52 protein-coding genes (1 of these 52 running past the window's edge) are annotated in these 57,242 nt (G+C 69.1%); 16 read left to right on the top strand and 36 right to left on the bottom strand.

Going from position 1 to position 57,242, the window contains the following annotated elements; genetic code table 11:
* Together IG08_RS0142940 and IG08_RS0142935 are read right to left on the bottom strand one after the other, a co-directional pair.
* On the bottom strand, positions 1-812 hold the 5' portion of the coding sequence (locus IG08_RS0142940; RefSeq protein WP_030616546.1) for a thiolase C-terminal domain-containing protein. It extends 400 nt beyond the left edge of the window; the window shows 812 of its 1,212 coding nt (coding positions 1-812); its start codon is at positions 810-812; its stop codon lies off the left edge, out of view.
* A 4-nt stretch (positions 813-816) separates the two neighbouring features.
* Positions 817-1,941 carry an amidohydrolase family protein gene (locus IG08_RS0142935; RefSeq protein ID WP_030616543.1) on the bottom strand — a complete coding sequence of 375 codons (1,125 nt, stop codon included), beginning with the start codon at positions 1,939-1,941 and terminating at the stop codon, positions 817-819.
* A 200-nt stretch (positions 1,942-2,141) separates the two neighbouring features.
* On the opposite strand from IG08_RS0142935, the gene IG08_RS0142930 reads away from it, so the two are divergent.
* Positions 2,142-2,828, top strand: a complete 687-nt coding sequence (locus IG08_RS0142930; protein WP_030616539.1) for a TetR/AcrR family transcriptional regulator — start codon at positions 2,142-2,144, stop codon at positions 2,826-2,828.
* A gap of 5 nt (positions 2,829-2,833) precedes the next feature.
* Here IG08_RS0142930 and IG08_RS0142925 read toward each other — a convergent pair whose 3' ends face one another.
* From IG08_RS0142925 to IG08_RS0142915, 3 genes are all read right to left on the bottom strand, one after another.
* Positions 2,834-3,880 carry a TIGR03617 family F420-dependent LLM class oxidoreductase gene (locus tag IG08_RS0142925; RefSeq protein ID WP_052425109.1) on the bottom strand — a complete coding sequence of 349 codons (1,047 nt, stop codon included), beginning with the start codon at positions 3,878-3,880 and terminating at the stop codon, positions 2,834-2,836.
* Positions 3,881-3,994: 114 nt separating this feature from the next.
* Positions 3,995-4,759 (bottom strand): enoyl-CoA hydratase, encoded by a 765-nt coding sequence (locus IG08_RS0142920; protein WP_030616533.1) that lies wholly within the window; start codon positions 4,757-4,759, stop codon positions 3,995-3,997.
* 129 nt (positions 4,760-4,888) lie between these two features.
* Positions 4,889-5,953: a phosphotransferase family protein gene (locus IG08_RS0142915; RefSeq protein WP_030616529.1), complete on the bottom strand. Its 1,065-nt coding sequence runs from the start codon at positions 5,951-5,953 to the stop codon at positions 4,889-4,891.
* A 153-nt stretch (positions 5,954-6,106) separates the two neighbouring features.
* On the opposite strand from IG08_RS0142915, the gene IG08_RS0142910 reads away from it, so the two are divergent.
* Positions 6,107-7,495 carry an acyl-CoA dehydrogenase family protein gene (locus IG08_RS0142910; protein ID WP_063757832.1) on the top strand — a complete coding sequence of 463 codons (1,389 nt, stop codon included), beginning with the start codon at positions 6,107-6,109 and terminating at the stop codon, positions 7,493-7,495.
* Here IG08_RS0142910 and IG08_RS0142905 read toward each other — a convergent pair.
* The 12 genes from IG08_RS0142905 to IG08_RS0142850 form a co-directional block, all read right to left on the bottom strand.
* Positions 7,476-8,159: a TetR/AcrR family transcriptional regulator gene (locus IG08_RS0142905; protein WP_030616524.1), complete on the bottom strand. Its 684-nt coding sequence runs from the start codon at positions 8,157-8,159 to the stop codon at positions 7,476-7,478. The genes IG08_RS0142910 and IG08_RS0142905 overlap by 20 nt on opposite strands.
* 52 nt (positions 8,160-8,211) lie before the next feature.
* On the bottom strand, positions 8,212-9,222 hold the full coding sequence (locus IG08_RS0142900; RefSeq protein ID WP_063757831.1) for a DUF2889 domain-containing protein: 1,011 nt from the start codon (positions 9,220-9,222) through the stop codon (positions 8,212-8,214).
* A gap of 29 nt (positions 9,223-9,251) precedes the next feature.
* On the bottom strand, positions 9,252-11,729 hold the full coding sequence (locus tag IG08_RS0142895) for a CaiB/BaiF CoA transferase family protein (protein WP_030616519.1): 2,478 nt from the start codon (positions 11,727-11,729) through the stop codon (positions 9,252-9,254).
* 164 nt (positions 11,730-11,893) lie between these two features.
* Positions 11,894-12,748: an SDR family oxidoreductase gene (locus IG08_RS0142890; protein WP_052425107.1), complete on the bottom strand. Its 855-nt coding sequence runs from the start codon at positions 12,746-12,748 to the stop codon at positions 11,894-11,896.
* 56 nt (positions 12,749-12,804) lie between these two features.
* Complete coding sequence (locus IG08_RS0142885; RefSeq protein WP_030616513.1) at positions 12,805-13,209, bottom strand: MaoC/PaaZ C-terminal domain-containing protein; 405 nt, start codon at positions 13,207-13,209, stop codon at positions 12,805-12,807.
* Positions 13,206-13,637, bottom strand: a complete 432-nt coding sequence (locus tag IG08_RS0142880; RefSeq protein WP_030616509.1) for an FAS1-like dehydratase domain-containing protein — start codon at positions 13,635-13,637, stop codon at positions 13,206-13,208. Before IG08_RS0142880 ends, IG08_RS0142885 begins: the two co-directional genes overlap by 4 nt.
* 503 nt (positions 13,638-14,140) lie before the next feature.
* Entirely contained in the window at positions 14,141-14,827 is a 687-nt protein-coding gene (locus IG08_RS0142875) for a PaaI family thioesterase (RefSeq protein WP_199821036.1), read from the bottom strand.
* Positions 14,824-15,033, bottom strand: a complete 210-nt coding sequence (locus IG08_RS0142870) for a hypothetical protein (RefSeq protein ID WP_030616505.1) — start codon at positions 15,031-15,033, stop codon at positions 14,824-14,826. The genes IG08_RS0142875 and IG08_RS0142870 overlap by 4 nt, the downstream gene beginning before the upstream one ends.
* A gap of 61 nt (positions 15,034-15,094) precedes the next feature.
* Positions 15,095-15,847, bottom strand: coding sequence for an ABC transporter ATP-binding protein (locus tag IG08_RS0142865; protein ID WP_030616503.1), 753 nt, complete (start codon positions 15,845-15,847; stop codon positions 15,095-15,097).
* Entirely contained in the window at positions 15,844-18,630 is a 2,787-nt protein-coding gene (locus IG08_RS0142860; RefSeq protein ID WP_030616501.1) for a branched-chain amino acid ABC transporter permease/ATP-binding protein, read from the bottom strand. The genes IG08_RS0142865 and IG08_RS0142860 overlap by 4 nt, the downstream gene beginning before the upstream one ends.
* A 30-nt stretch (positions 18,631-18,660) precedes the next feature.
* The gene (locus IG08_RS0142855; protein WP_199821035.1) at positions 18,661-19,929 is read right to left on the bottom strand and encodes an ABC transporter substrate-binding protein; all 1,269 of its coding nucleotides are present in this window, start codon (positions 19,927-19,929) and stop codon (positions 18,661-18,663) included.
* A 224-nt stretch (positions 19,930-20,153) separates the two neighbouring features.
* Positions 20,154-20,417, bottom strand: coding sequence for a hypothetical protein (locus IG08_RS0142850; protein WP_030616496.1), 264 nt, complete (start codon positions 20,415-20,417; stop codon positions 20,154-20,156).
* 1,318 nt (positions 20,418-21,735) lie between these two features.
* Between IG08_RS0142850 and IG08_RS0142840 the strand changes: the two genes are divergently transcribed.
* Entirely contained in the window at positions 21,736-22,524 is a 789-nt protein-coding gene (locus IG08_RS0142840; RefSeq protein ID WP_158812338.1) for an IclR family transcriptional regulator, read from the top strand.
* Between the two features lie 54 nt (positions 22,525-22,578).
* On the opposite strand, the gene IG08_RS0142835 is transcribed toward IG08_RS0142840, so the two are convergent.
* A complete protein-coding gene (locus IG08_RS0142835; RefSeq protein ID WP_030616491.1) occupies positions 22,579-23,046 on the bottom strand; it encodes a cupin domain-containing protein in 468 nt (155 codons plus the stop codon).
* Between the two features lie 142 nt (positions 23,047-23,188).
* On the opposite strand from IG08_RS0142835, the gene IG08_RS0142830 reads away from it, so the two are divergent.
* Entirely contained in the window at positions 23,189-23,659 is a 471-nt protein-coding gene (locus IG08_RS0142830; protein ID WP_234343117.1) for a cupin domain-containing protein, read from the top strand.
* A 196-nt stretch (positions 23,660-23,855) separates the two neighbouring features.
* Here the strand turns inward: IG08_RS0142830 and IG08_RS0142825 are convergent, their stop codons facing one another.
* Complete coding sequence (locus IG08_RS0142825; RefSeq protein WP_234343116.1) at positions 23,856-25,295, bottom strand: aromatic ring-hydroxylating oxygenase subunit alpha; 1,440 nt, start codon at positions 25,293-25,295, stop codon at positions 23,856-23,858.
* A gap of 60 nt (positions 25,296-25,355) precedes the next feature.
* Positions 25,356-25,637 (bottom strand): ferredoxin, encoded by a 282-nt coding sequence (locus IG08_RS0142820; RefSeq protein ID WP_199821033.1) that lies wholly within the window; start codon positions 25,635-25,637, stop codon positions 25,356-25,358.
* A gap of 433 nt (positions 25,638-26,070) precedes the next feature.
* Between IG08_RS0142820 and IG08_RS0142815 the strand changes: the two genes are divergently transcribed.
* Entirely contained in the window at positions 26,071-27,054 is a 984-nt protein-coding gene (locus IG08_RS0142815; protein WP_030616479.1) for an NAD(P)/FAD-dependent oxidoreductase, read from the top strand.
* Between the two features lie 55 nt (positions 27,055-27,109).
* Here the strand turns inward: IG08_RS0142815 and IG08_RS0142810 are convergent, their stop codons facing one another.
* Positions 27,110-28,699: an FAD-dependent oxidoreductase gene (locus tag IG08_RS0142810; protein ID WP_030616476.1), complete on the bottom strand. Its 1,590-nt coding sequence runs from the start codon at positions 28,697-28,699 to the stop codon at positions 27,110-27,112.
* Positions 28,700-28,716: 17 nt separating this feature from the next.
* Between IG08_RS0142810 and IG08_RS0142805 the strand changes: the two genes are divergently transcribed.
* Positions 28,717-29,526, top strand: a complete 810-nt coding sequence (locus tag IG08_RS0142805; RefSeq protein WP_234343115.1) for a transposase — start codon at positions 28,717-28,719, stop codon at positions 29,524-29,526.
* 57 nt (positions 29,527-29,583) lie between these two features.
* On the opposite strand, the gene IG08_RS0142800 is transcribed toward IG08_RS0142805, so the two are convergent.
* Complete coding sequence (locus IG08_RS0142800) at positions 29,584-30,129, bottom strand: VOC family protein (protein ID WP_234343114.1); 546 nt, start codon at positions 30,127-30,129, stop codon at positions 29,584-29,586.
* Between the two features lie 540 nt (positions 30,130-30,669).
* On the opposite strand from IG08_RS0142800, the gene IG08_RS0142795 reads away from it, so the two are divergent.
* Both IG08_RS0142795 and IG08_RS0142790 read left to right on the top strand, forming a co-directional pair.
* Complete coding sequence (locus IG08_RS0142795; protein WP_234343113.1) at positions 30,670-31,065, top strand: DUF86 domain-containing protein; 396 nt, start codon at positions 30,670-30,672, stop codon at positions 31,063-31,065.
* An 826-nt stretch (positions 31,066-31,891) separates the two neighbouring features.
* Positions 31,892-32,662 (top strand): glycosyltransferase family 2 protein, encoded by a 771-nt coding sequence (locus IG08_RS0142790; protein ID WP_030616465.1) that lies wholly within the window; start codon positions 31,892-31,894, stop codon positions 32,660-32,662.
* A gap of 258 nt (positions 32,663-32,920) precedes the next feature.
* On the opposite strand, the gene IG08_RS0142785 is transcribed toward IG08_RS0142790, so the two are convergent.
* The 3 genes from IG08_RS0142785 to IG08_RS0142775 form a co-directional block, all read right to left on the bottom strand.
* Positions 32,921-34,141, bottom strand: coding sequence for a metallophosphoesterase (locus IG08_RS0142785; RefSeq protein ID WP_030616462.1), 1,221 nt, complete (start codon positions 34,139-34,141; stop codon positions 32,921-32,923).
* Positions 34,142-34,387: 246 nt separating this feature from the next.
* The gene (locus IG08_RS0142780) at positions 34,388-34,702 is read right to left on the bottom strand and encodes a hypothetical protein (protein ID WP_030616458.1); all 315 of its coding nucleotides are present in this window, start codon (positions 34,700-34,702) and stop codon (positions 34,388-34,390) included.
* Positions 34,703-35,091: 389 nt separating this feature from the next.
* The gene (locus IG08_RS0142775) at positions 35,092-36,267 is read right to left on the bottom strand and encodes an epoxide hydrolase family protein (RefSeq protein ID WP_030616455.1); all 1,176 of its coding nucleotides are present in this window, start codon (positions 36,265-36,267) and stop codon (positions 35,092-35,094) included.
* 102 nt (positions 36,268-36,369) lie between these two features.
* Here IG08_RS0142775 and IG08_RS0142770 point away from each other — a divergent pair, with 102 nt between their 5' ends.
* Entirely contained in the window at positions 36,370-36,945 is a 576-nt protein-coding gene (locus IG08_RS0142770; protein WP_030616452.1) for a CGNR zinc finger domain-containing protein, read from the top strand.
* Positions 36,946-37,189: 244 nt separating this feature from the next.
* Here the strand turns inward: IG08_RS0142770 and IG08_RS0142765 are convergent, their stop codons facing one another.
* From IG08_RS0142765 to IG08_RS0142745, 5 genes are all read right to left on the bottom strand, one after another.
* Entirely contained in the window at positions 37,190-37,807 is a 618-nt protein-coding gene (locus IG08_RS0142765; protein WP_158812337.1) for a hypothetical protein, read from the bottom strand.
* A gap of 289 nt (positions 37,808-38,096) precedes the next feature.
* On the bottom strand, positions 38,097-39,119 hold the full coding sequence (locus IG08_RS0142760) for a 2-hydroxyacid dehydrogenase (RefSeq protein ID WP_030616446.1): 1,023 nt from the start codon (positions 39,117-39,119) through the stop codon (positions 38,097-38,099).
* Between the two features lie 203 nt (positions 39,120-39,322).
* The gene (locus IG08_RS0142755; protein ID WP_030616444.1) at positions 39,323-40,372 is read right to left on the bottom strand and encodes an L-idonate 5-dehydrogenase; all 1,050 of its coding nucleotides are present in this window, start codon (positions 40,370-40,372) and stop codon (positions 39,323-39,325) included.
* Between the two features lie 62 nt (positions 40,373-40,434).
* Entirely contained in the window at positions 40,435-41,220 is a 786-nt protein-coding gene (locus tag IG08_RS0142750) for an SDR family oxidoreductase (protein ID WP_030616441.1), read from the bottom strand.
* Positions 41,217-42,137, bottom strand: coding sequence for an NAD(P)-dependent oxidoreductase (locus tag IG08_RS0142745; RefSeq protein ID WP_234343112.1), 921 nt, complete (start codon positions 42,135-42,137; stop codon positions 41,217-41,219). The genes IG08_RS0142750 and IG08_RS0142745 overlap by 4 nt, the downstream gene beginning before the upstream one ends.
* Positions 42,138-42,334: 197 nt before the next feature.
* Between IG08_RS0142745 and IG08_RS0142740 the strand changes: the two genes are divergently transcribed.
* Positions 42,335-43,675, top strand: coding sequence for an MFS transporter (locus tag IG08_RS0142740; RefSeq protein ID WP_052425103.1), 1,341 nt, complete (start codon positions 42,335-42,337; stop codon positions 43,673-43,675).
* A 165-nt stretch (positions 43,676-43,840) separates the two neighbouring features.
* Positions 43,841-45,328 carry a gluconokinase gene (locus tag IG08_RS0142735; RefSeq protein WP_030616432.1) on the top strand — a complete coding sequence of 496 codons (1,488 nt, stop codon included), beginning with the start codon at positions 43,841-43,843 and terminating at the stop codon, positions 45,326-45,328.
* On the opposite strand, the gene IG08_RS0142730 is transcribed toward IG08_RS0142735, so the two are convergent.
* The 6 genes from IG08_RS0142730 to IG08_RS0142705 all read right to left on the bottom strand — a co-directional run bounded on the left by IG08_RS0142730 (position 45,276) and on the right by IG08_RS0142705 (position 51,705).
* Positions 45,276-46,727: an MFS transporter gene (locus tag IG08_RS0142730; RefSeq protein ID WP_052425102.1), complete on the bottom strand. Its 1,452-nt coding sequence runs from the start codon at positions 46,725-46,727 to the stop codon at positions 45,276-45,278. The two genes, IG08_RS0142735 and IG08_RS0142730, sit on opposite strands and share 53 nt — an antisense overlap.
* Positions 46,724-46,993, bottom strand: coding sequence for a multicopper oxidase domain-containing protein (locus IG08_RS0142725; RefSeq protein WP_267964994.1), 270 nt, complete (start codon positions 46,991-46,993; stop codon positions 46,724-46,726). The genes IG08_RS0142730 and IG08_RS0142725 overlap by 4 nt, the downstream gene beginning before the upstream one ends.
* An 832-nt stretch (positions 46,994-47,825) precedes the next feature.
* Entirely contained in the window at positions 47,826-48,722 is an 897-nt protein-coding gene (gnd, locus tag IG08_RS0142720; RefSeq protein WP_030616423.1) for a phosphogluconate dehydrogenase (NAD(+)-dependent, decarboxylating), read from the bottom strand.
* Between the two features lie 6 nt (positions 48,723-48,728).
* Positions 48,729-49,649, bottom strand: a complete 921-nt coding sequence (locus tag IG08_RS0142715) for an NAD(P)-dependent oxidoreductase (RefSeq protein WP_030616420.1) — start codon at positions 49,647-49,649, stop codon at positions 48,729-48,731.
* Positions 49,646-50,713, bottom strand: coding sequence for an NAD(P)-dependent oxidoreductase (locus IG08_RS0142710; RefSeq protein ID WP_030616418.1), 1,068 nt, complete (start codon positions 50,711-50,713; stop codon positions 49,646-49,648). The genes IG08_RS0142715 and IG08_RS0142710 overlap by 4 nt, the downstream gene beginning before the upstream one ends.
* Positions 50,713-51,705 carry a cyclase family protein gene (locus IG08_RS0142705; RefSeq protein WP_030616416.1) on the bottom strand — a complete coding sequence of 331 codons (993 nt, stop codon included), beginning with the start codon at positions 51,703-51,705 and terminating at the stop codon, positions 50,713-50,715. Before IG08_RS0142705 ends, IG08_RS0142710 begins: the two co-directional genes overlap by 1 nt.
* A gap of 193 nt (positions 51,706-51,898) precedes the next feature.
* Between IG08_RS0142705 and IG08_RS0142700 the strand changes: the two genes are divergently transcribed.
* The 5 genes from IG08_RS0142700 to IG08_RS57940 all read left to right on the top strand — a co-directional run.
* Positions 51,899-52,693, top strand: coding sequence for an IclR family transcriptional regulator (locus IG08_RS0142700; RefSeq protein WP_234343111.1), 795 nt, complete (start codon positions 51,899-51,901; stop codon positions 52,691-52,693).
* Between the two features lie 191 nt (positions 52,694-52,884).
* Positions 52,885-54,435, top strand: coding sequence for a sugar ABC transporter ATP-binding protein (locus tag IG08_RS0142695; protein ID WP_030616410.1), 1,551 nt, complete (start codon positions 52,885-52,887; stop codon positions 54,433-54,435).
* On the top strand, positions 54,435-55,703 hold the full coding sequence (locus IG08_RS0142690) for an ABC transporter permease (protein ID WP_030616407.1): 1,269 nt from the start codon (positions 54,435-54,437) through the stop codon (positions 55,701-55,703). Before IG08_RS0142695 ends, IG08_RS0142690 begins: the two co-directional genes overlap by 1 nt.
* Positions 55,704-55,816: 113 nt before the next feature.
* Positions 55,817-56,935 carry a substrate-binding domain-containing protein gene (locus IG08_RS0142685; RefSeq protein WP_030616405.1) on the top strand — a complete coding sequence of 373 codons (1,119 nt, stop codon included), beginning with the start codon at positions 55,817-55,819 and terminating at the stop codon, positions 56,933-56,935.
* A 142-nt stretch (positions 56,936-57,077) separates the two neighbouring features.
* Positions 57,078-57,242: hypothetical protein (locus IG08_RS57940; RefSeq protein ID WP_158812336.1), on the top strand; the 165-nt coding region annotated here is incomplete at its 3' end.

Genomic DNA, 57,242 nt, shown 5'->3' with positions numbered 1-57,242 from the left:
AAGGTGTCGTCCGGCATGCCGTACCACGAGAACGCGCGGCCCCAGTCCCGGGTGCCGCCGTGCGCGACGGCCACCACGGGCACCGGCTTCTGCCGCAGATCGCGGGCGCGATCGACCGAGGTCGTGATCACCGCCACCGCTCCCTCCGTCTCCAGGCAGAAGTCGTACACGCACAGCGGCTCGGCGATCATGCGGCCGCTGAAGTACTCCTCGCGCGTCAGAGGCGTCTTCTGAATCGCCTTGGGGCGGTTCAGCGCGTTCTGGCGGGTGGAGATGGCGATCTCGGCGAACGCGTCCCTGGTGGTGCCGTATTGATGCATGTGACGTCGCGCCAGTACCGACATCAGATGGCCCGGGCCTGCCAGTCCGGACGGCTGCAGGAAAGAGCTGATCGGGTTCACCGGCTTGGCCGCTATCACCGTGCCGAGGCGCTGCTTCTGCTGCTGCAGCGCCATGACCGTGACGACGACAGACGCGTCGCCGGCGACAATGGCCGCGCGCGCGAGGCCGATCGCCCCCGCGGAGCCGCCGCCACCGTTCGTGAGCGAGGCCGAGAAACGGATCTCGGGGATACCGAGGGTCTCCATGAAGTCGGCGGACTCCATCTTGTCGCCGTACCCGGCGCCGGCCCCCGAGTAATAGGCGAAGCCGTCGATCTGTCCGACCGAGAGCCCGGCGTCCGAGCAGGCGGCGAGGATGGCTTCGCCGGCGAGCTGCGTGATGCTCTTGCCGGTGGACTCGCCCCGCCGGTAGTAGGGCGTGGCGCCGACACCGACGATCGCGACGTCGCGCAGCCCCGAATCCTGCGGCATCGGCTCAGACCTCGCTCGCGGGGATCGGCGGAACATGGGGGAAGAGCTCGAAGAACGCGCCCTGTGTGATCCGCAGCCGGGTCTCGTCCGAAACGCCGTGGAAGAGCGTCTTCAGGGTGTCCTGCGTATGCCCGAAGGTGCCCTCCATGTGCGGATAGTCGGAGCCGAACATCACGTTCTTGTAGCCCATCGCCTCGAACGCCGCGACTGCCGTCTCATCGTGCTGGAACGAGGCGTACACCTGAGTCATCAGGGTTTCCTTGGGATCCCGTTCGAGCTTGGGACGCACCGCCATGTGGTGCTGGCGGTAGCCCTCCAGCATGCGGTCGCCCAGGAACGGGACCCAGGTGGCGCCGCCCTCGGAGACCAGCACCTTCAGATCGGGGTGCCGGTCGAGGGCACCGGAGGCCACGAGCTTCATGGCGGCACGCTGGCCGGAGAAGGTCGTCTCGGCGTAGTTCATGACCGCGCCGCCGGGACCGCGGTAGACCACACCCGAGCCGCCGGTCGTCATGTCCACCGGGTCGGTACCGATGTGGAAGGAAAGGACCATCCGCGCACGATCCGCGGCATCCCAGAACGGCTCCCACTCCGCTCGGTGCCAGTCCGGGGCACTGGGGTGCGGAGTAGTGGGCAGAAAGACCGCCCGGAAGCCCTGCTCGGCCGCCCATTCGAGCTCGGAGATCGCGTCCTGCACCACCAGCGTCGACACCTGGGCGGTGACCACGTAGCGGTCCGAGACGGCTGCGATCTCCTCGAGCGCCCACTCGTTGCTGGCCCGCATGCAGGCCTTGAGCAGCTCGGGTGTCCGGAAGGTCGAGGCCCACATCCCCAGCGAGGGGAAGATCACCTCACCCCAGACACCTTCCTGGTCGAGGTCGTGCAGACGCGCCCGCGCATCGCGGATGCCCTGCGCCTTCCGGCTCTCCTCCAGGAACTCCCTGGCCACCGAGGTCGGCAGCTTCCGACGGAACGACTGACCGTCGACGTGCACCGTCTCGTACTCCCCGTCCGGGTCCTTCTCGGACTTCGGCGTCAGGTCGGCGAGCCGCTTGGGCAACCGCTCCTCCCAGAGATCGCTCGGCTCCAGGAAGTGTGAGTCACCGGAATTGGTCCAGATCTTCGGCATCGTGAGTAGCCCTCCGGAAGTGGGGAGGTGTGTGGCCTGCGTTGCCAGGTCCTCGCATCGAACTGTTCCACCGACGGGGCCCACTGTCCATACTTTCTAAGACTTCTCCATTAGTTTTGACGTTGCACTGGCTGCGCGACGTCTACGAACATGGGCGTCAGCTAGCTCTCCCGACTCGAACGGGGACGAGGACGAGGACCATGGCAGTAGACGCGAAGGCCGCCGGCCGCAGACGCCGGCACACGACGGGGGAGGCGACCCGCGAGCTGTTGATGACGACCGCGGAGAGGCTCTTCGCCGTGCGGGGGGTCGAGGGCGTGACCTTGCGGGAGATCCAGGTGGAGGCGGGTCAGTCGAACTCGTCGGTCATCACGTACCACTTCGGCTCGAAGGCGGGCCTGGTCCGGGAGTTGATCGCCTTCCGCTACCGGACCATCGACGCGCGCCGAGCCGTGCTGCTCGAGGAAGCCCGGGCCGACGGCGTGTCCGACGACCCCCTGGCGGCAGTGCGGCTGATCGTCCGCCCGCTGGTCGAGAGCATCGAGGCCGGCGAGATGTTCGTACCGTTCCTGGCCAGGCTGGCCCCGGCGAGCGCGGACGCGGAGTACTGGCCGAGGCAGATCGAGGACGCCACCGACGTTCTCAAGGAACTGGTGCCCGATCTGCTCGGCGATCTGCCCGATCGAGCACGGCGCGGTCGTGAGGTGCAGCTCTACAACAGCGTGCTCAACCTCCTCGGTGATCACGCGCGGAGCCGGCACAGGATCAGCGAGGCGCAGCTCAACAACTACATCGACGGATGGGTGGGCATGCTGACCGCGCCCGTCTCACCGGCGACGTCCGACCTCATGGAGGCGGAGGCCCGCACGAGGAACCGCAAGGGATGACGACCCTACGAGACGTCCGGCGGCGAACTGCAAGGAGCCGCGGCGGTTTCCTTCAACGAGCGGACCACGCCCGCGTGCCAGTCGGGGTCGCACCCCTGCGGGAGGGTGAGCCCGACCCGGTCGGCGTAGCTGCCGATGTGCTGACGCATGGCCTCGCCGAGCCCCTCCGGCTCGGCGACGACCACAAAGGCGCCGAACACCTCGTCGTCGATGAGTGCACCCATCTCGGCCCATCGGCCCTGCCGCGACAGTGCTGACAGCTCGGTCTGCAGGTCGCCCCAGCCGTGCAGTTCGAGCACCGGGCGGTACGACGGGGTGGATGCGTAGAAGGCGATCTGGTCACGGACCGCGGCGATCGCTTGATCCCGTCCGGGTCCGTCCGGATCCGTGACCACGAACGGGCTCGCTCGTACCTCGAAGCTGCTCCTGTCTCGGCCTCGGGCGGCGAGCCCGCGGTCGATGGCGGGCTGTGTCACCTCCCGCACGTACCGCGCGGTGGTGAAGCTGTGCAGGATGAGCCCATCGGCGACCTGGGCGGTGGCCTCGGTCATGCGTGGCCCGACCGCCGCGACGAACACAGCCGGCGGCGGCACGTCGAGGGGGCCCGGATCGAACCTCGGCGGCATGAGGGTGTGCTGGGTGAAGTCACCGCGGAAGTCCAGCGGAGTCCCCTCCTGCCATGCCTGCCATATGGCGTGCAGTGCGCTGACATACTCGCTCATCCGCTCGGCCGGCCGGGACCAGGGCATCGCGAACCTGCGCTCGATGTGAGGGCGTACCTGGGAGCCCAGACCGAGTTGCAGCCGACCTCCGGAGAACCGTTGCAGATCCCAAGCCGCCATCGCGGTACTCATCGGGCTGCGGGCGAACGCCACGAGGATGGACGTTCCCAGGGTGATCCGGCTCGTACCGTCGGCCGCCAGCGCGACCGGGAGGAGCCCATCGTGTGCCACCTCCGGGACCAGCACGGAGTCGTAACCGAGATCCTCCAGGGCCGATGCGCCGGCGCGCGCGTCCGCAAGCCCGCCTGTGAGCCTTCCGTCCACCTGCACGGTGTCTTCTCCTTTCCGACGACCCGGTTCGTGGTGTTCCCGGTCTCGCGTGCGCGGTGGAAGTCCTGTGGCGGTCCTCCGTCGTGAGCCGGACGAGCGGGGGCAGCCCCGGTCCTACAGTTGATCCCGGTTGCGGGCCGTCACCGCGCGGCGCCGGTCTTCGAGCATGCCGAGGTCCGGCCGGTGGGCCTCCGAGATCGCCTGCTCGACCGCGAGCGCCGCCCCGATCGTGGGCTCGCCGCCCTCTCGGTAGATGCGCTTCATCGTGCGCATCGTCTCGTGCGGTACCTCGGTGACGGCAGTGGCGAGCTCGATAGCACGGTCGAGAAGCGCATCGTGCGCGACGACTTCGGTGACCAGCCCGATGCGCAGGGCTTCGGCCGCGCCGATCACCTCTCCGGTGAACGACATGCGTCGCGCCCACGCCTGCCCGACGACACCCGGCAGGCGTGCGGTCATCCCGCCGCCGGGCAGTACTCCGACACGGGCATGAGTGTCCGCGAAGACCGCACGTTCAGAGGCGACCAGGAAGTCACACCCGAGCGCGATCTCCAGCCCGCCCGTGAACGTCGCGCCGTTGATCGCGCCGATGACCGGAGTCGTCATCCGCGCCACCTGCTGAACGCATGGTTCCTCGCGATGCCTGCGGAAGTAGGCCTCCCCTTCGCGAGCAGCCTGCTTGAGATCCACGCCGGCGCAGAACGCCGGGTCGACGCCGGTCAGCACCACCGCTCGCACTTCGGGATCGGAGTCCGAGTCGACCAGCCCTGTGTACAGGGCGCTGATCAACTCGCCGCCGAGCGCGTTGCGCGCCTCGGGTCGGTTCATCGTGAGGATGCGGACCGAGCCGACGTCCGCGACGAGCACCGTCTCGCTCACGCCGATACCTCCGCCCTGGTGATGGTGGTGCCCGCTGACGCGGGCCGGCCCGCTCCGATCGCTACGGCTGTGCTCGGGACGCGCCGTTCGTGGTTCACACCGTTCTGCACGACGAGGCCACCTGCGCGCCTACGCTCCGGCGACGAGTTGCGCCGCGACTCGTCCCGCATCGAGGATCGAGTCGTTGTAGTGCGCGACCTTCGGATTGGTGACTTCACCCTTCAGATAGCGGGCGTAGCCGCCTTCGAGGACGATGGCGAGTTTGAAGTTCGCGAGCACCTCGTAGTACCGGTAATGGTCGAGCGGGTTCCCGGTCAACTCGCGGTAGATGTCGACCATCTCGTCTCTGAGCGGCATCCCCGTGTAGTCGACGTACCTGCTGTGGACGTCCTCGACGCGTGCCGGCCACTGCCTCATCAGCCAGGCGAGATCGAGGACGGGATCACCCACCGTCGCCATCTCCCAGTCGACGATGGCGGCGAGGGCCGACTCGGGGCCATGTCGGAACATGACGTTCAGGAACGAGTAGTCACCGTGCATGATGCCGGGGGACCACTGGGAGGGGATGTTCTCGCGCAGCCACCCGCCCGCTTCGGCAAGGCCAGGGATGTCGCGGAAGCGGAACCTGTCCCAGTGCGCGGTCCACCGATCGACCTGCCGCTCATGGAAGCCGTCCGGCTTGCCGAAGCCCGTGAGCCCGCGTGCCTGCCAATCGACCGCCGAGAGGGTCGCGAGACCGCGGACGAGTTCGCATGCAAGCTGCCGGCGAGGGGTGACGCCGTGTTCGGCCGCGAATGGCTCCGGCCAGGACATCGAGGCGGCCGGGGACCAGCCATCGACCTCGGACATCACGTAGAACGTGGCGCCGAGAACGTCGTGGTCCGTGCAGATCGCCAACGGCGTGGCGTGTGGGACATCGGTGCCCTCGAGCGCGGTCAGCAGCCGGAACTCGCGTTCCATCGCGCTGTTGCGGCCGTCCGGGACGACTCGCGGTGGGCGCCGCAGGATCATCCGCTGCGCCCCGCCTCCCAGCCTTGCCACGATGTTCTGGTTGCCACCACCGATCGGATCGACGACCAGCACCTCGGGACGGTCCACAAGGGACTGCTCGACCAGCCAGGTGGCGAGATGCTCTCGGTCGAGAGCGTCATCGACCGAGTCTCCGACGTGGGTACCGCTTCCATCGACGGTCATGATCCCAGAAACCTCCGGCGTGATGGATATCTATCAACGCGGCGTTGACGAGAACAGTATCCTCAATCAGAGTTGGCTGGCAACGGCCGTTCGCCCGGTCCACTCGCTCGCAGGCGCGACGCGCCGTACCCCGTGCGCCGCCGAAAGGAAGACATGGTCGACTTCTCGATCGATGCGGAGTTCCAGAAAAAGCTGGACTGGATGTCGGACTTCGTGGCGAACCGCATCCGCCCACTGGAGTACGTCTACGACTACGACATCGACGCTGCCTACGATGTCGGCAACCGGGCCCTCCGCAAGGTCGTCAGGCATCTGCAGGACGAGGTGAAGGCCCAGGGGATGTGGGCGGCTCATCTGCCGCCTCATCTCGGCGGGCAGGGGTTCGGGGCCGTCAAACTCACCTACATCAACGAGCATTTCGGCGGCTCGGCGTTCGGGCCGGTCGTCTTTGGGTGCCAGGGACCCGACAGCGGCAACTCCGAGATCCTCGCGATGTTCGGCACCGACGAGCAGAAGCGGTCCTATCTGGAGCCCCTGCTGGCCAACGAAGTCTTCTCCTGCTACGCGATGACCGAACCGCAGGGCGGCTCTGATCCCACCAACTTCCGTACCCGGGCCGTTCGTGACGGCGACGACTGGGTCATCACGGGCGAGAAGTGGTTCGCCTCCAATGCCAACCACGCCGCCTTCATGATCGTCATGTGTGTGACGGATCCGGATGCGCCGCCGCACAGCCGCGCGACCATGTTCATCGTTCCCACCGACGCGCCCGGGTTCGAGGTGGTGCGCAACATCGGACTCTGGGGGGACAGTCCAGGTGGCGGTGGGCACCCTTGGCTCCGTTTCAACGGAGTGCGCGTACCGGACGCCGCGCGCCTCGGCCCGGTCGGCGAGGGCTTCAAGGTCGCGCAGTCACGGCTCGGCGGCGGACGACTGCACCACGCCCAGCGCACGGTGGGCCACGTCAAGCACATGCTCGACCTCATGGGGGAGCGCGCTCTCAGCCGGGAGTCGTACGGCGAGGTGATCGCGCAGAAGCAAGCCGTTCAGCATGACCTGGCGCGAAGCTTCATTGAGTATCAACAATTTCGGCTGCTCGTTCTGTACACGGCGTGGATGTTCGACCAACGCGCCGAGCACGGTCGTGAAGGCCGCAAGATGATCTCCGCCGTGAAGGCGGCCATGGCCAAAATCGCGCAGGACGTCACCGTCCGCGCCGTTCACCTGCACGGTTCCATCGGCGTGTCCAACGTGATGCGGTTCGGCCAGTACATGGCGCTCGCCTTGCACGAGGGGATGGCCGACGGTGTCACCGAGCTGCATCTCTCCTCGGTGGCACGGGCGTTGTTGCGCGACTACGAGCCTGCGAAAGGGAACTTTCCGACCGAGGTGCTCTTCGAGCGGAAGGCATGGGCCGCGCAACAGCTTCAACCCGTCCTCGATCAGGTGGGGGTCACCTTCGAGGAGAGCCGAGGCACTGTCGACGTACTTCCCGTGTCCCCGCCCTGGCGGCCGCCGTCGATCACGGAGTCGGCCGGCTGACAAGTCCGGAGAGCGCGATGTCCGCCAGGCCGTCGGCGAGATCCTGGGCCGAGAGTGTCCGACCCGGCTCGTACCAGCGGAAGGTCCACGCGACAAGGCCGATGATCGATTGCGCGACGACCCCCAAGGGAAGCTTGGTCGTGAACTCGCCGGACTCGACCGCTTCCTGGACGAAACCCTCGATGAACTCGAACTGGCGCTGGGACAGATCGATGATCGGATCCAGATCGCTCTGCTTGATGCCCTCGAACCGGGACAGGTCCTCGTGGACCCAGATGTAGAGGTAGGGGAAGTGGCGGTCGTAGTGCTTCATCAGCACACTGATTCCGGCCCGCAGCTTGTCAGCCGCTGACTGCTCGGACCGCGACACCTTCGTCAGGTCCTCGTCGCTCTCGATGAGAGCGCGGTGCACCATGTCCGCGAGCAGCTCATCCTTCCCCGCGACGTAGTAGTAGATGCTGGCGCGATCCGCCCCGAGCTCCTCGGCGACGTCGCGCAGCGTCATGTCGTGAAACCCCTTGCGGCGCATGACCGTTGTGGCCGCGAACTCGAGCTCTGCCCGCCTGCGCAGATACGTCTCGCTGGGACGTTTCCGAGCCTTGCTGCGCCGACGGTCGATATGGCTGCCCGCCTCGGCGCCGCTGTCGTCGTTGGCCGTCCCCATGCCGTGAATCCTACGGCGTGCGTCAGTCCCCTTACCGTCACCCTCTTTACCGTCACCGGTCGGAGAGGGCTCCGAGCGCCGAGGCCAGGGCCGGTGCGTCGGCGAGAGAGCGCAGCATGTCGTTGAGGTGGGTGCAGCCGGCGACGCCGGCCAGCACGCTGAGGACCATCGGACGAAGTTCCCCGAGCGGGCGGCCGATGAGGTCAGTCGTGTTCGGGACGGCGAGCGGGCACTCGCGGTAGGGAAGCACCCGGGGGGTCGGCTCGACCGACCGCAGGACGAAGCCGGCCGCATCCGCTTCCGCGGTCAGGGCGTACTCGTGGATCGACTGCCTGCCTCCCTCCGGGAGGGTCGAGGAGTCCTGGAAGAACGCGTCGACCTGGACGGTGGGACCACTCACCCACAGGTCCAGGCGACGGGCACGACGCATGGAGACCTCATGATGGTCGACGAGCTCATGCCAGGCCGAGTCGTCGTCGAGGTCGTCGATGCCGACGGCCCGTTCCCGGTGCTGCTCCCACCGGAGCGTGCCGTCGGGCGCCAGCGCGCTCGATCCCTCCTGGTATCCGGTGCACACCCCGGTCATGACTCTGCGCCGAACCTCCTCCTTGCCCGCCAGGTAGCGCTCCATCCCGTACCACGGCCGGAACGCCGATCCGGACACCAGCGTGGCACCGGGAAGGTCGTCGAGCAGCAGATGGAGCGGCGTCGCAGCGGAGACGTCCGCCGCCGCCACCTCGGCCAGACGCCCGCGGTGTCCGCCCATGCCTGACTGGCCGACGAGGCCGTCGAGCAGGGGGCGTTCGGGCGTCGTGGCGATCTCCGCGATCAGCCGCCGGGAGTCGAGGACGACCCGCATCCGAGCCCCGGCGACGACGGAGGCCGTGCCGTTCGGCGACGTCACCAGATCACGCGCACGGCCGTCGAGGATCGTCTCGCCTCCCATCCCGTCGGGCCAGGTGGCGTCGATCGTGCTGGTGCGCCGTATCGATCCCGGACGACGAGGGGGAGCCGAGGTCCCCGCTCCGCAGGGCGCCGGTACCGACGGCACGTCGAGCCCCATCACCCCTCGCCTCCGACCGTCACGTGACGTCAACGCACGACTCCCGCGTCGCGGAGATCGGCGATTCGGGCTTCGTCGTACCCGATCGCGCGCAGCAGGGTGTCGGTGTGCTGGCCCAGGGTGCAGCCTCCCTCCGCCTTGGTCGTCGACCGGGAGAAGCGGTTCAGCGGGGCGAGGCGACGGTGCTCGTCGAAGATCGGGCTGTACGCGTCGACCGCGTAGCCCGCGTCGTAGAACTCGTCGCTCTGCATGTGCCGTTCGGCCGGTGCCTGGGTGACCGCGACGCAGCCGACGTCCTTCGCCGTGAGATCGGCCTCCCACTCGGCCTTCGTCCGGGTGGCGAAGATCTTGGTGAGTACGTCCGCGAGCGCGTCGTCGTCGGCGGCACGCGCCCGGCCCGTGGCGAACCGCTCGTCGGCGAGGTCGCCGGGGTCGCCAAGAGCGGCGGTCAGCGCGGCCCAGTCCCGTTCCGCCGGCGCGGCGAGGAACAGCCAGCCGTCGGATGCGGCATACATCCGGTAGAGGGCACTGAGACCTCGGAAATCGGCGTCGACACGAGGATGCGCGGGACGTCCCTCATAGCTGGTGTTGTGGGCGATCAGTGCCTGGGTGCCCGTGCCGAGCATCGTGGCGACGATGTCGTTCAGTTCGATCCCGCGACGCTTCGCGTAGATCCCGAGGAGCAGGGTCGAGCCCACGCCGAGGGCGGCCATCCCGTCGGCCTGGGCCGCCGGGACCGTTCCGCCGGCGTACAGTTTGCGGGCCTGATCCAGCAGCTGGTCGCGATCCTCCGTGGGACGGCCGACCACCTGCGCGTCGGTCACGGAGACTCCCGATGCCGCGCCGATGGACGGTGCGTAGGCGGGCTTGGATCCGTACGGGCCGTCGATCCCGTAGCCGGGGGCGTTCACGTAGACCAGATCCGGGTTGACCGACTTCAGCGCGGCCTCGTCGGCGCCGATCCGGGCGGCGGCGCCCGCCCGGTAGCACTGGAGCACCACGTCGACCTGCTTGACCAACTCGCGCAGGATCTCCAGCCCTTCGGGGGACCGGAGGTCCACGGCGATGCTCTCCTTCCCCTGGAGCGCCTTCGCGCCCCCCGCCTCGGGGAACGCCATGATGCCGCGAATCAGGTCGCCGTCGAGAGGTTCGACCTTGATGACCCGCGCGCCGAGATCGGCGAGGAGGGTGGCGCCGTACGGTCCGGCGTACATCAGACCGAGTTCGAGTACCGTCACACCGGCGAGGGGGAGCCCCGAGTGGCCGTGCGGTTCCCCGGCGTTCAGGGGACTTCCGCTCGGGGCCTTCACCGTCGGCTCGCCGGCCGCCAGTTGTCGCAGCTCCCGGGTGTGCTCGCCGAGGCGAGGGGCGCGCCGGATCCTGGTGAGCGGGCGTCCGGCCGCGTGGACCAGGGTCGACGGCTGGCGTACCGGGCCGAGGTCCGGATCGTCGACCACGGCCACGCGGCCCTCGTGCACCAGCTGGGGATGGTCGAGCGCCTCGTCCGGTGAACGGAACTGCTCGCCGAAGACGTCCGGATTGCCGGCGAACGTCTCTTCCCACTCCTGTAGCGTCCGCTTCCCGACCTTCGAGATCATCTTGTTCCACCACTCGAACCGGAGCTCGGGCGTCGGAAGCATCGGAAAGCCTTCCCACTTCGGATCGGCGAGCTCGGCGCTCAGGCCGAGCTCGTCCAGCCAGGCCTGCATGAGCCGCGGCGCCGTCTGCGCGAACTGCAGCCAAGTGCCGTCCGCCGTCGCGGCGATGAGCATCGCGTACAGCAGCTTGGTCTGCGGCCGCCCCTGGTCGTCGTAGGCCGCACCCGTCGGCTGGAACGCCTCCGGGTAGCGGCCGAGCACCAGCTCGTAGAACCAGTTGTACGGGTCGTACGCTCCGACTCCGGTCACCAGATCGGCCTCCACCACCTGGCCCAGGCCGCTCTCCTCCCGTTCCAGCAGCGCGGCAAGGATGCCCTGGACCGCTGCCTGCGCTGCCGCGAACGACGCGTAAGGAGTCGTGACGTAGGCGGGATCCGGTCCGGCGGTGAGTTGGTGCTTGGAGTGGAGAACGCCGCTCTTGGCCATGATCAGCGCCTCGTAGCCCTTGCGGTGGGACCACGGTCCGCGGGTCCCCCAGCCAGTGATGAGAGCCGCTACCAGTCGTGGGTACCGAGCCGCCAACTGCTCGGCGGTGAAGCCGAGTCGCTCCGCGGCGGCCGGGCGCATCGTGGTGACGGCGACGTCGGCCCTCGTGAGAAGGCTTTCCAACGTCGCGCGATCGGTGTCATCGTGCAGGTCGAGTGCGATGCTCCGCTTTCCGCGCAGCAAGCCGGGCCAGCCCGGATTCCCGCGCAGTGGGTTTCCCCCGGGCGGCTCGACCAGAATGACGTCCGCTCCCGCGTCCGCGAGGAACTGCGTGGCCTGAGCGCCGGGCAGTGTCGTCGAGAGATCGACGACGACGATGCCGTGGAGAGGGCCTTCGCCGAGGTCGTCGTTCTGGTCGGTCATTCTCATCTCCCTTTGACGGTGCGGGTCCGCGTCAGGGGCGCTCGAGGTCGAGGGGAGCGCCGGGGGCCCGCCTTCGACAAAAACGGAAACCCATGTGGACAGATCAGGAATCTGATGCAGCGGTGCTGTCGCGCACGCTTCCGCTCCGCGGCCAAGGCTTGGCTTCAGCTGAACCGGGTCGTCGCGAGGATGCCGCCGTCGACCAGCAGATCGGTCCCGGTGATGTACGACGCCCGGTCGGACGCGAGGAACTCGATGGCGTCGGCGGTCTCGATCATCGTCCCCTCGCGGCCGAGCGGCGACTGGCGCAGCATGCTCAGCTTCACTTCACGGTTGGGTCCGGCGGACTCCAACGCGCCCATCGGAGTATCGATCGGGCCCGGCGACATCGAGACGATGCGGGCACCCTTCGCCCCCCAAGCCGCCGCACGCTTCCGGCACATCCGGAGCATCGCGAACTTGGTGAGCCGGTAGGCCTGGAGCGACGTCTGCTCGGGAACCAGCGACTCCAGTCGCTCGACGAAGTCCGGGTCCAGCGGGTCGTCGAGCACGGCCGTGATCTCCGGACTCGGCGGTTCGGCAAGGTGCCCGGCGGAGGAGGACACGAAAACCGCGGCCGTGCCCGGCGCGGCCTGCTCAAGACTCATGCGCTCGATCAGCCTCGCCCCGACGAGGTTCACCCTGAGCAGGGTGAGCCAGTCACTCATCGACGGGGACAGTGCCGCGACGTGGGCGACCGTGCGCAGCCGTCCCCGTGCCGCGACCAGTTCGCCGAGTTCCGCAACCGAGTCGGGTTCCGTGATGTCGCACTGCGTCACCACCGCGTCGATCCCGTCCTCGCGCAGTGCGGCCTCCCGTGCCGGGTTCTTGGCGGCCGACAGGCTTGCCAGCACGAGGCGGTGGGACTGGCCCAGGCGGCGTGCTGCCGACATGCCGATGCCACCCCCGCCGATCACCAACGCGACGGGCAGATCGGGACGTTCACTCGTCCCGGTCTTCAACTCGCGGCCGGAGCCCATGACTTCCCCTTTCTCTTTTCTCTGGAACCGACACCAGCCCGATCCCCTGGCGTTCATCACGTCAGCGCGAACTCGGCGGAGCCGTCGACCACGAGCGCACCGTCGTCCTTGCGCAGCTGGATCGCGAGCTCCAGACGTCGCTCGTTGTCATGCTCGAACAGCCGCACGACCTCGGCCGATGCGATCAGGCGGTCCCCGCGGTACACCACCTGCGTGAACCGCGTGCGAAAGCGCCGTACGCTCTCCTCCCCGAAGTGGTCGGTGCAGTACGCGGCGAGCCAGCCGGCACCGAGCATCCCCGCGCTGAAGGACGCGGGATACCCGACGGACCGGGCGAGCTCGTCGTCGTGGTGCATCGGGTTCATGTCACCGCTCGCGCCCTGGTAGCGCACGATGTCGGTCATCGTGACCGGCCCGAACGTGCGCTCCGGAAGCCGGGCACCCTGTGCGAGCTCGGTCACGACGCCTCCTTGTGCACATAGGCGGACGTGTACCGGCACTCGGCGCGCAGGAGTCCCTGGTCGTCGTGGAAGGACACCAGGAAACGAACCAGCACCATCGGTCCCTGACGGCCCTGCTTGATCCGCACGTCATACAGGCGTTCGGAGTTGTGCAGCGTCTCGCCTGCTCGCGGTATCGGGCCATGGAAGAAGTACTCCTGCTCCAGTGAGAGCAGATTCCGCACATCGGGCTCGATCCCGACCGTTGCGCACGCCTCCGCCACCTCGGGTGCGCGCACTGTGTCCCCGATGCGACTCCAATAGATCACCGTTGCCAGGAAGGTCGGCGGAATCGGAGCGTTCGGGTCGTCGAGGTAGGCGGGGCGAGCCGCCGCTGTCGCGTTGGCGTACTCCCGCACCTTGCCCCACTCGATGGGCATGATCGCCATACCGGCTCCTCACAGTTGATCCGCAGCCATCGGTCTTTGTCGAACGTCCGGTCGGGTCGGCGATCGGCGAGTGCGATGGCGTCCCGTGCGCGCGCTGCCTCGCGAGGTCTTCGAAGCGAACTATTTCGCTGACGGATCCGACCGTCAATACTTTCTAAGAGTTGATCATTATCTTTTGATGCTGCGCCGGGCTCGCCGCGGTGACGGCTCAACCGGTGTCGTAGAACTCGTCGGTCGGCATGTCGAACACATCAGAGGCCGACGAGTTGTCCGAGTCCGCTGCGCTCACGCTCTGTTGAACGGCAGGAGGGACCAGAGCCGGCCGCAGACGACTGCGCTCGGCTTTGGCCGAAGCGGGCGGCCGACACGGCGCGGCCGCCCATCAGCGGACCGTTGCGGTGATGAACGACGTGACCGAGGCCGACCCCAGGCTCAGGCCTGATGAGGTGACGGTGCCCTGCCGTCGGTCGTCGCCCGCGGAGTAGGACCGGCGTCGCCTGAAGTCAGGGCTGACCGGGATTCAGGACGATGAACAGCCCCTCCGCCTCGGCACAGAGCACTTCACCGTGACGAATCTCGGCCCTGAGTACGCGCTTTCGGCCTTCCTCGCTCACGAACCAGCCGTGTACGTCGAGTTCTGCTCCGATCGGGGTGACCGATCGGAAATCGGTGTGCAGGTAGGCGGTGCGGGCTCGGCTGCGGCCGGCCGAGCCCGACAGGCGCCCCAGGACCTCGTCGAAGAGAAGCGGGACGGCACCACCATGGACCGCTCCGTTCCCGCCCAGGAAGTACCGGCCGAAGCGGACCGTGCCACGGACACTGAAACGATCGGCCTCGTGGACCCGGAAAGCCGGCGCCATCGTCTGACCACGGCCCAGCACGTCGTACCGGTGCCCGAAGACCTGCTCGCGTTCAGGAACCGCCGCGTCCGAGAGGCGCTCGCACCAGGCGCCGAGGTCATCCGCCAGTGCGGTCACCGTCCCGGTGTCCAGCCGCGCAGCCGCGACATGGTCCAGGAAGGTGCGCAGGCGCGCGATCATTTCGCCGTACCCGTCTCCGGGCTCGCCGTCCGGTCCCGTCGACCGGGTCCACGATTCGACCTGCGGGATTCGCTCCGACTCGGCGGTGTCCAGCCCCAGAGCCGGGTCGTCGGACCGGCTGCTGCCGGGAGGGAGCCCGGGCCTCCTCACACCGACACGCTTCCGGTGGGGACCCTGGCGAAACTCAGGGCCTGCTGTCGAGTGGGAGTCCCACTCCACTCACCGTATGAGTGCAAGTACGTGCCCTCGTCGTTCTCGGGGTCGATCACCTGACCGCCGTAGCCGCTACCGCTGTTCGGGATGCCGGGCAGGCACCCGAGCGGCTTCTCCTCAAGTGCGCCCTCACTGCTGCTCATGTTCCACCCTTCACTCCTTCTTCGTGTCGCGCTTCATATCGAGGGAACCCAGGACGATCTCTCATGGTCGATCGCCGGTCGCGGCCGGCATGCTCTCCGGCGCCTGCTCGCCGAGGTAGGCCCGTTCCAGCAGCTCGGGGTCCGCCGCGAGCCTTGCGGCGGACCCGCTCAGCACCGTTTCGCCGTGCACCAGGACCACGGCCTGGTCCGCCACCTCAAGGGCCAGCCGGACGTGCTGCTCGACCAGCACGACCGCCGTGCCGGTACCTTCGGCGATCCGTCGGACGACCGGCAGCAGCTCCTCGACGATCACCGGCGCCAGCCCCATGCTCAGCTCGTCGATGAGCAGGACCCGCGGGTCCTGGATCATGGCCCGGCCCAGAGCCAGCATCTGTTGTTCCCCGCCGGAGAGCATGCCGGCCGCGACCTTCAGACGTTTGCCCAGTGCCGGAAAGAAGTCGAGCGCCTGGTCCACGGTGCTGCCATGACGCCGCCGGGCGAGCGTGAGGTTGTCCCGTACGGTCAGCTGGGTGAACAGCGACCGGTCGTCGGGCACGAGGACCAGCCCCCTCCGGGCGGCCTCACGCGCCCGCCCACCACGGATCTGCCGGCCGTCGAGGGCGACCGTCCCGCCCAGGCGCGGCAGCAGGCCCGCCAGCGTCATCAACAAGGTGGTTTTCCCGGCGCCGTTGGGCCCCAACAAGGCGGTGACCTCGCCGCGGAGGAGCTTCAGGTCGAAGGCGCGCACCACTGGCAGTCCCTTGGCGTAGCCCGCGTCCACGCCCTCACATGTCAGCAGTTCCTGCCCGTTCACTGGACGACCTCCCCACGCACTTGGCTCGCATCGACCCGGGTCGCACCGAGGTAAGCGGTGGCGACCCGTGGATCGGCCTTGACCTCGGCGGGGGTTCCCTCCGCGATCACCTTCCCGATGTCCAGCACGACGATCCGATCGCACACGTCGAGCACCAACCCCATGTCGTGGTCGATCAGCAGTACCGTCACTCCGGCGGCCCGGACGGCACGCAGCCGGTCACCCAGCCACCGGCTCTCGGAACTGTCCAGGCCGGCCGCGGGCTCGTCGAGGAGCAGCATCCGGGGACGCCCGGCCAGTGCACGCGCGATCGACACCAACTGCCGCCTGCCCTGGGACAGTTCACGCGCCGGCTGGGCCCGGAATCGGCTCAGGTGAAGCGTCTCGAACAAGCGGTTCCGCAGATCCAGCCCCTGAACGGTGCCGACATGGTCGCCGCCGTGCCGGGCCGCGGCCTCCCCGACCAGCACGTTCTCCTCCACACTGAGATCCTCGTAGAGCTCGATGCCCTGGAACGTGCGTCCGAGGCCCGCCCGGCCCCGCTGATGCGGCTTCAGCGACGAAATCGGCCGCCCGTCGAACTCGACCGTTCCCGTACTGCGGCTGTATCCGCTGATCGCGTCGAGCAGGGTGGTCTTCCCGGCACCGTTCGGGCCGATCACGCCGACGATCTCGCCCGAGCGCACGGCGAAGGACACCGAGTCGACCGCCACCACTCCGCCGTAACGCACCCCGACATCGCGCACCGAGAGCACCACGTCGCCCGGATCGGGGACCGGCGGGCGGGCGGACGGTGTCGTCCCGGTCAGAGGCTCGGCGTCCTGGTCGTCGACGGCGTCGACGGCGGACCGGCGCCTGTGCCGCAGCTTGTTCATCAGTTCGTGCGCCGGACCGACGATGCCCTCCGGGTTCGTGATCACGGTGAGCACCAGGCCGATGCCCATGATCACGCCGTACCACTCGCCCATGGACAAGGCCCGGTCCAGCAGTACGGGCAGCAGGCCTCCGGCCCCCATCACACCGGCCACGAGGCCGCCGGACAGGGAGGTGATGCCTGCCAGGTACGCGGTGGCGAACAAGCCCAGTCCACCGATCGCGGTGAACATCTCGGCGTCGGCGACGGTCTGTTGGTAGCCGAGCAGAGCACCCCCGAGCCCGGCGACGAACGCTCCGATCGCGAAGGCGATGATCTTCGTGCGGGCGACGTCGATCCCTGCCGCGGCGGCCGACCGCTCGTTGGCGCGCACGGCCAGCATCGCCGCACCGAGCCGGCTGCGGCGCAGCCACGCCACCCCCAGGCCGACCAGCAACAGCACGACCAGGCACAGCAACGCGAACGGGATGCGCGGGTAGTCCTCGCCGGCACCGATGCCGAGGTCGATCCCGAACAGGCGTGGCGAGGGGACCTTCGAGCCGTCCAGGCCGCCGTTGAGCTCGGTGTTGCGGAACCAGAAGGCCTCCAGCGCGACCGCCAGTGCGACCGTGACGACGGCTGCCGGCAGGCCACGGATCCGCAGGGCGGGAAGCCCGATCACGACGCCGATCACCATCGCCACCACGGCCGCCAGCAGCGGCGCCAACGGGAAGGGGATCCCCCACCCCGCACTCAGCTTGCTGAGGCTGAACGCGCCGACCCCGGCCAGGGTCAGCTGGGCCAGCGAGATCTGACCGGCGAACCCGGTGACGACCACCAGCGACAACGAGATCACCGCCAGCGTCAGCGAGGTGATCACCGCGGCACGGATGCTTCCGTGGGTGGCGAAGAGAACGACGACACCAAGGCCCGTGCTCACGACAGCCGGGCCCAGGATGCGATCGGGCCGCGGCGCGCGGCCCAACGCCTGCTGGATCAAGGAGCCGCGGGTGGGCAGTGGCCGTCCGCGGACCACGAGGTAGGCCAGGATCACGGCCAGCGGCACCAGTTGCGCCGTGCCGGTCTGGGGAAGCCATGACCACTTCCCTTGCAGGAACTGCAGTTCCGACTGCAGCATCCCGATGACCAGGCCGGCTCCCACGGCGGGGACCAGCGCGGTGAAGTTGCCGACCAGGGCCGCGGCGAGGGCCGGCACGATGAACAGGGTGTACGAAATCGGGACCAGGGGCACGATCGGTGCGATCAGAATGCCGGACAGGCCGGCGATGGCTGAACTCAGCGCCCAGTTCGCCACCGCGATCCGTTCCGGCGACAACCCGCTGACCAGCGCGCCCTTCTCCGATTCCGCCGCCGCCCTGGCCGCAAGGCCGAACCGGGTCAGCCGGAACACCAGCGCCAGCGCGACGGTCAGTACGACGATGACCGCCGCGAACCACAGCCGGTCGCCGGGGATACGCGACCCACCCCATTCCACCGGGTCGTTCGGCAGGATGGCCTTGACCGACACCTGTGCGGTGCCCACCCGCGCGGCGAGCACGGCCTGGATCACCAGCATCACCCCGATCGAGGCGACGGCTTTCGCCACCGGCGGCGCGGACCGCAGCTGCCGGAAGACCAGCCCGTACAACACCACCCCCAGGACCGCGGCGAGCACCAGCGAGATCACCATCGCCGGCACAAGCCCGAGCGGTCCACCGAGCCCGACCGTCGTCGGCAGGCCCGGTATCGGCACCAACAGCTCACCCTGGCGCAGGAACGCATAGGTGTACGCGCTGTACAGCGCGAGCGCCCCGGTGGCGAAGTTGACCACCCCGGAACTGCGGTAGGTCAGCACCAGCGCCAGCGCGAGCGCGCCGAACACCGCCCCACTCCCCAGTCCCAGCAACAGGAACACGACATACTGGCTCATCGGCGAGACCGTCCCTTCCGGCTGTTCCGACTACCGCGCGAACAACGGACTGGGATCGATGACCCGCACCTTCTCCAGCTTGCCGCCGGACACCGTGCCGGTGACCAACTGCGCCGAGCAGGCCGCCTTCAGCCCCGGTACCGCCGAGGAGTCACAGGTGAACGTGGAGCCGTGGCCCGCGGGCAACGCGACGTTCTTGGCCGAGCGCAGGGCCGCGGCGATCGTCTTCGGCGTGACCTCGCCCGTCAGGCTGTGCAGCGCACGCACCAGACCGAGCACGCTCTGGTACCCGACCGCCGCGTACCCCTGGGTCGGTGTGTCGGGGCTGTACTGCTTCATCACCTGTCGGTAGAGCTGGGCCTCGATGTCGTCACTGGCCGTGTCGAAGCCGCTGAACACCTGCGTGCCGTCCATGCCCGCGCCCACGGCGTCGACGACCTCAGGGGCCACACACGACTGGACGGCCATCCGCGGGGTGTCGCCGCCGAGCGTGCCCATCGCCTGGAGCACGGAGGTGCACACGGTCGACTCTCCGATGACGGCGATGGCATCGGGCTTGCTCTGCAGCGCGGCACTCACCTGAGGTGACGCATCCGGCGTGCCCGCCGCTATCGCCACGATCTGCAGGCCGATGCCGGCCTTGGTGAAGACCGGCTTGCCGATGGCCTCGACACCGCTGACCACGGCCGGCGCGTCGATCACGAACGCGGCAACCTTCTTGTACCCCTTCTCCTTCGCGTACGCGGCCATCGACGTCATGGTCGCCGGGAAACCGCCCGTCCAGGAGAAGGAGTTGGTGCTGGTGGCTTCGGCGTTGCTGGCGGCCACAGCGCTCGTCCAGGGAATGCCGGCCTGGGTCACGATCGGCACCATGGAGTCACCCATGGCGCTGCTCGTCAGTACGACCGCGTCGACTTTCTGCTCGACCATCTGGTTCGCGCAGTCCCGTGCGGTCGCCGGCTCTTCCTTGGTCTTGCAGATCACGAACTTGATCGGTCTGCCCGCGATCCCGCCGAGGTTGTCATTGGCGTACTTCCGGGCCGCTTCGGCGGCCTCCCTGTTCTCGGGCTGGCTGGTGGTGGCGCCGCCCTCATTGGTGATCAGGCCGATCCTGACCGGCTCGCCGGTCGCCTTCTTGCCTGGGAACGCGCTCGCCAGCGCGGTCGGTATTTCGGTGCTGTCCGTGGTGGTGGCGCCAGCGCCGCCTCCGCATCCTGCAAGCAGGACCGCGGTCGAGATCAGTGCGACCGATGCCCGTGATCGGGGCGAGGAGAAGACTCGTCTGACCGACTCCGTCATGTCTGCTTCCCAAAGTGTCGGCGAGTGCCCGGCACTCGCTGCGATCAGCGATCGGCAGCGCCGCGGGAAAGAGCCGCGGCTACGCTGCCGTCTGAGAAAGTGAAGAGAGAGCCGCAAACGGATTCCGAACGGCACGTAGGCCAGGCGCCGCGGCAGACCATGGTGGCCGGCGTGCCCAGGACCTCACGACCGGCGATGAGGGTGACCTGCTCCCACGGAGCTGGTCACCCGACCCTCGCGATGGGTAAGGGGTTCGTCGGCACTGGGCCGGCCGGTCGGCAGATCGCTGCGCCGTCGATCTTCGATGGGACGAACTCCTCCTCGGAGAGGCCGAATTCGTGCAGTGCCTCATCGGTGTGCTCGGCGAACTCGGAGTGCTTGATCTTGATGGCTCCGGCACCCCACTTCACGAGCACCGCACCCGCCGCGGGCACAGACGGGAACTGAGGGACTTCCAGGATCCGCACGTCCTCCGTCGGTCGGTGCACTCTGACCGCCTCCTTGTCGACTTCATAGAGATCCCGCCCCCGCAGGACACGGCCATCGCGCGCCGTGGAGCGTCGCGGTGGGAGCTCGAACTCGGGTCGGCTCACTGCGAAGAGGCGCGAGCGGAGTGACAGCATCGACGTGGCGCTCGGATCCGATGTACCGCCCCGCGGTGTTCCTGTGTGTTCCAGCCACTGCTGACTGTGAGGCCCGGAGCGGGATGCTGTGGCCCCGCAAGCCGATGTCGTACGGTCACTCCACGTAGCCTCGGCCCTCGATTTAGAAGAGTATACGTAATTGCCGTCTATCGGAATATGTCGTGCAGCCCCGGCCGTCCGAGCCCTGGCTGTTGCCGCGCGGCGCTCGTCCGCCAGCACTGCCCCTGTGCCGCCGCGCGTGTAAGTGGGCTGTTGGGGGACATCGACGGAACGATCAGGTGCCACAACTGGTCAATGCCACGCACCGGTTCGAACCCCGGAGCGCCGTCGGGCCGGTGCCTGGATGAGGTGCGCCGCCGACGTCTGCTTGTTGTCTGGGGCGAAGGCCGCCTTGAGCAGGTGGCCTGTCGAGTGGGGGACTGCCTGGGTGGTGCCGAACCCCTGCCTGAACTCCGCCCGGAGCGATCGCGCGGCCGGAGCTGTCTGGTCCCTGACCTCTTGCCCTGACGCAAGGACGGCCCTCGCGGACGAAGACGCTGACGCAGCGGCCTGATCGGGTCTCGTCGCCCCGGTGCGGCAGACCGCGTCGTCAAATTAGCTTGATGAGTATCCTCATTGCAAGGGTTGTGCGTCCAGGATCGTGAGTGTCGCGGCTGATGGGGCGGGGTGCCGGGCAGGTGGGGCCGCGTCGGCGGAGAGGTCGTGCCGGAGTCGGCCCGTGGCCGCCCGTGTGGTCCAGGCCCGTCCTGAGTGCTTGGGTACCTCGGCGGGGTCCTCCGCCGCTTCCGTCGTCCTTCTGTCGACGGCCAGTTGGAGCCCGCCCGCAGAATTCGCAGTCGGGCGGACACGACCCGACTGCTCGGGGGTCTCTCGCAGGCGCGCGACGCCGCCGAGGCGGTCATGGGGCCCGGCAGAGATCGATCTCGCCGAGGCCTTACGAACGGTTGACAGGCGGATTCGCGAGTGTGACCCTGATTACAGGGTACTGATTATAAGCCAAAGATGGCAATATCGGGCATAATTCTCAGTACAGGTTTGATTCGGGGAGGAGTTTAGTGCCCTGAATAGAAGGGTGGCAGTCGTGTTTACGAGCTCGGCACTGGGTGCGTCGGCCATGCCTGTGGAATCGATCATCGAGCCTCTGGGCGAATGCATCGTGGCGATGCCAAACCGCCATGACGAAGAAGCCGGCGACCGGCGCTGTCCGGAACGTACCGTCCTCGGACGGGTCGCCTCGATCATGGAGGCCTTCAACGGCGGTCAGCAGGTGCTGAGTCTCGGTGACCTCAGTGAGTGCACGGGGCTGCCGAAGTCGACCCTGCATCGCCTGGCCGACCAACTCTGCCAGGTCGGGTGGGTCGAACGCGATCCCGGCGGCTATCGCGTCGGTATGCGGCTGTTCGAGCTGGGAACCCTGGCGGTCGAAGGGAACCGGCTGCAGGAAGCCGCGTTCCCGCACCTGCAGGCCCTCGCGACCAAGACCGGCATGTCCGCGCAGCTCGGCATCCTCGACCAGGCCGAGGTCGTGTACCTCGAACGCATCGTGGTGGGCCAGTTCCGGCTGCCGACCCGACGCGGCGGACGCAAGCCCGCCTACTGCACCGCGCTGGGCAAGGCGATAGCCGCGTTCGACGACGAGGCCATCCGCCTGGTGACCTCCTCCGGGATGCCGCGGAAGACGGCGAACACCATCACGGAACCCCTCGCCCTACGGAGGGAACTCAACCGGGTTCGTGAAGTGGGAGTGGCGTTCGACCGGGGTGAGGCCTACGAGGAACTCGTCTGCGTCGCCGCCCCGATCCGCGGCTCGGGGCGCGCCATCGGGGCGGTGTCCGTCACGGGACCGGCCGGCCGGATGAGATGGGGTATGGCGAGCGAGGCCGTACGCAACACGGCTGTCGCGATCTGGAACGCGAGCTTCCGGTGCAGGAGTGCGGGCCCCCGGACATAGCTGCCGATCCCTCGTCGCCGCCCGCGCAGGGGCCGGGGCGGACGGGCTGCCGGTTCAGTGACGGCGTTGGACCCAGCCCGCGTCGTGCCAGTACGTCTCGAGCTTCTCCATCGGTTCGGGCCACGTCTCGATGTAGGTGACGCCCTCGCTGCCGGCCGTCATGAGATAGGGAGTTCCGGCTTCGCTGATCCAGAATTCGCCCGGGCCGACGGTCCGGCTGCCCTCCTCCCCGTCCTTGCCCCAGTTGACGTGGAACTGGCCGCCGAAAACGATGATCAATTCATCGAGGTTGTGGTGATGGCGGGGCACCGAGAAGTTAGGGGCGCACCGGAGCCCGTTCAGATTGAATGACCCGTCCACCTTGGTCGAGAGCCACATATTGCCTTTGAAGGTCTCCTCCATGTCGACCGGGGCATCAGCGAGGAGACCACCTTCATGCCACAAGTACGAGGGAGCGGCCTGATCGACCGGCAACTCGATCCAACCCTCGTCGGACAGCAGACTGAAGAACTCGATTCCCATGCCTCGATTCTGTGGACCGAGATGGGGCGTGTCATCAGTAAATCCCGGTGGCCGGAACGGGCGTTGGTGGTCGGAGACAGGTATGTCCCAATGAGCGGAACGTATCGACGACATGACGGACGGCCGCGCGTACGGTCGCGGCGTGACTCTTACTTTCGGTGATCTGGTGGAGGACGCGGACTGGGTTCCCATGGACCTGGACCAGCAGGAGCATCCGAATTACTTCTGGAACGACGGTGGTCCGCTGCGGGACGCACCGGTGGACTTCCGGGCGACGTTCGACGGGGCGATGTGGGTGACCACCAAACCGATCGACATACCGCGCTTCAATCGCAACCCGCTGCGTGTGCGCCCGAACTTCACGGTGCCCCGTCACCACCACAACGTGGACGAGATGCTCTTCGTCTTCGCAGGCGAGTACAACATCGAGCACTACGAGGCGGGCGAGCCGCAGACCGTGCGGGTGGGGCCGGGGGACGTCTTCCTCAGCCGCGCCGGCACGCCGTACACGATGACGGCCGGACCCGCGGGCGTCACCTACATCGAGACCTGGCCGAAGCCGGTGACCCAACTCGAGACGTACTGGCATGACTTCGGCTGGGTGCGACGGTGAGCCGATGTGGCGATGCCCCTTGATCTTCGGCCGGCGCCGGATTTGAGGGCACCGCCCGGTGCTGGTCCACGGCCCCGGGAAGTCCGGCCCGGCCGACCTCGCCCAGGCCGCATCCCAGCCCGCGTCGGATCCCCTCGTACCGTGCGCCGGATGATCAGGGTCCCTGTTCGGTGCTCCTGAGGGCCGGGCCCACGAATCAGTCCGTCCAGAGGAACCGGTCGGCCACACGGTGGTGGTTGTAGATGGTCATCTCCTGCTCTTCGCTCAACCGGTGCCCGTCGAAGCTGGGTGAGTGCATGCCTACGGTCACCTCCTTGGCGTTCGTCAGGTCCTGAGTGAAGATCTCGCCGAGGTCGGCCTCGCGGAAGTCCTCGAAGAACTGGGGCTGGAAGTCCCGCTTCTTGTCGTAGTCGGCGACGGGGACCTGGTCCAGGCTGAAGATCTCGAAGAGGCAGCTGTCCGGGTCGAGGCCGTTGGGGCGCGCCCGGTAGCCGAACACCGAACCCTGATTGGGCAGCAGGATCGTGTTCGGGAACACGTTCCACGCCGTACCGGCCTCCGCCCACTGCTCGGGGGTGATGACCGGCCAGTCGTACCCCTCGGCGAGGGACAGCTCCCGGTACAGCTGGAGGTAGTACTGACCGGCGGTCATCCCCTCCGGTACGTCCGCGGTCTTGAGCGCCTCGGCGGCGCGCCAGCTCCGCTCGTTCTCGAGGCCGCGCATGTCGTCGGCGATGTACTGCACGCTCAGCGCGACGCTGAGCCGCTCGTCGGTCACGCCCCCCGTGCCCCGGTTGGTCGGGTCCTTGGCGGCGTTGTCGGGAGTCGTCTCCTTCTTCTGGCCGACGCTCGAGTAGTGCGCGTGCCGCTCGTACACGGTCGTGGGCGCCCATATCCGCGCCTCGAGCTCCTTCATCGAGGCGATGTTCGTGTTCGACTTGTCGAACCGGTAGAGCTGCGGATGCGTCCCCGCCACGTGGTACGCCTCGAGGAATCCGTCCAACGCGGTCTTCCAGTTGCACGGCAGCAGCACGCTCTTGTGCCACCGATACCGCATGTGCTCGAACTGGAACGGTGCGAAGATCCTCGGGATCGGGTCGAGGTATTCGAGGAGCGGCTTGGCATCGGGGTCCATGTTGATGAACACGAACCCGCCCCACTGCTCCGCCCGTACCTGGACCAGGCCCAGGTCGTCGTCCGAGCGGGGCACGAACTCCTCACGGTCGAGCACCAGCCTGATCGAGCCGTCCAGGTTCCAACGCCACCCGTGGAACGGGCAGATGAGTGAACCGACGCGGCCCCGTCCCCGCGCGAGTCGGGTACCGCGATGCCGGCACGCGTTGAAATAGGCGCGGATCGAGTCCCTGGCCTCCCGCACGATCAGGATCGAATGACCACCGATCTCGTACTCGACGAAACATCCGACACCCGGCAGTTCCTCCAAGCGGCAGGCCATGAGCCACGTCCGCGTGAACACCTTCTCCAGCTCCAGCTTCAGGAACTCAGGGTCCAGATAACGGCCCTTGGGCACGAACGCACGGGAAAGCCGGTACTTCTCCGGGACTTTCTCGGCGGGGACATCGCCCTCGAACCAAGGAACTCGACGGTCCAGTCGGGGCTCAACTACCGCAGACACCGAAAACCACTCCTCCACTCGACATGCGTGTACGGCTCCACAGGTGGCCGCAAGGTGATGTCAGCCGGCGTCGGGGCCGGCGACCTCGGTGCCGTCGGCGCGCCGCACCACGTGGATGCAGTTGCCCGGGCACTCGTCGGCGGCGTCGATCACGTCCAGGCGCAGCCGATCCGTCACATCGGCCTGCGAGCCTTCCGGCGTCAGCAGTTCACCGTCGGCGTCGTTCTTGACGTAGGCCAGGCCGTCGTCGCCGAACTCGAAGACCTCGGGCGCGTACTGGGTGCACAGACCGTCACCGGTGCACAGTTTCTGATCGATCCACACCCGTACCTCATCGCTCACGAGCCTCGCCCTCCTCGTCCACAGAAAGCTCCGAGCACTTCACGACGTGCGGACATCCACGGGTCGTCGCCAGTCGTCCGTCATCGCAGTGGCGCTGAGAACGACTCTCCACGCGGCGCTTCAGGTCGTCCACCGACCGTCCCATCAGACGGGATCAGAGCTGACGGCTCGGCTCGGGCGCGCCATACACTCAACCGGCCATTCGCTGCCGACGCCGCGTGAGCCGTGGGGCGGCGTCCCGGTCGTCGGCCTCGGGGTCCACCGATTCCGCCGGTGGGAGAGCCCTCGCCGTGGGGGTGACCGGACACGGACCGAGCCGGATCGAAGACCGATCCTTGATGACCTCGGCACTGATCTGTCGGCGCGTCAGAGGCAAGTCCCCGTCCCTGGGGGCGGCAGCTCCCCACCACTTCCAGTTCCAGGAGGTCGGCCCGTGGCCGAGACCGTGACCACAGACATTCTCATCGTCGGGGCCGGCCCGATCGGGCTCTTCGGCGCCTACTGCGCAGGCTTCCGCGGGCTGCGAACCGTCCTGGTCGACGCGTTGCCGCAGTGCGGTGGGCAGATCACCGCGCTCTACCCGGAGAAGGAGATCCGAGACATCGCGGCCGTCCCCGGTGCCCGTGGCCGCGAAGTCGTCACCGCCCTCAAGGACCAGGCCGACGCTTTCGGCCCGACCTACCTGCTCGGCCGTCAGGCGGTCGAGCTCAGGCACTCGTCCGACGGACGCCCGCAGGTCACCCTTTCCGACGGCACCACGGTCGACACCGGCGCGGTGGTGCTGACCGCCGGGATCGGCACGTTCACCCCGCGGTCCCTCCCGGCCGGGGAGGAGTTCCTCGGCCGCGGGCTGAGCTACTTCGTCCCGGACCCGGCGGAGTACTCCGACCGCGACGTCCTCGTCGTCGGCGGCGGGGACAGCGCGGTCGACTGGGCGCTCGCCCTGCACCCGATCGCCCGCTCGGTGACCCTCGTACACCGCCGCGGCACGTTTCGGGCACACGCGGCGAGCGTGCGAGAGCTGTATGAATGCGGCATCGACATCGTCACCAACGCCAAGGTGGAGGCCCTGTCCGGCGACGACCGGGTGTGCCAGGCGCAGCTCCGGGTCGACGGAGAGGACGAGTCGCGGGTGCTGAAAGTGGACGCGGTCGTGGCCGCACTCGGCTTCATCAGCAACCTCGGGCCACTCGCCGACTGGGGCGTCCAACTGGACCGGCGCACGATCGTCGTCGACACCCGGATGCGCACCACCGTCGACCGGATCTACGCCGCCGGTGATGTCACCGCGTACCCCGGCAAGGTCCGCCTGATGTCCGTCGGCTTCGGGGAGGTCGCGACCGCGGTCAACAATGCCGCGGTCGCCCTGGACCCCGCGCTGTCTCTCTTCCCCGGTCACTCGACCGAGTCGGCCTGACCGCCGACGCCCTCTCGAAGAGACTCTCCTCGAGAGGGCGTTGAGAAGCTCTGGCCTACCTGCTCTCGTCGGCCATGTCGAGGGCGGCGATGTAGGAGAACGCCATCGACGAGCCCACGGGGCCTCCCGCGCCGGGGTAGATCCGGCCGGACATCGGAGCCATCGTGTTCCCCGACGCGTACAGGCCGGTGATCACCGAGCCGTCGGGCCTCAGGACGCGCGCGTGGTCGTCCGTCTTGAGGCCCCCCTTGGTTCCCAGATCGGACAGCACGATCGTGGCCGCGTAGAACGGCGGCTTGTCGATCACGCCCAGACAGGGGTTGGGCCCGTCGGTGTGGGCCCCCGCCATGTGCGTGATCATGAGGTCCCAGGGATCCTCGCCGCGACCCAAGTGCTCGTCCTTGCCGCTGCGGGCGTAACCGTTGAACTCCTCGACGCTCTTGGTGAGCGCACCCGCGGGCAGGCCGATCAGTTGCGCGAGTTCCTCAAGCGTCTCGGCCCGCTTCAGGACACCCGCGTCGACGAACTTGTCGACGTCGAACCATCCGGGGACCTGCGGCGCGACAGGCAGCGCCGCGAAAGCCCTCTCGTTGTCGATCTGGCGCTGGTCGAACACCCAGTGCGTGGGAAGGTGCGACACGTCCGAGGACCTGTGGGCCTGGAGCATCTCGTGACCGGCCCGGTCATACGGGAGACGTTCGTTCATGTAGCGCTGTCCGGCGGAGTTGACCCAGATGCCGCTCCAGACCGACGTGTAGAAGACGGGGCGCGTGTCGGGCACGACGAGGCCCGGCGCGAACCATGATTCGTCGAGCAGGTCGGTCGCCGCGCCGATGTCGATGCCCGCGGTCAGGGCGTCGCCGGTGTTGCCCGGGCAGCCCTGGGTCCACTGGTCGGTGATTCCGGGCTGGAACTGCTCACGGAGCGTGCCGTTCCGCTCGTAACCGCCTGCGGCCAGGAGTACGCCCCGGCTCGCGCGGAACGTCACCCTCTTGCCGTCGCTCAGGGCCTCGACCCCGACGACCGCGCCGTCCTCGACGATGAGGCGCTCCAGACCGGTGTTCGTCAGCACGGTGCCGTTGCCGGTCTCCACGAATGCGAGCAACGCGCGGCCGATGAGGGCCTGCCCGCCGATCATCATCGAGCCGGGATCGACTCCCCAGCGCTCCGTCCAGAGCGGCCTGCGCACCAGGGGCTCCAGATCACCGAGTTCGGACCGGTCGAAGTTTTCAGGGAAGACGGTGCGTCCCTGTGGCAGGCTCCCCGGCCGTCCGGCGAAGTAGTCGGGCACTCCCTGCCAGAAGAACCGGCCGAACCGCGGATTCTTCTCCAACTCGTCGATCAGGGGAGGTCCCGCCTGAAGGAAAGCCTCCCGCAGTGATGCCGGGGAGTCGTCGCCGACGATCGCGTCGAGGTAGGGGCGTGCGACGTCGGGACCGTCCTCTACGCCGGCTCGCTGCTCCGCCGCGTTGCCGGGGAGCCAGATTCCGGCACCGGAGTAGGCGGTGGTCCCGCCGACGTACTCCGTCTTCTCGATGACCAGAGTGCGCAGCCCGCGAGAGGCCGCGGCGTACGCGCCGACGAGCCCCGCGCCCGAGCCGACGACGATGACATCGTAGGAATCAGCTGTGCCTTCGCTGCTCATGACGGCTCCCTGAGAATGTGAGGCCGGCCCGGGAGGACCGGGTGTGGTGGCGGTCTGCCGTTTGCGGCAAGACGGTCGAACACGGCCTCGTCCGGCCCGGGTTCGTCCCACCGCCGGAGACCCGGCAGTCGTGGTTCCTGACCCGCCATTGCACCGAGGCCATCCGCGAACGCACCCGCGCGGTCCAGCGGCTTGAGCAACTCCTGGAAGATGCGGGGCTGTCGGCGGTCGTCTCCGGCCGGCTGGGCAAGTCGTCCCGCGCGATGCCGGAGGCCCTGATCGCCGGCGCACTGGTGCCGGCGGAGATGGCCAAGGCCGGAGTGCGGACCGAATGCGAGATCCTGGCCCAGACTCTGACCGGCCGGGTCACCGACCACCACGAGTTCCTGGCCCTCACCGAGATCGGTGTGCACATGAGCCGTTTTCCCACGGCTGCCCCTCGGGCGTCGTGGGCCGGAATGCGACCGGGCGAGCACGAGCCCGCGGGCAGACACACCTCCGGCACATCCCATACCGGCGAACCGTGGCCGAAGGGCGCACTTGGGCTCGCCGTCGCTGCGGCCGTCCGCGGCAAGGGCACCCAACTGGCGGCCCGCTGCACACGCATCGCTGTGCGTCGCGGCGAGAAACGCGTGTTGGTCGCCGTCGGCGACACGGTCCTGGCCTCGGTCTGGCACATGCTCACCAACGACGCCGGACATGCCGAACTCGGTGGCTCCTACTGCTCCATCCAACGAACCGGCCGGGCCGGGCAACCGCGGTGCTTGGCCGGCCGGTCCGACATGCTCGGGCATCACGTGTCCCTCCCATCAGGGGAAGCGGTCTGACCTGCGGGGTGTTCGGCACGGTGCTCTTCGTTGCCAGTCGGACCGAGAATCAGCGACTCAGCCCCGGCCCACATTCGACGCCGCCTCGAGCTGCGCGAACCCCTGGGCGGCGGCCTCGTCGAGCTCCATGATTTCGACGAAATGACCCAACTCGGCCGTCATGTCGAGATACCCGAAACGGATCGCGCCGCTGTCCCCGAACTGCTTCCAGGTCCTGCCGTTCGCCTCGACGATCGCGGACGCCTCGTCGAAGTCGTCGACGCGGAAGCCCAGATGATGCAGCGTCGCCGGCTCCCCTGGCCTGATGGCGTCCCGGTAGAGGTCGACCATGCCGCCAACCGGACGGATGATCTCCAGATTGGTCGGACCGGCGTTGACCAGGGCGACATCGATGACCCACTCGTCAGCCGGCTCACCGTCCACCACCACGAAGGCGGTTCTCGGGTCGGCGACACCGGCTCGGGGTCGGCCTCCGCCCAGCGACGACTTGAAGTGCTTGACGCACTCCACCGTCCCCAACCTCGACTCAAGGTACGAAGCTGCGGCGTCGATGTCGTCCGTTACGTATCCGAGCTGCATGAAATTGCGGAAAAGGTCACTCAACGCCCGCATTCCGCACCCCTTTGCCCTGGTTGGCCCGGTTACCCCGGCGAATGGTGCCGCGCGTCACTGCCGTGTGCCACCACTGCAGACCAGCACGGGAAATGACTTTCCACCCGACATCCACGGACGTCCATCACGTGTCCCACCAGACGGAATCATCGGCACGGCGCGGCTCCGGCAGGCCATGGACCCTGTCGCTCGACCGGTGCGGGCAGCGTGACCCAGGCTGCGCCGACCGGTTCAAGAGGGGCGTACGGACCGGGAGTTCGGGGGCAGTCGACTGGCTGATCGAGGCGGGACCCGGGACTCCCGTTGCACCCTCGGCGCCAGGACACACCTGTTCTCCCTGTGCCTGAGGCCCGGCAGTTTCGCGCGGGTCACAGATCACCCCAGCTGTGGCACGATGCGGCGATGACCACACCGAGTGAAGGGGCGGCGCGGCTGCGGGAGGCGGCGCGGTTGGCCGCGGCCCGACCTGGGGGCGATCGACCGGTGGCTCCGGGCCTGGACCGGGGATCGATCGAGCACAGGCTCATCACGATGCGCAAGTCGCTCGGTCAACTCGACTCCCTCGGACCGGTGGGTCGCGCGCGCCTGGAGAGCGACCCGGGAACCGGGCTCGTCGTCGAGCGGATCCTGGCGCTCCTGATCGACCTGGCCTTCGCGATCAACAGACACGTCTCCGCAGTTGTGTTGGGTGAAGATCCGCAGACGCCCGCCGCCTCGTTCGGCGCGGCAGAGAAGGCCGGGATGATCGACGCTGAGCTGGCTGCCGCCCTCGCGTCGCCGGACGGCCCGCACAACGTCCTCGTGCAGCTGTACCTGGACACCGAACCCGAGGAGGTCACCGCGGTCGTGTCCGCCGCGCGGTCTGAATACTGGGAGTACGTGCGGCAGGTGGCCGACTGGATTACGGTCCACCCTTCGGAGAGCTGAGCTCTTTCGACGGGGGAGACGGGATGAGGCCCGGCTCGGTCATGTCGCGTCGGGGACATCGACGACGTGATCCGCCGCATCTGCGGCTGTGCCGAGCAGTGTGCCGACCACGGGCACAGCAAGGTCAAGGGCTGAACTCGCTGCTCGGAATCGTCTTCCCGCCGCTGACTGCCCGGTGATCGCCGCCATCGTGCCGCGCAAGGACCCGGCCAACTCCGCACGCGGAGCGGCCGCGTTCGCCGCCGAGACGGTGCGTGCGGCTCAAGCCGCGGCGCGGTGGGACGTGTTTACCCGAGACCTGTCGCCACGTGGAAGAGCTGGGCAGGTGCGGACATCGGCGAGGTTCCTGACCACTGCGTGATCCTGGATGCTGAGGGAGATCGCGAGCCCGTCCAACAGGGCGGATCTCTTGAGGACTTATAGTTAATGGCCTATTCTTAATGAGGGATGACGTCGGGGTGGGCCTGTCGACTCCCCGGCAGGCCCTCGGTGTGCTGCAAGAGGAAGGTCTGTTCGAGAAGGCGGTTCCCTTCTCATTGAGCGGGTCTGTCGCGTGTGCTTCCGCGAGGGCAACGCGCCATTCAGTCCGGGGCCGCTCTTACCTCGGTCGAAGCGTTGCCCGGTGACCGCACGGAGCTACTGATGCCGGATCGAATCAAGGGCGGCATCCTGCTACCGACCAGCTCTGAGACTGATGTGTCGGAAAAGATGACGCTGGGCATATCAGTGCGCCTGCGGGCAGATTTGCACCTCCACTGAAATCGATATTCGGTTCCCCGTCGACTGCATCGAATCGCGTTCGACACCGATTGGAGCGTTGGACGTAGTGCCGATCTTCTCTGTCATCACAGCGGTCAGGGACGGCAGGGATGCCTACCTGCCTGAGGCATACGAGTCTGTAGCCGGCCAGCGGCTCCCGAAGGGCTGGTCTCTCCAATGGCTTGTACAGGAGGACGGCAAGACGGGTAAACCGCTCGATCGCCTGCCGGACAAGCCGTGGATTTCCAAGGACGCCGGCGAGACCGGCGGGTCCGCACAGACCCGTACTCTTGCTCTGCAACACGCCGAAGGTGTGCTGACGCGCACCCTGGATGCCGGCGACCTGTTTCCCGACAATGCGACGCTGGCCCGTGACATCGAGGCCCTGGCGGCCAACCCCGATCTGGGTTGGACCGTGGCTCCAGGCCTCGAACTCCACTTGGACGGTCGTCTCGTCCCCGCCCCGCACGATCTCCTACCCGGTCGCCTCGCATCCGGCTGCCTCGCGGCGAGCCTACGGACGGGCAGCATGTCACTCACGGGTGCTACCGCCACGATCTATACCGAGCTGGTGGTGGCACACGGAGGCTGGCCTGCTATTCCGTCTTGCGAAGATGCCGGCCCACTGCTGGCCGCTGAAGCGGTCGTCGATGGGTGGGTGCAGGAGAAACCGGGAGGGATCCTCAGGAAGCGCTCGACCCCGCCGACCACTGGACCGGAACATCGGCACCAGCGCGAACGGGAGAGGGCCGTGCACATCGGGGTCGTGCTCGGCCGCGCGGATGCCATCCGGGAGCTCGGATGGAGATGGCAGCCGTCGGAGCCTGTCACGATCTAGGGCTCCCCGGAACGTTGTTGATGCACGACACGCATTGCCGTACGGCTCGCCTGTCGGCCGAACCCAGCTAGGTCTGCTGGCGGTACAGGCGTCACGCGTCGCTGACCTGCGTAAAACGTGCCCACGTATGGCTCGTTGGAGCCGTCGGCCCGGGAATGGTCCGGATCTTGTCCTCAGCGTGACGGGCCTGGTCTTCTGTCGACGCCGCACCCTTCGGCTCGTGGACTGCTCCAAGCGGATGTGTTGGCCCGCCGAGTGCTACGGCGAGGTGGGCAGGTGCGGGGAGCGGAGCACGAGCAGGGTGATCTCGCTGGGGGCGAAGACTCGGAACGGCGGGCCCCAGAAGCCGGTGCCGCGGCTGGTGTAGAGGAGAGTGCGGGGGCCGTGGTGGCTGAGGCCGGCGAGGGCGGGCTGGTCGATGCGGACCAAGTGGTGGAAGGGCCAGATCTGTCCGCCGTGGGTGTGGCCGGAGAGTTGGAGGTCGATGCCCGCGTCTGCCGCCCGGTCGATGAACTTGGGCTGGTGTGCCAAGAGCAGGACGGGTAGGTCGGGGTCGGCGCCGTTCAAGGCTCCGGCGAGGTGGGCGCGGTGGCCTGCCAGGCCGGAGGACTCGGCCGTGACGTCATCCACGCCGGCGACCACGAGGGTGTCGCCTCCGCGTTCGAGCAGCAGATGGCGGTTGCGCAGCGGCTCCCAGCCCAGCTCGTCCATCAGGTCGACCCAGCCCTGGGCCTCGCTGTAGTACTCGTGGTTGCCGGTGACGTATACACGGGCACGGGCGGCCCGCACGGTTCCGAGTGGGGCGGCCTGGGCGCGGCGGCGTTCGGCCGTGCCGTCCGCGATGTCGCCGGTGTGGCAGACCAGGTCGGCTTCCAGGGTGTTCACCGTCTCGCAGACCCGTGCCGACCAGCGAGTGCGGTCGAGGGGACCGTAGTGGGTGTCGGTGATGAGGGCGACGCGGATGCCGTCCAACCCGGCACCCAGCCGTGGGAGTTGCACGTCGAGTCGGCGCACGCGTGGCACGCGGCGGGCTTCGGCGTACCCCCAGGCGAGTAGTACCGCGGTTGTGCCGAGGACGGCCCAAGTGACGATTCGGGCCCGATCGTGACTCTCGCCGACGCCGGCCACGGTCAGGGCGAGCCGCAAGAGGATGCCGAGCAGAACGGACCAGGTGAACAGAACCCAGCTGGCGCCCAGCAGGGTGTCACCGACGATCGCCGCCCGGTCCTGCTGGCGCCGGCCGTGACCGCGCCCCATCGCGAGCGGCATACCGACGAGGCCGAGGGCGAACAGGGCGGTGCCGACCAGCCTGACGGGCAGCGGCCAGTGCTGGCCGCTGTGCAGGAGCACCCAGCAGGGCACGGCCCACAGCAGGACGGGGGCGATCAGGGGGATGTAGCGCATCAGGCGGTGCAGTTGGCTCTGCTTCGGAGCTTGCGCTTCGCTGTCGGCGGGTCGGGTGTTGCTGGTGTCGGTCACGCTTCCCCTCTCTGACCAGGCTGCCGTCTCGCGCACTGTATCCGGTCGCCCTCGGGCCGGCCGGACCGGCGTTCATGGGCGCGGCCCCTTGGGGCGAAGGGTTCTCTGCGGGATGGCAAGACTCCGCCGCAGACTCCTCCCTTGGCATGAGCCGCGATCAGGGCGCTACGCCCGGCTTGGTACTGCCGCCAGTGGAGCGCGCGCCGGCGGGACGACGGCCTCAGCCGATGATGGCGAGTGCCGGCCTCACTGAAGCCGGTCAATGCACTCCCGCAACAGGGCGTTCATGTACCCCGAGTTGGGGAGGTCGTGCCTGGTGATGACGCCACGGCTGGTGCGAGTCTGTCGGTGCATCACGTCATCCGCCTGCACCTTGAACTCCAGGAGCCGTTGCACGTACTTCTTGTCCGTCTTGGTCCAGTTGTAGCTGCTGGCGGCCTGCTCGAACGACTGGCACCCCAGGATGGGCGGCACGTGGTCGATGATGGCCCGCACCAGGGCGTGACAGGCGTAGGCGTGACCGTCCCGGAAACAGGCGTTCAGCTCACGGACGAGCTGCAAGAGCTTGTCCGGACTGAGCCGGGTCTGGCCCTGCTTGGCCTCCAGCTCCTTGATGAGGTCTTCATTGACGTACTGCGGCGGTTCCTCGGCCGGGGTAACGGAACGCGGGCTGATGGCTCCCGTGACGTCGGCAAACCAGCCGAGAAAGAATCAGCGATCGAACCTGCCTGCGGGCCCAAGAATCCGCGACAGCGCAGGCCGTGGACTCTCCGGGATCGTCAGGGTGATGGTGCCTGCTGCCTTGGTTACCTTGGTGACCCGCTCCACATAACTGCGCAAGTCGTCAATGTCCCGGTACGCCTTGAGCCACTTGTGGAGCTCAAACTGAGGGCGGGCAACGCCTTGAGCCGAATCAGGCGGGGATCGAGTGCCGGGTCGCCGAGCCGCGTTCACCGATGAGCGGCCAGCACTGCCGCGAGGCCCTCTTGCAGGTCCTTGACGAAATACTCGGGAACCTCCAACGACGGGAAATGTCCCCCGCTTTCGGGCGAACTCCATCGGACGATCTGTCGGTACCGCTCCTGCACCCAGGAACGCGGATACCTGTTCTCGATGTCGCGGGGATACATACTGATTGCTGACGGGACGTCGACCCGAAGTTCGGGATCGAGGGAGTTGGGGGTTTCGTAGTAAATGCGGGCCGACGATGCGCCGGTCCGCGTCAGCCAATACAGGGTGACGTCGTCAAGAACGCGGTCTCTGGAAATCGTCTCGAACGGGCTGTCTTCGGTATCTGACCACTCGGCGAACTTGTCAAGGATCCAGGCAAGAAGCCCGACCGGTGAGTCGACGAGCGAGTAGCCGATGGTCTGCGGTCGGGTCGCCTGCTGCTTCGCGTACGCCCGGTGGTGGCGCCAGAAATCGCGGGTTTCCTCGGTCCACTTGCGCTCGACCGCCGTCAGCCCGTCCGTTGTCAACCCGGGCGGCGCCTCCGCGAACAATGTGTGGATGCCGAGAACGTGCGCCGGGAACCTGCCGCCGAGAACCGTGGTGATACTGCCTCCCCAGTCGCCGCCGTGGGCTACGAACTTGCTGTAGCCGAGCCTTCCCATCAGTTCCACCCATGCGGCCGCGATCTTTTCGATTCCCCACCCGGTGGTGGCCGGCTTGTCGCTGTAACCAAAGCCCGGTAGCGACGGGACCACGACGTGGAACGCCGGCGCGTCTGCATCTTTCGGATCTGCCAGCTCGTCCACTACATCGATGAACTCAGCAATGCTTCCTGGCCAGCCGTGCGTCAAGATCAGAGGAGTGGCATCTGCGCGCGCGGATCGGCGGTGCAGGAAGTGGATTCCCAGATCGTCAATGGTCGTGCGGAATTGGCCGATCCGGTTAAGGCGTGCTTCGAACGACCGCCAGTTGTACCCGGTGCGCCAGTAGTTCACGACATCGACGAGGTCGGCGAGAGGGACGCCCTGTTCCCATCGGCGAGGGTCGGGCGCGGCGCGATAGACCGTCTCAGCCTCCGGTAGCCGCGCCGCGGCCAGTCGCGCGCGCAGATCGTCGAGGTCAGCGTCAGTTGCGTGGGCTTCAAATGCTTGCACGTCGCTGGTTGGACGGGGCATGAGACCTCCTGGCCATCGCGGAATCGGCTGCGAACTAGTGCGAACCGTCTAAGACGGTTCTACCTGTCTTCATGCCAGCGCGCAACCGGCTAAGGTGGTTCCATGCGTGCTGGATTCCCTGACTTCCGCCTCGGTACCGTGCTGGCAACCAGCTTCACGGGGACTCTGTCGGAGCGTCGTGGCGACGCTGTGGAGCGCATTCCCACGCCGCAGCGACTCGTCGACTGGCTGGCCGTGAACGGCCTCGCTGTGGCGTCCTGCACCACTGCCCAGCTCGACCTCGCTCGGGAACTGAGGGAGTCGATTCACGCCGCCGCGACGGCGGCCGCGATCCAGGACGCTCTCCCTGCGTCTGCTGTCCAAGTCATCAATGACTGCAGCGCTCAGGGGCGGGCCGCGGCGATCCTGACGCCCGAGGGTGAGCGGCGATGGCGGCTCGGTTCGGCTTCCTGCGTGGAAGATGCCCTCAGCGTGATCGCCGCCGACGCGATCAGCATCATCGCAGGCGAACGAGACGGAAGATTGGCCTTGTGCGCATCGCCGACCTGCCAGGCCGCCTTCTTCGACACCAGCCAAAGTCGCACCCGCAAATGGTGTGACATGAACACGTGCGGGAATCGTCAGAAAAAGGCGCGCTTCAATGCCAACCAGCGCAAGAACCTCAGATCAGCGGAGTGATCGTTACCTCGGCAGTAGGTGGGGCTGGTTTCGCGACCGCATGTGGTGCAGCGGAACCACCACGGTGTTTGGCTGCCGGGGTAGGGCTCCAGTGGTTCGAGTCCGGTCGTGCGCATGGTTGCACTGGCCTTCGGCGCGTTCGTGGCGGCGCGTTTCGCCTGGGTCTCCTTCACCCGGCAGACGCGACAGCGCTGGCCCGCGTTACGGACGGCATCGAACGTCGGACGCCCCTCGCGCCCGCAGGTCATGCAGCGCGAGGGCCAAGTCGCGTTGGTGCGGCCGGGATACGGCACGAGTGGCTCGTATCCGCAGGCCCGCATTTCTGCGGCTGCGGCCTCCGCGTTGATGAGGACCGCGGAACGGGTCGGCCGCCGACTCGGGGCGCATAGGGTTCCTCCGCGTTCCGGGTTTCCTCGTCGACCGTGGCCCAGACCTCGGCCGCCGTGACGTGGGCTGCGGAGCAGGCCTCGGTCCAGCCGTTCGGCATGACGTCGCTCGTGAGGAAAGGGATGAGCCCGGCCTGACGCAGGCGGCTCAGCACGGCCTGCTCGACGTCGTAGGCGGCCGCGCCGGTGGTGTAATCCCGGGCCTGATGCAGCTGCCAACCCTGGCGTTCGTGCTGGATGAGGCGAGAGGCGTAGCCGGTACAGGCACCGATGCCGATCTTGACGGCTTTCCACTCCCGGTGGGTGATCACGTAGACCTTCGACGGTCCTGCCAGGTCGATGCCGTGGGTGGCACAGAACTTGCATCCTCCACCAGCACGGATCTTCACGAGCGTCGGGGAGACCTCGATGCCGCAGCACGCGCCTCCTTGAAATCCTCCTCCGCGTGCATGGAGAACGACCTCGTCAGCATGCATTCACCAGCAATGGCAATGGACCATTCATGGGGCTCGGACACCGGGCAATCACGTGGAGTGCGTGGCGATTCTTGAGCCTGTTCAGGAGGGCCGCTGACCGGTTGGTCCGAGCGGATCTTCGCCACAGTGCCGTGACAGCGGAGTCCTTCGTCAGTCGCCGCTCAGGTCCAGCGGGACAGCCACTTCCTTCCAGGTGAGCTGACTGCAATCGCTGGCGAGGACCCGCCTGCAGTCTTTACCGGCCAAGTCCCAAGTGTGCCGATTAGCCTGGGGTCATCAATTCGCCACGTCAGCCCGACCGTCCTTCCGGGCCCCCGGCCGGCCGTGCCTTGGTCCCCGGCAGCGGCGTCGGTGCCGCTTCGCCTTCCAACACGGCCTCGATATTGCTCGCCGCCAGCTCAACCATCGCCGCGCGCGTGGCCTCCGTCGCCGAGCCCACATGCGGCAGCACCACCAGATGCGGTTCGGCGAAGAGCGAATCGCCCGGGTCCGTACGGGGCTCGTCCACCATCACGTCCAGCCCCGCCGAGTGCAGCTTCCTGGCGCGTAGCGCGGCGACCAGTGCCTCCTCGTCGAGGATTCCGCCCCGTCCGGTGTTGACGAGAGTCGCCGTCGGTTTCATCAGGGCGAGTTCCGGTGCGCCGATCATGCCGGCGGTCTCGGGCGTCAGGGGAGTGTGCAGGGACACCACGTCACTGGTGCGCAGCAGGTCGTCGAAGGTGACCCAGCGGGACAGGTCGTCGTCCTCCTTACGGCGCGGATGGTGGTGCTGGACCCGCATTCCGAATCCGGCCGCCCGGCGTGCGAGGGCCTTGGCGATCTGCCCGTAGCCGATCAGCCCGAGCGTCGCGCCCTGTACGTCGAGCCCCAGGAAAGCGTCCATGCTGAAGGCGCCCCACTCGCCGCGCCGCAACGCGGCCATGCTGGCGCCGAGGCGCCGCCGCGCCATCAGGATCAGCGCCATCGCCACGTCGGCGGTGGTGTCGGCGAGCACGTCGGGGGTGTGGGTGACCACCACGCCGCGCGCGGCGGCGGCGTCGACGTCCACGCCGTCGTAGCCCATCGACGCGAGCGCTACGACGCGGAGGCTGGGGCCGGCCGCGTCCAGCAGTGCGGCGTCCACCCGGTCGCTGCCGAGGACGAGCAGCCCCTGGCAGCCTCGGACCAGTGTGCCCAGTTCGGCGGAGGTGGGTGGCGCCGTTCCTTCCCAGGCGGTGACGTTGTATCGCGAGGCGAGCCGCCCGACGGCGGGGCCTGGCAGGCCGGTGCGGCTCACCGCGACGCGGGGACGGGGTACGGGCGTGCCCGACATGCTGAACTCCCATGGTCGGAGGGGATGTTGGCGGGTGAGTGGTAGCCCTGGGTGGGCCGGAGTGGTTGGGGCACCTCGCCGGGACCGCGTGGGTGAAACGGCCCGGGAAGGGGCCGCTCGGGGCCGGCGGGCGGGCACGACCGCCGCCGGGAACAGGCGGGCTGGTTCGTGGCCGGCCCGAGTGAGGGCGTCGTCGGACCGCGTCAGGGCTTCGTCGCATCCGCGAAGTCGAGGAGCACCTTGCAGGACCGCGCCGGGTCGGCTGCCAGTTCGAAGGCTTCGCCGGTGTGTGCCACGGGAAGTACGGAGGTCACCACCGGGTCGACCGGGAGGCGGCCGTCGGCCAGCGCCCGGAGTACCTCGCCGAGCTCGGTGTCGAAGCGGAAGGAGCCGACCAGCCGTAGCTCCCTCGTGATCACCGCGTTCGCGGCGACCGGGGTGTCCCCGGGCGGGAGCAGGCCGAGGCCCACCACCAGACCGCCCCGGTCCACTCCGTACACGCAGGTACGCAGCCCGGCGGGGTTGCCCGAGGACTCGATGGCGATGTCCGCCGCCAGGCCCTCCAGTCCGTCCCCGCCACTCACGGGGCCGCCGATCCGTACGGTCGAGTCGGCGCCCACCTGCTTGGCGACGGCCAGCGGCGCCTCGTGGACATCGGTCACGGTGATCTCACCGGCTCCGGCGGCGCGCAGGGCCGCAACCACCAGGCAGCCGATCGGTCCGGCGCCGGTGACCAGGACCCGCTTGCCACGTACGTCGCCGGCCTGTCGTACCGCGTGCCAGGCGACCGCCGCGGGCTCGGCGACCGCGGCGAGCCGCAGGTCGAGGCCCTCGGGCAGGGGCAGAACCCGTTCCGCGGGCACCACCAGGACATCGGCGAAGCCGCCCTGGACGTGGGGGTTGCGGGCGGCGCTGCCCAGATAACCGGTGTCCAGGCAGGTGTTGCGCCGTCCCGCCGCGCACTGTCGGCACGTGCCGCAGGAGGCCAAGGGATGCACGGCCACCGGGGTTCCGGGCGGCGGTGCCTGCGTGCCGGGGCCTGCCGCGCGTACCAGGCCGGCGATCTCGTGACCGAGAATCAGTGGTTCGCGCAGCCGGAACTCCCCGACCGCGCCGTGCCGCCAGTAGTGCAGGTCGGAGCCGCAGATCCCGCCGTAGCGGATGTCGACCGCCACCTCGCCGGGGCCGGGCTCCGGCACCGGCCGCTCCTCCACGCGCAGGTCGCCCGCCCCATGGGCCACGACCGCTCGCATCGTCGATGAGTTTGATGAGTTCGAGCTCGATGAATTTGCTGAGTTCATGTCCTCGGTCCTTCTCAGATGACCGCGGTCAGGCCGCCGTCGACGGCGATCACCTGACCGTTGACGAAGTCCGACGCGGGGGCGGCGAGCCACACCAGCGTGCCGACGAGATCCTCGACCGAGGCCCAGCGCCCGGCCGGGGTGCGGCCCCGGATCCAGGAGTCGAAGGCGGGGTCGTCGACGAGGGGGCGGGTGAGTTCGGTGACCACATAGCCGGGCGCCAGGCCGTTGACCGTCAGCCCCGACCCGGCCCACTCCGCGCACATGCCGCGGGTCAGCATGGCGAGGCCGCCCTTGGAGGCCGCGTAGGCGGCGATGCCGGGACGGGCGAGCCAGGTCTGGACGGAACAGATGTTGACGATCTTTCCGTGGCCGCGCCCGACCATGCCCGCGGCCACTGTGCGGCCGACCAGGAAGGCGCTGGTGAGGTTGGTGTGCAGGACCCGTTCGAAGTTGTCGGCGGAGACCTGGAGGAGCGGTTCGCGGTGCTGTACGCCTGTGTTGTTGACGAGGATGTCCAGCGGGCCGACCCCGTTCTCGATTTCCTGGACCGCCGCCTGTACGGCCGCCTCGTCGGTGACGTCGAAAGGCACGGCATGCACCTTGGTCCCGGTGCGCTCGGCGAGTTCGGCGCGGGCGCGTTCCAGGGCCTCGGGATCGCGGCCGTTGAGGACGAGTTCGGTGCCCGCCTCGGCCAGTCCCGCGGCGAGGGCGAATCCGATGCCCTTGCTGGAGCCGGTGACCAGGGCCAGCCGGCCGGAGAGGTCGAACAGGGAAGGACCCTTGGCAGAAACCGTCATGACCGGCCTCCCGTCGAACCGTTTCCGTCTCCGGTTCCGGTTCCGGTTCCGGTTCCGTAGTAGTGCATGAGCGCGGCGTTGTCGGCGTCGCCGTGGCCCGCCGCGGCCAGCCAGCGGTGGAGTTCGGAGACGGCGGTGGTGACCGGCAGCGGCACTCCTTCCGAGCGTGCGTAGTCGCGGGCCGCCTCCAGGTCCTTGACCATGTTGCTGACCCGTCCGGTGGGCGTGAGATCGATCTCGGCGAACTTCACGAAGAACTCCTGGAGCAGTGCCGAGTCGGCCCTGCCCCCGGTGAGCGCCGCCCGTACCTGCCGTGGCGGCAGACCGGCCGCCCGCACCAGGGCGGCGGCCTCGGCGAGGGCGGCGAAACCACAGCCGACCAGCACCTGGTTGACGGACTTGACCAGCTGCCCCGAGCCGGCCGGGCCGAGGTGGGTGAGCTGGGAGGAGAGCGCCCCGAGCACGGGCAGCGCCCGCTCCACCTGGTCGTCCTCGCCGCCGAGCATCAGCGTCAACTCGCCGCGCTCCGCGCCCGGCGCGCCGCCCGACAGGGGGGCGTCGACCCAGCCGGCGCCGAGCTTCGCCGCACGTTCGGCGAAGTCGCGGGTGCGCCCGGGATCGATGCTGGACATGTCGATGACCAGGACGCCCTCGGGGGCGGCGGTGAGGACCCCTTCGGCGCCGAAGACCACCTGCTCGACTATGTCGGCGGTGTTGAGGGAGAGGATCACCACGGGGGACGAGGCAAGCTGCGCCGCCGAGTCCGCCGGGACCGCGCCGTCCCTGGCGAGCTCCGCCACCGCGTCCTGCCGGACGTCGTAGACCCGCACGATGAGCTCACGCCGCAGCAGCCTGCGGGCGATGGCCGACCCCATGACCCCGAGCCCGGCGAGCCCCACCTCTGGATGTCCTGACACTCGAACCAACCTCCTGAACCAAATGCTGTTCGTCGAACAACATACTGGCCGTAGGTGGCGAAGAAGTGCAACTGTCTGCCGTTATGCATGCTCGCCTGTTCAGCATATTGGCTTGAGCTCCGCATGCTGTTACGGTCCTGGGCGTCCGCAGATGTACGGCGCGTTACCACGCCGTTGAGACGGAAGGGCGGCATCCCATGCAGGTGCCCACGACGACATCCCGGCCTGCCGACGGGGCGAGAGACCAGAAGAACCCCGGTCTGCGCCGTGCGCTCGTCACCAGTTCGGTGGGCAGTGCCCTCGAGTACTACGACTTCGCCATCTACGGCACCGCCTCGGCCCTGGTGTTCAAGCACCTCTTCTTCCCCGGGCTCGGCCCGGCGGTCGGGCTCGTCGCCATCTTCGCCACCTACGCGGTCGGCTTCTTCGCCCGCCCGCTCGGCGGGCTGTTCTTCGGCTCGCTCGGAGACCGGCACGGCCGCAAGACCGTGCTGGTCGTGACCGTCGCACTGATGGGCGGCTCCTCCTTCGCCATCGGGCTGTTGCCCACCTACCACACGGCCGGTGTGTGGAGCCCCGTCCTGTTGATGTTCCTGCGCCTGCTCCAGGGCTTCGGAGCCGGAGCGGAACAGGCCGGGGCCTCGACGCTGATGGCCGAGTACGCCCCACCGGCCCGACGCGGCTACTACGCGGCACTGCCCTTCGTCGGCATCCAGGTCGGCATGCTGCTCGCCACCGCCCTGTTCATACCGCTGGCCCAGCTCGACGAGGACGTGCTGTTCGGCTGGGTGTGGCGAGTGCCGTTCCTGCTGAGCGCCGTACTGATCCTGGTCGCGGTGTACATCCGGCTGAAGCTGGAGGAGAGCCCCGCCTTCGAGCGGCTGGAGGAGAGCGGCGAGCTCAGCGAGCGACCGCTGCGCGACCTCATGGTCAACAGCCGCCGCAATCTGTTCATCACCTTCGGCCTGCGGATGGCCGAGAACGGCACCTCGTACCTCTACTCCACGTTCAGCATCAGCTACGTGACCACCGTGATCGGCGTCTCCAACTCGGTCGGCCCGCTCGCCGTGGCCTGCGCCTCGCTCGCCGGTATCGCCACCATCCCGCTGTTCGGCATGGTCTCCGACCGGATCGGCCGGGTCCCGCTGTACCGGATGGCCGCACTGTTCCAGGCGGTCTTCGCCGTCCCCGCCTTCGCGCTGATGAGCTCCGGGAACACCGTGCTGATCTGCGTGGTCATCACCCTCGGCATCGGAGTCGGCGTCAATGGCATGCTGGGCTCCCAGTGCGCCCTGCTCGCGGAGCTGTTCGGGGCGCGGCACCGCTACACCGGCGTCGCGATCGGCCGGGAACTCAGCGCGATCATCGCGGGCGGTATCGCCCCGCTGCTCGGCGCGACACTGCTGCTGGCCTTCAACAACGCCTGGTGGCCGCTGGCGGCCTACGTCGCCGTCCTCTCGCTGATCACCTTCGTCACCACCTTCGTCACCCCGGAGACCCGGGGCCGGGATCTCACCGATCTCGCCGACGCCCGCTGAGCGAACCGGCCGCCCTTCGGCAGCCCGGCCCCCGGACGGCGGGCCCTGAGACAGCCGGCCACCCCGCGCCCTGCCCCCCTGCTCCTGGGCGCGGGGCCGGCACCCATGCGCCACGGAACAGCACACCGAGTCGAGACCGCCACGGAAACGGAGAAGGAAACAGTGATGAAGTACGAGACCCAGGTAGTGCTCGGGATCGACCTGGGTACCACCGCGACCAAAGTGGTCGCGGTGGACGGTGCCCACCGAGTGGTCTCGACGATCGAGCGGCCCGCACCCCTGTGCACCGGACGGCACGGGGAAGCCGTCCACGACCCGCAGACGGTGCTGGCCGGAGCGATCGAAGCGGTCCGGGAGAGCGCCGGGATCTGCGCCGGGCGCGGTCTCCCGGTCGTCGCCCTGTCCTTCAGCGCCGCCCTGCACACCCTGCTCGCCCTGGACTCCTCCGGTGAACCGCTGACCCCGGCGCTGAGCTGGGCCGACACCCGGGCCGCCGACATCGCCCGACGGCTGCGCGCGACCGGAAGCGCCGACGCACTGCACCGGGCGACCGGAACCCCCGTGCACTCCATGGCACCGCTCACCAAACTCGCCTGGTTCACGGCACACGAGCCCGACCTCGCACGGCGCACGGCCACGTGGTGCGGCCTCAAGGACTACGTCCTCTTCCGGTTTACCGGCCGGCTGGTCACCGACCTGTCCTGCGCCTCCGCCACCGGCCTGCTCGACATGCACACCACCCGATGGCACGGCCCCGCCCTGGACATCGCCGGGGTGAGCGCCGACCGGCTGCCCGAACTCGTGCCGCCGACCAGCGCGTTCACACTGCTCCCCGACGTCGCCGCCGCCCTGGGCCTGCCCGCCGGGCTGCCCGTGGTTGCGGGGGCCGGGGACGGCCCGCTGGCCAATCTCGCCGTCGGGGCCACCGCTCCGGCCACCGCCGCGCTGTCCCTCGGCACCAGCGGCGCCCTCCGTGTCGTACGCGACCGGCCCGGCGTGGACGAACGCTGCCGGGTGTTCTGCTACCACCTCGCGGACGGGCTGTGGGTACTCGGCGGCGCGGTCAGTAACGCAGGAGTCGTCGCCCAGTGGGCCGCCGAGTCCTTCGGCGGCGTCGACGTGGCCGACCTGCTGAAGGAGGCGGGCCAGGTGGAACCGGGCGCCGAGGGCCTGATCGCCCTGCCGCATCTGCTCGGGGAACGCGCACCCTGGTGGGACCCGGACGCGCGCGGCGCCCTGATCGGGCTGCGCCGCGGACACGGCAGAGCCCACATGACCCGGGCCATGATCGAGGGTGTCGGGCAGCAACTCGCCCTGGTGCGCGACTCCTTGCTCGCCGCCGACGCACCGGTCACCTCGGTGCGGGCCACCGGGGGCGCCCTGCGCTCCCCCCTGTGGGCGGAGATCGTCGCCGCCGCCCTCGACATGCCGCTGGAGATCACCGACGACACCGCGGGTTCGGGCTTCGGCGCAGCGCTGCTCGCCCGGTACGCGCTCGGCGCCCTGCCCTCGCTGACCTCGCCGGTGCCCGGTGCCCGCGCCCACCGCACCGTGACCCCCGATCCGATGGCGGCGCGACGGCTGGCGGAGACCCGCGGACTCAGCGAACAGCTGTACCAGCTCCTGCGCGAGGTGCAGAGGCCGTACCTGTGACCACCGCGCCGGCGTCCCGCCGCAGTCGTGCCGCCTCCGCGACCGCGACCAGGGGAAGCAGGGCGAGCAGCGCGAACGCCACCCGGTAGGGGGCGGCGGGACCGGCCAGCCCGAGGAGGGGCGCGATCGGGCCCGCCGCGTGCAACGCCAAGGCGCCGAAGGCGACCCCGAGGCCGGCGGCGAGCTGTTGCACCGTGCTGGAGAGCGCGTTGGCGTCGCTGGTACGGTCCGCCTCGATGTCGGCGAAGCCGATCGTCGCGTACGCGCTGAGCGAGACGGACCGGCACACACCGCTCATGAACAGCACGGACATCACGACGGCCATCGGCGTGTGCGGGCCGAGCAGCCCGCACAGCACGAAGGTCACTGCCGTCGCGACCCCGTTCACCAGCAGCACCGTACGGAAGCCGAAGCGGCGCAGCAGCGGGGTGGTGAGCGGTTTGACGGCGACGTTGCCCGCGAACACCGCGATGAGCACCAGCCCGGCGGTGGCCGCGCTCCAGCCGAAGGCCCCCTGGAACATCAGGGGCAGCAGGAACGGCACGGCGGTGATCGACGCGCGGAACAGGGCGCCACCCGCGTTCGACACCCGGAAGGTGTCCACCTTCAGGGCTCCGAGGTCGAGCAACGGGCCTTGCCTACAGCGCAGATGACGTAGCGTCAGGAGACAGAGAGCGACCCCCGCGGTGAGCCAGGACGCGCCCGCGCCCCAGGCGGCGGGCGCATCCCCGAACCGCTCCAGCCCCAGCACCACGGCCGCCAGCCCGGCGCCGCCGGCCCCGAAGCCCACCCAGTCGAGACGGGGGCGCTCCGTCCGCCGGAGATCGGGGACGAGCCGCAGGGCGAGCGGCAGCGCCAGCACGCCCAGCGGCACGTTCACCAGGAAGATCCAGTGCCAGGAGGCGTACGTCGTGAACAGCCCGCCCAGCGCCGGCGCGAGGACCGGGGCCAGCAGCCCGGGCCAGGTCAGCCAGGCGATCGCCCGCAGCAGATCCGGCTTCCGGGTGGAGCGCAGCACCGCCAGCCTGCCGACGGGCACCATCATCGCCCCGCCGATGCCCTGCGCGACGCGCGTCACCACCAGCTCGGGAAGCCCGCCCGCCGCCGCGCAGAGCGCCGAGGCGAGAGTGAACACGGCGATCGCCCAGACGAAGACCCGGCGGGCGCCGTAGTGGTCGGCGGCCCAGCCGCTCACCGGGATGAACACGGCCAGCGCGACGAAATACGCCGTCATGGCGACGCCGATGTCGGCCGGTCGCACCCCGAAGGAAGTGGCCATGTCGGGGGCGGCCGTCGAGATGATCGTGCCGTCCAGGTTCTCCATGAAGAAGGCCCCGGCGACCAGCAGAGCCAGTCCCCGGCCCGCTTCTGAGCCCTTCGGGCCGTCCCCGCCACTCACTGGTGCCTCTCCGTACTGTGCTGTCCCGACGGCGGCACGCCGGTGCCGGTGCTCATGGGCACGGACATCGGCGTCGGCAGACCGATGTCCTGGATCTGCCCGGGAAGGACGACGAACTGCCGCATCATGCCCATGTCCTCGTGTTCGAGCATGAGGCAGTGGTAGACGAACTTCCCCGCGGAGTCCCCGAAGTAGCCGTCCACCGTGACCAGTTCACCCGCTCCGACCCGCATCGTCTCCTTCCGCCCCCGCTCGCCTGGCGGCACCGTCCCGGCACCGGTCCGGCGCAGCGGGGCGGCGGTCCCGCAGCCGATGCCGCCGTCCCGACGGTCACGGGGATGCGCAGGGGGTCACGGAACGGGGTGAGGCTGCGGTAGATGTGTGCGGCCGGGGCGGATCCGTCCGGTCCGCCCCGGGGAGAGCGGGGCTCGTCGTCGGCGAGTCGCGCCGTGTGCTTCGGCTCCGTGGGAGCGCCGGAGGTTCCGGCCGGCGGCGCTGCCCCGGTCCGGGTCCCGGTCGCGGCCGCAGTGGCGAGAAAGCCCCGGCGGGGGAGCGCCGAACGGGCCACGCCCGTCGGGTTGTTGCCGTCTTGGGTGTGCATGGTGTCCTTCACTCATCACAGTGGCGTGCCCGCCCCTGGCAGTCCGCCGCTACGGCTCCTGGTCGCCCCGCCCCAGGGCAGCCGCCTCGGGACCGGATGGTGTCCCCGCCGGGCCGTTCAGGGCCGGCGGGGTTCCCGGGCCGATGATCCAGTGCCGCCGGATTCCGGGTCGTTCCGTTGAAGCGCCGCGCGGTCGGCCGTGGCTGTGGTGTCACCGCCGGAGGCCATGGTGGTCGTCACCTGGTGGGGGACCGCTGTGGAGGGCTGTTCCTGCCTCTCCGGGCGAACTCGGGGGGGTATCCGTGGCGGGGCGCGGCTCGGACTACGGACCGGGGGGCGACTCGAGGGCCCCGGTGTGAGCGCGTGGTGATTGGCACTTGCTTTTTCGGGGGCCGTCGTCCGGGGACGTCGACCACCTGCAGTACGTACGGCTGCCGTACGGCCTTCGTCGGTTTCCCGACATGGTGCGGGTCCCCGGCGGGGCACGGCAGGGTCGGTCAGCCCTGCGCCGCCCCGCCCCCGGCGGTGGCGTGCACCGCGTGGCCGCCGAACTGCCGCCGCATCGCCGCGAGGGCCTTGAGCTGGTCCGCGTCCGGCTTGCGGGAGGCGAAGCGGGCGAAGAGGGCGGCGGTCATCGCAGGGGCGGACACGGAGAGGCGTACCGCCTCCTCGACCGTCCAGCGGCCCTCGCCCGAGTCGTCGACGCGGCCGGAGAGGGTGGCCAGGCCCGGGTCCTCGTCCAGGGCCCGCACCAGGAGGTCGAGCAGCCAGGAGCGGACGACCGTGCCGTGCCGCCAGGAGGCGAGCACCTTGGGCACGTCGGGCACGTACTCGCTGGCCTCCAGCAGTTCGTAGCCCTCGGCGAGCGCCTGCATCATGCCGTACTCGATGCCGTTGTGGACCATCTTGGCGTAGTGCCCGGCGCCGACCGGGCCCGCGTGGCACAGCCCGTCCCGGTCGGGGGCGAGCGACTCCAGCAGCGGCCAGATGCGCTCGACGTGCTCGTCCTGGCCGCCACACATCACGGCGTAGCCGTTCTCACGGCCCCAGACGCCGCCGCTGACCCCGCAGTCGACGTAGCCGATACCGTGCTCGGCGAGCATCTGGGCGTGCTCGGTGTCGTCGCTGAAGCGGGAGTTGCCGCCCTCGACGATCACGTCGCCGGGGGACAGCAGTTCCGCGAGCTGCCGCAGGGCCTGGTGGGTCGGGTCGCCCGAGGGGAGCATCAGCCACACCGCGCGGGGTCCGGCGAGCTTCGCGACGAGTTCCTCCAGGGAGTCGGCGTCGCGGTCGGGGGAGGTGCGGCTGTAGCCGAGCACCTCGTGGCCGCGGTCCCGCCAGCGGGCAGCCATGTTGCCGCCCATGCGTCCGAGTCCGACGATTCCTACCTGCATGTGTCTTCAGTCCTTCGTGTGGTGATCGGTGGGGTGGGGCGAGGCGCCGCGCAACAGGCCGAGGACGACGCTGTTGTCCAGGTCGCCGAGGCCCTGTTCCACGACCGCCGCGTACAGCCCTGCGACGGTCGTGGAGAGCGGCAGCGCGACGCGTTCGTCGGAGGCGCTGTCCAGGACGAATCCGAGGTCCTTGTGGAGGTAGCGGGCCGGGCCGGAGGGAGTGAAGTCGCCCTCACAAAGGTGGTGCCGTTTCTGTGCGAGCACCTCGGAGGAGGCGAGCCCGCCGGCGAGTACGTCGAGCAGTGCGGCGGGTTCGAGGCCGCCGCGTTCGCCGAGCAGTACGGCCTCGGCGAGCGCGACCAGGGATCCGGCGACGACGAGCTGGTTGCACGCCTTGGCGAGGGAGCCGGAGCCGGTGTCCCCCAGGCGCCGTACGGTCGAGCCCATCGCCTCCAGATACGGGCGGATCTGTGCGACCGTCTCGGCCGGGCCCCCGGCCATGATCGACAGGGTGGCGTCGCGGGCGCCGGTCACGCCGCCGCTGACGGGGGCGTCGACGACCGTGATGCCCTGCGGGCGCAGTTTCTCGGCCAGGGCGCGTACCGCGACGGGGGAGACGGTGCCCATGACGACCAGGGTGTCCATGACCGGCTGTCCGGAGCGCAGTCCGTCCGGGCCGTCCAGCCGCTCGATCACCTGGGGGAGGTCGGGGAGCATGGTGAGGACGACCGGTGCGGCGGCAGCTACCTGCTCCGGGCTGTCGGCGGTACGGCAGCCGGCGGCCGCGGCGGTCTCCAGCGGGGTCCGGCCGCGGTTCCAGGCGAGTACGTCGAAACCGGCCCGGGCGAGGTTCAACGCCATGGGCAGTCCCATGGCGCCGAGCCCGAGGAATCCGACGGTGCCGGTGCCGACGTCAGCGACGCTCATGCGCCGGCTCCCGCCGGAGTATCCGTCAACTCGGCGAGGCGACCGATGAGGTGAGGGCTTTCGACCACATCCCGGTTGACGACGAAGGGCGGTACGCGGCCCGCCGCCACCTCCAGCACGGCCCGGACCGCGCTGCCGCCGTTCCCGGCGGACATCTCGTCGGTCCACGCCAGGGCGTGCGGGCTGAGCACGACGTTGTCCATGCCCAGCAGCGGGTTGTCGAGGTCCGGCGGCTCGCTCTCGAACACGTCCAGTCCGGCGGCTCTGATGCGCCGTACCCGCAGCGCCTCGATCAGCGCGGTCTCGTCGACGATGGGGCCACGGGCGACATTGAGGAGGACGGCCGTGGGTTTCATGAGGGACAGCCGCCGAGCGTCGACGAGATGACGGGTCTCCTCCGTCAGCGCGCACATCACGATCACGGCATCGGCCTGCGCCATCACGGTGTCGACGTCCACGAGCCGTACGCCGAGCCCGGCGGCGGTATCCGGCGGGCAGTAGGGGTCGTACGCCACGACGTCGACCTCGAACGGCCGCAGCAGTCCGACCAGATCGCGGGCCGTGTTGCCGAGGCCGATCAGACCCATACGGCGGCCGGTGAGCCCCAGGCCCATCCACTGTTCCTTCTCGGCCCAGCGCCCCTCCCGTACCAGCCGGTCCTTGGCGGTCACGTTGTGGAGCACGGCGAGCAGCAGGGTGAGGGCGGCGGTGGCGACCGGGCGCCGGGCGCCGTCCGGAGTGATGGTCACCAGGGCGCCGTTGCGGGTGCACGCGTCGAGGTCGACGGTGTCGTAGCCGACGCCGAAGCGGGCGAAGAGGAGCGGGGGGCGGGCGGCGCCCTCGAAGGTGCGCGCCGTGACTGCGGGGCCGGCGAACAGGACGGCGTCCAGGCCGTCGACGTCCTTCCCCAGGAGTTCCCCGGTGTCGCGCGGCAGGTAGTGCCAGTCGACTCCGGCGGCGTCGAGTTCACCGAGCCGGATGTCGCCCCACACATTGCGTCCGTCCGCGTCCAGGAAGTCCCGGCTGACGCCGACTCTGAACTGCGCGGCTGATGCGGTTCCCATCACAGCACCGCGATCGGGTTGACGGGCGAACCCGTGCCGCCGGGGACGTTCAGCGGGGCCACGACGAACAGGAACTCGTAGCGGCCGGCCTGCGCGCAGGCGGCGGAGAGCGCTTCGAGGTCGAGGTTGTCCAGCAGCGGCACGCCCATGGCGGTGATCGCGAGGGCGTGCACGGGGGAGTGCAGCCCTTCGACCGGGGAGGGCCGTACGTCGCTGTCGCCGTCGCCGCCGAGCAGCGCGATCCCGCGCTCGGCGAACAGCGGCATGGCGTCCACGTGGAAGCCGGCGCTCGCGTTGTCCGGGTTCCAGGCGCCGAGTTCGGCGCGGCGCCGGAAATGGCCGGAGCGCAGCAGCACGGCGTCGCCGTCGCCGATGGTGATGCCGAGGGTTTTCTCGGCGGCGGTGACGTCCTCGGCGTGCACGGCCCGGCCGGGCTCCAGCCAGTCGGTGCCGAGGACGGCGGGCATGTCGATCAGTACGCCCTTGGTGACCAGGGGGCCGAGCGCGGACACGGCGCCGAAGCGGGCGCCGCCCGCGTCGACGACCTCGCGTGCGGTGCGGCCGTCGTAGAGCTGTCCGCGGTAGGCGATGTGGGAGAGCGCGTCGAGGTGGCTGACGCCCTTGCCGTGGTAGTCGACGGCGATGAAGTCCTTGTGACAGGACGGTTCGGGGGCTTCGACGTCGCCGAGGTCGGACATGTAGTGGAGGGCGGGTTTGCCGTTGTCCGGGCCGGGCGCCGTGTTCCACGGCAGGGCCGTGGGGACGGTGGTGCCGGTGCGGACCAGGGTGGTGGCGCGGCGTGCGTGCTCGGGGGTGACCCGGTTCCAGGCGCCGCGGTCGGCGTCGGCCGGGGCCCAACGGCCCCAGGTGCTCAGCTCGTCGAAGAGCGTGTCGAACTGTGCGCGGGACAGGGCGGGTCCATTGTCCGGTTCGCGGCCGGAGGCGTTGCCGCCGGGGGAAGGGGGAGATGGATCGTGCGGGCTGCTGGTCATCTGCTGCTCAGCGCTCCAAGGCTCGCAGGGTGTCGTCGGTCGGCCCCAAGGGCGCGCTACGGTCGAGTGGTCCCGAAGGGATGCGGAGAATCTCGACGGCGAAGCGTGCGCCGACGGCATTGTCGTTCGGGGGCACACGAGAGACAATAGCCAATATGCTGAACGACGAACAGAATGATGGGTGGAGTTGCTGGTGAGCGCAAGTGACCCGGGTGGTCTCGTTCCCGCTGTGACGCGGGCCGTGGCCATCCTCGACGCACTCGGCGAGGCGGAGGGGCGCCCGCTGTCGGTGAGTGAGATCGCTCGCGCCCTGGGCCTGCCGAAGTCCTCGACGGGCAATCTGTGCGCCTCGTTGGAGGCGGCCGGCATGATCGCGCGCAACGGCTCGGGCTTCAGCCTGGGGCGCAAGCTCGTCGAGCTGGGTGGCCGCTACCTGGCCACCGTCGATCAGCTGCGCGACTTCTACGAGCTGTGCAGGCGCAGTACCCACATCTCGCGGGAGACCGCACGGGTGGCCGTACTCGACGGCTTGGACGTCCTCTACCTGGGGCGTTACGACGGCACGCAGCCGTTGCGGCTGACCGCCAACATCGGTGACCGCTTCCCGGCCAACTGCACGGCCACCGGCAAGGCCATCCTGTCCACTCTGGATCCGGCGGTGGCCGAGGACCGGCTGCGCGGCCGCGCCCTGCCCGCGCTCAGTGAGCGGTCCATCACGTCAGTGCCCGCCCTGATGGATGACCTGGCGAAGGCCCGGGAGCGCGGCTACGCGATCGACGACGAGGAGGCCACGGCGGGCATCCTCTGCCTCGCCGTACCGGTCAACGGCTTCCGTACGGACTCGGCGCCCTTCGCGATCAGTGTCACCGTGCTCAAGGCCCGGCTCGACGACGAGTTCCGAGAGGCCCTGCTGAAGGACCTGCGGACCATCGCGGCGGGTCTGGAGAACCCCATGCTTCCGCAGGGGGCGCCGGTGGGCGGCGGCTGAGGCCAGGGGGCTGGTCCCGGCCCCTCAGGTAGTACCCCACGGCGGCCGTACGGAGATCTCTCCGTACGGCCGCCGTAACTTTGAGGCAATAAATACCGGCAGAGCCATTGACCAACATGCTGGCAGCTGTACAGGATTCTGGTCGAGCCGATGGAATGGTCCTCGGCTGGCAGATCCCTTCGGAGAAGTCCGTGTATGACGCTCCCGATGACATAGCTGACACAGCTCCACACCGGCCCCTGGTGAGCATCCGGGGGCTGCGCAAGCGATTCGGCGGCACTCTCGCCCTCGCCGACGTCGACCTCGACCTTCACCCGGGCAGAGTTCTCGCCCTATTGGGTCACAATGGTGCCGGTAAGTCGACCCTGATCAAGGTCCTCGCCGGGGTCTACAAAGCGGACCAGGGCGAGGTCACTGTCGCGGGCCACCCGCTCGGCACCGAGGCCGCCTCCGCGGAGATGTCCTTCATCCACCAGGACCTCGGCCTCGTCGAATGGATGACGGTCGCCGAGAACATCGCACTCGGCACCGGCTATCCGCGCCGCGCCGGGCTCGTCTCCTGGAGGCAGGTCCGCGAGCGCAGCACCGAGGCGCTGGACATCGTCGCCGGTCACCTCGACCCGGACGCCGCGGTCGCCGACCTCACCCGCGCCGAGCGCTCCCTCGTCGCCATCGCCCGCGCCCTCTCCACCCGGGCCCGGCTCATCGTCCTCGACGAACCCACCGCGAGCCTGCCCGCCGCGGACTGCGCCCGCCTCTTCGACGTCCTGCACACCCTGCGCGACCGAGGACACGGCATCGTCTACGTCAGCCACCGGCTCGACGAGGTCTACCAGGTCGCCGACAGCTTCGCGGTCCTGCGCGACGGTCACCTCATCAGCGAGGGCCGCCTCGCCGACCACGGCCCCGACCGCATCGTGCGCGACATCGTCGGCCACGAAGCGGAGACCCACCGCCCCGAGCCCGGCCCCAAGGCCCCCACCGGCGAGGCCCCCACCGTGCTGCGCCTCACCGGTGTCACCACCGAGGGCGCGGGCCCCGTCGACCTGGAACTGCGCGCCGGGGAGGTCCTCGGCATGGTCGGCCTCACCGGCGCCGGCCACATGGACCTCGGTCGTGCCCTCGCCGGTTCCCGGCCGATCCAGGACGGTGAGGCACTGCTCGACGGCAGGCCTTACCGGCCCGACTCGCCCGCCGCGGCCGTCGACGCGGGCATCGGCTTCGTCACCAGCAACCGCCAGGAGGAGGGCTGCGCGCTCGAACTCACCGTCAGGGAGAACTTCCTGGCAAACCCGCGGGCCGACAGCCGCTCCCCGTGGCGCTGGATCAGCCCGTCACGCGAGCGCGCCCAGGCGACAGCGTTGGTCGAGAGGTTCGGCGTACGCCCGGCCAACTCCGAGGCACCCATCGCGACCCTCTCCGGCGGCAACCAGCAGAAGGTCATGATCGGCCGCTGGCTGCGCCTCAGCAGGCGCGTCGTGATCCTGGAGGAGCCGACCGCGGGAGTCGACGTCGGTGCCAAGGCGGAGATCTACCGCCTGCTCGACGACGCGCTCGCCCAGGGACTCGCGGTCCTTCTCATCTCCACGGACTTCGAGGAAGTCGCCGACGTGTGTCACCGCGCCCTGGTCTTCGTACGGGGCCACGTGACCGCCGAACTCAGCGGCGAAGCCCTCACCGTCACCGAACTCACCCACGCCGCGTCGGCCATGCCGGCGCTGACCGGAACGGCGGACAACTGATGGCCACCGAGACCGAAGCCGCCCGCCCGCGGGCCGACCACGGCGGAACCCCACCGCAGGACGGGACCGTCGGGGACGGCGCCCGCAAGGGAACACCCCCCGGGTCGCGCAAGCAATCCCCTGGCGGCGCCGACAAGGACGCGAGCAGCGGCTCCATCGCCGCCCGGCTGCGCGGCGGCCATCTCATCGGCACCTACGGCCTGCTCGGCCTGACCCTCCTGCTGTTCGTGATCTTCGCGCTGGCCTTGCCGGACACCTTCCCGACGATGGACAACGCCTCGTCGATCCTGTCCAACCAGTCGATCCCCGCGATCCTCGCCCTCGGCGCGATGATCCCCATCGTCACCGGCAAGTTCGACCTCTCCGTCGGCTACGGACTCGGCTTCGCCCACGTCCTGGCCATGCAGCTCATCGTGAACAGCGGCTGGCCCTGGCCGATCGCCTGCGTCGCCGTCATCCTCGGCGGCGGCATCGTCGGTGTACTCAACGGCCTGCTGGTGGAGTTCGCCAAGATCGACTCCTTCATCGCCACCCTCGGCACCGGCAGCCTCCTGTACGCCTGCACCGGCTGGATCACCGACGGCGCCCGCATCGTGCCCGGCCCAGGCGGCCTGCCCCCGGCCTTCACCGACCTGTACGACTCCACGTTCCTCGGCCTGCCGGTCCCCGCGTTCTACGTCCTCGCGCTCGCCGTGGTGCTCTGGCTGCTGTTGGAGCGCCTGCCGCTCGGCCGCTATCTGTACGTCATCGGCTCCAACGCCCGCGCCGCCGACCTCGTCGGCATCCCCACCCGCCGGTACGGCATCTACGCCTTCGCCGGTTCCGGACTCGTCGTCGGCTTCGCGGGCGTCCTGCTCGCCGCGCAGCAGCAGATCGGCAACCCGAGTGTCGGCATGGACTACCTGCTGCCCGCCTTCGTCGGCGCCCTGCTCGGCTCCACCGCCATCAAACCGGGCCGCGCCAACGCCGCCGGAACCGTCGTAGCAGTCGCCATCCTCGCCATCGGCCTGGCCGGCATCCAGCAGCTCGGCGCCGAGTTCTGGGCGACCTCCCTGTTCAACGGCGGCACGCTGCTCCTCGCGGTCGGCCTGGCCGGCTACTCCGCCCGCCGCCGGCTGCGCGCCGGCGCCAGTGCCACCCGCCGCTCACTGTCCACGCCCGGGACGGAACCCGCGACGGAGCAGCCGACGCCCGCCGCGACCGGTTCGTCCGCGACCGGTCTGTCCGCCACCGCCGCGTCCGACGACGACGCGCCGCACACCCCCTGACCGCGGACAACCTCCGCGCCCGTCTCGTCGCCTGCCCGCCGCACGCCTGCCGTACGCCCTCAAGGAGCACCGCCGTGACGTACCACCCCACTCGCAAGGCAACCATCAGAGCCGTGGCCGCCCTGGCCGTGCTCACCGCTACCGTCGCAGGCTGCACCCGGGGCTCCGAGAGTGCCGGCTCCACCTCCGTCGGCGGGTCCTCGAAGGCCGGCTGTCCAGCCGTCCTGGCGAAGGCGAAGAAGGCGGTCGCGGGCGCCGAGGCCGTCGACGCTCCCTGGAGCGGGCCGACCACCGGCCCCAAGGCGGTCGCCGGCAAGACGGTCGTCTACGTCGCCCAGAGCATGACCAATCCCGGCGTCGCGGGTGCCGCCGAAGGCGTCAAGGAGGCCGCCAAGGCCATCGGCTGGAAGGTGCGGATCATCGACGGTCAGGGCACCCCGGCCGGTATCCAGGCCGCCGTCAGCCAGGCCGTCGCCGTGAAGCCCGACGGCATCGTCCTGTCCGGCTTCGACCCCAAGTCGACCGCACAGCAGGTCGCGCAGGCCAACGCCGCAGGTATCCCGCTCATCGGCTGGCACGCCGTCGGCACCCCTGGGCCCAGCAAGGACCCCAAGCTCTTCAGCAACATCACCACCAAGGTCGAGGACGTCGCGAAGATCAGCGCCGACTGGGTCATCAGCCAGTCCAACGGCCGGGCCGGCGTGGTGGTCTTCACCGATGCCTCCATCCCGTTCGCCAAGGGAAAGTCGGACCTGATCGAGAGGGAGCTCGCCACCTGCTCCGACACCAAGGTGCTGTCCACCTCCAACATCCCGATCGCCGACGCCAGCAGCCGTACCCCCCAGGAGGTCTCCGCGCTGCTGTCCCGCTTCGGCGCCAAGTGGACGCACTCGGTGGCCATCAACGACCTGTACTTCGCCGACGCGGCACCCGCGCTGCGGGCGGGCGGCAAGCAGGGCAACGGTGCCCCGTTCAGCATCGGCGCCGGCGACGGCGACCCCTCGGCCTTCCAGCGCATCAACAGCAAGCAGTTCCAGGCGGCCACGGTGCCCGAACCGCTGTCCGAGCAGGGCTGGCAGATCGTCGACGAGTTCAACCGCGCCTTCGCCGGCAAGCCCGCCAGCGGCTACATCGCCCCGGTACACATCACCACGGCAGCCAACAGCGGCGGCGGCTCCTCCTGGGACCCGAAGGGATACCGCGAGGCGTACCGGAAGCTCTGGGGCAAGTAGGCGACACCGTCGGCGCCGGCACGTCCCTCCCGTCCCTCCCCGGCGGGAGGGGCCGCTCCCTCGGCCCCGGCCTCCTCTTCTTTCGTCCGTCCTCACATTCCCGACGTCCTCACATTCCTTCCGCAGACACAGGAGCTCACGCGTGAATCCGCACTCGACCACCACAGACCTCGAGTGGACCGAGTTGGACCAGCGGGCCGTGGACACGGCCCGTGTCCTGGCCGCCGATGCCGTACAGAAGGTCGGTAACGGCCATCCCGGTACGGCGATGAGCCTGGCGCCCGCCGCGTACACCCTCTTCCAGAAG

Source organism: Streptomyces fulvoviolaceus (genome assembly GCF_000718165.1).
GTDB classification, from domain to species: domain Bacteria; phylum Actinomycetota; class Actinomycetes; order Streptomycetales; family Streptomycetaceae; genus Streptomyces; species Streptomyces fulvoviolaceus.
The sequence above is the reverse complement of the archived record's forward strand: the minus strand, read 5'-3'. Positions and strand labels throughout refer to the sequence as shown.

Bases quoted from the DNA above. Each gene is read 5' to 3' on its own strand.
- IG08_RS0142915 (WP_030616529.1), bottom strand. From the start codon at position 5,953: ATGACCGTCGATGGAAGCGGTACCCACGTCGGAGACTCGGTCGATGAC.
- IG08_RS0142740 (WP_052425103.1), top strand. From the start codon at position 42,335: ATGCAGGTGCCCACGACGACATCCCGGCCTGCCGACGGGGCGAGAGAC.
- IG08_RS0142895 (WP_030616519.1), bottom strand. From the start codon at position 11,729: ATGACCGACCAGAACGACGACCTCGGCGAAGGCCCTCTCCACGGCATC.
- IG08_RS0142770 (WP_030616452.1), top strand. From the start codon at position 36,370: ATGCGTGCTGGATTCCCTGACTTCCGCCTCGGTACCGTGCTGGCAACC.
- IG08_RS0142735 (WP_030616432.1), top strand. From the start codon at position 43,841: ATGAAGTACGAGACCCAGGTAGTGCTCGGGATCGACCTGGGTACCACC.
- IG08_RS0142880 (WP_030616509.1), bottom strand. From the start codon at position 13,637: ATGGCGATCATGCCCATCGAGTGGGGCAAGGTGCGGGAGTACGCCAAC.
- IG08_RS0142860 (WP_030616501.1), bottom strand. From the start codon at position 18,630: ATGAGCCAGTATGTCGTGTTCCTGTTGCTGGGACTGGGGAGTGGGGCG.
- IG08_RS0142905 (WP_030616524.1), bottom strand. From the start codon at position 8,159: ATGGGGACGGCCAACGACGACAGCGGCGCCGAGGCGGGCAGCCATATC.
- IG08_RS0142750 (WP_030616441.1), bottom strand. From the start codon at position 41,220: ATGACGGTTTCTGCCAAGGGTCCTTCCCTGTTCGACCTCTCCGGCCGG.
- IG08_RS0142890 (WP_052425107.1), bottom strand. From the start codon at position 12,748: ATGGGCTCCGGCCGCGAGTTGAAGACCGGGACGAGTGAACGTCCCGAT.
- IG08_RS0142840 (WP_158812338.1), top strand. From the start codon at position 21,736: ATGCCAAACCGCCATGACGAAGAAGCCGGCGACCGGCGCTGTCCGGAA.
- IG08_RS0142690 (WP_030616407.1), top strand. From the start codon at position 54,435: ATGGCCACCGAGACCGAAGCCGCCCGCCCGCGGGCCGACCACGGCGGA.
- IG08_RS0142935 (WP_030616543.1), bottom strand. From the start codon at position 1,941: ATGCCGAAGATCTGGACCAATTCCGGTGACTCACACTTCCTGGAGCCG.
- IG08_RS0142870 (WP_030616505.1), bottom strand. From the start codon at position 15,033: ATGAGCAGCAGTGAGGGCGCACTTGAGGAGAAGCCGCTCGGGTGCCTG.
- IG08_RS0142900 (WP_063757831.1), bottom strand. From the start codon at position 9,222: ATGGGGCTCGACGTGCCGTCGGTACCGGCGCCCTGCGGAGCGGGGACC.
- IG08_RS0142710 (WP_030616418.1), bottom strand. From the start codon at position 50,713: ATGGGAACCGCATCAGCCGCGCAGTTCAGAGTCGGCGTCAGCCGGGAC.
- IG08_RS0142855 (WP_199821035.1), bottom strand. From the start codon at position 19,929: ATGACGGAGTCGGTCAGACGAGTCTTCTCCTCGCCCCGATCACGGGCA.
- IG08_RS0142810 (WP_030616476.1), bottom strand. From the start codon at position 28,699: ATGAGCAGCGAAGGCACAGCTGATTCCTACGATGTCATCGTCGTCGGC.
- IG08_RS0142715 (WP_030616420.1), bottom strand. From the start codon at position 49,649: ATGAGCGTCGCTGACGTCGGCACCGGCACCGTCGGATTCCTCGGGCTC.
- gnd (WP_030616423.1), bottom strand. From the start codon at position 48,722: ATGCAGGTAGGAATCGTCGGACTCGGACGCATGGGCGGCAACATGGCT.
- IG08_RS0142705 (WP_030616416.1), bottom strand. From the start codon at position 51,705: ATGACCAGCAGCCCGCACGATCCATCTCCCCCTTCCCCCGGCGGCAAC.
- IG08_RS0142755 (WP_030616444.1), bottom strand. From the start codon at position 40,372: ATGCGAGCGGTCGTGGCCCATGGGGCGGGCGACCTGCGCGTGGAGGAG.
- IG08_RS0142910 (WP_063757832.1), top strand. From the start codon at position 6,107: ATGGTCGACTTCTCGATCGATGCGGAGTTCCAGAAAAAGCTGGACTGG.
- IG08_RS0142765 (WP_158812337.1), bottom strand. From the start codon at position 37,807: ATGCATGCTGACGAGGTCGTTCTCCATGCACGCGGAGGAGGATTTCAA.
- IG08_RS0142930 (WP_030616539.1), top strand. From the start codon at position 2,142: ATGGCAGTAGACGCGAAGGCCGCCGGCCGCAGACGCCGGCACACGACG.
- IG08_RS0142775 (WP_030616455.1), bottom strand. From the start codon at position 36,267: ATGCCCCGTCCAACCAGCGACGTGCAAGCATTTGAAGCCCACGCAACT.
- IG08_RS0142795 (WP_234343113.1), top strand. From the start codon at position 30,670: ATGCGCAAGTCGCTCGGTCAACTCGACTCCCTCGGACCGGTGGGTCGC.
- IG08_RS0142760 (WP_030616446.1), bottom strand. From the start codon at position 39,119: ATGTCGGGCACGCCCGTACCCCGTCCCCGCGTCGCGGTGAGCCGCACC.
- IG08_RS0142835 (WP_030616491.1), bottom strand. From the start codon at position 23,046: ATGGGAATCGAGTTCTTCAGTCTGCTGTCCGACGAGGGTTGGATCGAG.